Raw genomic sequence first — 57,671 nt, forward strand, 5'->3', positions numbered from 1 at the left:
AGACCCTGCCAACCCGGACGGTGAGCGGTTCAGCGCCGACCCGTTCAGCGGCGACGCCCGCTACGACGGCGACGCCCGCACCGCCGGCGAAAAACGCGCCGACATCCTCCGCTGTGTCTTCGAAGCGGCCGCGCGCGATCCGAAAACCCCGACCATGGGCGGCGCCGCCCCCACCGCCATGATCCACATCAACGCCACCGACCTTCACAACGAACGCGGCGTCGGCTGGATCGACGGCGTCGACGTCCCCATCTCGCTTCGCCGGGTAACAGAAGCCCTCTGCGCCGGCGGCACCCAACACATCATCTTCGGCACCACCGGCACCATCCTCTACCTCGGCGACACCGTCCGCTGCTTCACCACCACACAACGCACCGCAATCGCCGCCCGCGACGAAGGCTGCATCATCCCCGGCTGCACCATCCCCGCCCGCTGGTGTGAAGTCCACCACGTCATCCCCTGGCACAAACACGGCCCCACCAACATCGACAACGGCGTCCTCCTCTGCTGGTTCCACCACCACACCATCACCACCAACGAATGGAACATCCGCATGATCAACGGCAAACCCCACATACGTGGCCCACTGCTCTGGGACCCCACCCAAACCTGGCGCCCCACCCGAAGTCATCGCGCCAACACCCCCAGCCCCGAACCACCCTGGCGCACCTAAGCTCCGCCGCCCGGGCTATCAGAGCGATGCGGTTCCGCAATCTGAAAATAGCGAAGCTTCCAGACGTCGAGATTTCTGCGCGATAGATTCCGCGTGCGCGCAACGGTCGACTGGCCAGCCCAGCCCAGCGCTCGCTGGAGCGCGGGGTTGGTACTCGGCAGACAGCAGCCCGTGGGCTATACCCGTGGGACTAGAGCCCGCGGGCGCGCAGCGCCTGCTGCACAAGAGGGTCGGGCGACTGCGCCAACCAGGCGAGCAGGTCGGGGTAAGCACTCGGATTGCCCGCGAGTTGCGGCCAAACCTCCGGGTGGTTTTGCGCCAGGTCGTAAAACCCGGCGGCCGAAGTGTTCGGGTCATCGGCCGCCAGGCTGGCCGCGCTGGGCGCTGCGATAATTACTGCGACTGGCACAGGGACAGGCGCCGGCGGAGCTGGCGGTGCCGCTCGGGGCGGTGGCGGCGAGACGGGCACAGCCACTGGCACTGGGGGCGCGGTGGCTGGAACGACGGGCGCCGTGGCATCCGTTGGATTGATCGGCGCGGCAACCGGTGCTGCGGCATAGCCGGTGTAGGCCGCCGGTGCCTGGGCCCGAACCGGACCGTACTGCGTGAAGTAGCTACGAACGGATGCCGGCATGGTCAGCGCATAGAACACCAGCGCGGGCAGTCCGAAGGCCAGGGCGAGGCTCAGCATGGCCGCGGTACTCAGGATTACCAGGGAGAGGGAAGCGTATTCTGCGCCCTCGAACAGCCAGGAATAGAGCGTGCTCAGATTGCCGTCGGTGATGGTTTGCCCGCGCAGCACGACGAAAACGATGCCGAGCACGGTGATGAGGCCGGTGAGGCCGAGTACCAGCCACTGGCTGCCGGCCGGGTTTGACCGCAGGGTTGTGCGGGCGATAATGGCCACAACGATGATGATCGAGAGCACGATCGTGGCGCCGATGTTCAGCCCGGTAACACCGGTACTGGCACCGCTGCCGATGAGGTTCGCTATGACCAGCAGCACACTCAGCCCGGCGGTGCCGATGATGAGCACGAACGTGAGCGAAGCGACGCCGAACCATTTCACAATCGGCTCAAGCGGAACCATCGCCAGGCGCAGCGCCGGCGTCGACGTCAGGCCGAACAGCCCGGCGAGCAGAATGAGCGGGTAGCCGCCCCAGCTGAGCGATTCGACCCCGCCAAAGGACAGATCAAAATCACTGAGCGCGTCGATCGTGATGACTCCGAGTGCGATGCCGCCGAGCGCGCGCCCGACGGTGAGCCAGATGGCGTTACCGCGCAAAATTCCATAGATGGGTAGCAGCACGCCGGCCGCACCGGCGAGCACGGCCACGACCGCGGAGAGCAGCACCAGAGCACCAACCTGAACGGGTGACCCTACGACTCCGAGAATGATCGCGCCCAGCACGGTCAGGGTCACGACCGCACTATAGCCGATGACGATGCGGCGCCAGAGGCGGGCGACCGGGTGGTAACCGTCGATTCCGACCAGTTCTGCGAAGCGCGGCTGGCTAGCGAGGAAGGCCCCGGCTAGTCCGAAGGCGGCCGCGTAGCCGAGCCCGGGCGTTTCATCCTTCGAGAAAGCGTCGACGAGCATGAATCCCAGAACGAGAAGCGCGTAGGGAACGTTGACCAGCAGTCGGATCAACCAGATCTGGGCCAGCCCGATGCCGGGACTGAAGACTCCAGCGCGCAGCAGGTAGGTGAGGCTGAGCGAGAACAGCGACAGCAGTGTGATCAGGATGACCTCGATACGGCCAGTCGCTCCGATCGTTTCGCTTATTCCGAAGTCAGTGCTGAACATCCACGGTAGGGCCAGGGAGCTCAGGAGTAACAGCAGAGCTCCGCCGTCTCGCGCCCAGTCGGACGACGGGATGCCGGCGAACGGATTCGGTCGGGCGGGCGCGGGCGCGTACTGTGGCGGCGCGACGGGTGCGGCATACTGCGGGGCGGCGGGCGGCGAGGCGACCGGCGGCGCGACATACTGCGCCGGTACGGGCTGCGAAGGCGCGGGCTGTGAAGGCGCGGGCGGGGCTGCTGGGGGGCGTTCGGTTCGAAGGTCATCTGAGTCCTCTGTGTTCGTTCTGGATTCTTGTCACTGTCTCGCGAGGTTGTTACTGATAGAGCCGGTCGAGCTTGCCGTCCTCGCTGAGTCGCACCAGGTTCCCCACAGCAATGCCGACCACGTCGACCACGGTGCGCATGGGGCTGGCGAACCATCCGCTCTTCTCCTGCACGGCGAGAACCTGCCAGCGGTCGGCACCGAGTTCCTTCATCCACGAAGCATCGTCGAGGCATCCCTCGAACGACGAGTAACCGGAATCCGTGGTGACACAGACCCCCGAGAATTCGCTGCGGTACGGCCAGTTGTAGCCGTCGCCCTCGATCACGATGCTGTTGAGGTCGAGGTGAGCGGTGTCGCCGTTGACCTCTGGGGTCACCGAAAAGTCGGTGATCTGCAGGTTGTCGAAGTCACCATCACCATCGGTGGGCATGAGCGCGGCACCGTACAGACTGAGAAAACGACGTTCCGACTCGGGCATCACAGCAGCGAGGTCGCCGTAGTCGCCGTTCTCGCCGAATGCGATCACGGCCTCGGCGAATCCTTCGGCAGCAGCGGCAGCGGTGTCGAACGTGGCCGCGTCGTCGGCGGCGACCAGGTTGCCTCGCGTGGAATCGTGCGATCCGCTCTGCAGAATGTTCTCACCGGTAGTGAGCAGCGGGCTGACGTACCAGGAGCCACCCTCACGAACGGTGACGATGGTCGCATCGTGTCCGAGCGTGTCAGCGAGGTCGGCGGCGGTCTGTGTGAACGGCAGCATGTCGTTGAGCTCCGCAATCGACGACTCGCGCAGGTCGGCGATCATCGAGTCGGTGTCACTGTCGTCGGAGCCCCACGTCTCCTGCTGGAGGCGCAGCTGCGGCCCCACAACCTCGAGGTAGGCGTCCGTGATCGTTTCGGCATCACCGTTCATGGTCAGCTCACCCGCCGTGATGGTGACGACCGCGATACCGTCTTCAACGTCTTCTGCCTCGAGTTCGATTCCGGTCAGGGTGATATTCACGCTGTCGACGACCGTATTGATGAGCTCCGGCATATCGACCGGGTCACCGTTCTCGTCGTCCATGGCGATGGCGGCGAGCTGATCGATCGGAGCCTTGAACGATTCAACCTCAGCGGGAGACAACGAGCCGTACATGCTGATCAGGTCCCTATCAGCCGTGCCGGCGAGCAGTTTCTCGACCGCGGCCGTTGGAGAGGATGCCCTGCCCAGCTTCGAGAAGACGGCCCCGTAGGCCCACACACCGCCACCGGCGACGAGCAGCACGATGACCCCGATCGATCCCCAGATCAACAGTTTCTTGGGCGGTCGCATGGAGGACTGGTCTGGCCGTGCATACGGGTTTACCAGAGCGGATGCCGGCGCGTCTGCTGCCTGCCCCGGGGTCGCGCCGGCAGCCTCGAACGGAGCAGCGATATAGGGGACCGCTGCGGTGGGTGTCACTTCGGCGGGCGCAGGCATCACGGCAGTGATAGTGCCGAGCTGGAGCATCCACTCAATCAGGGCCGGGTAGCACGACGGGTTCCCGGCGATGACCGGGTGCAACGCGTGGTGGGCGGCGGCGATCTCCGCGAGCCGGGCCTGCGGGGTCGTCGGGTCGGCGGCTTCCCGGTGCAGGGCCAAGGTGGAATCTGTCACGAGAGTAAAGCTCCTAGCGTGTCGGTGCGTGCTTACGGGCACAGCATGGGGTGGCGATCAGACGAGACGCGATCACCACGTGAGAATCGTGAAAACGGTGTAGGCAGCAGCTGCGAGTACGACCAGAACGGTGCTCGAGATGATCGCCATCAGCGTGAACCGGCAACGGCGACGTTTTGTGACTTCGGCATGCTCGCGAATCTCGGCGGCCGCGTCAGCCAGACGGAGGCGGGCCCGGTCGGGTAACACGTCGGGTATTGGCACCGGGGCCTGCGGCGAAATAATCGTCGGAGTTGGCCGCGCCGCGTAGCGCACACTCGCACCGCTCTGCACCTGCGGCGGCTGGTATCGGCGTTGCAGAGAATCAACGACCGGAGTGTGCACGGGGGCGGTCGCCCGCCGCTGGCTCAACAGCGTGTCGGTGGCTGTGCTGCCCCTGGACGACTGCACTGTAGCCTCGTCGGCCTCGTCGGCAGTCGGGTCATCCTCGTGCGGCGTGTTCGCAGAATCCCCGGCCTCGGTGGGGGGCTGCCGCACCACGCGGCGGGTGTGATCGTCATTCGCGCGCCGCACAATACGCGTCTGTTCGTCTGCGGTTCGCTCAACGATGACGGTGTCATCAATGTCGGGCCCAGTGACCCCTGTCGGTTCAGCGGGCTGCATTGCGAGCCACTCGTTGCACCGGTCGGGTGTCTTCGGTGCGGGTGTCGGACTGGTCGTCGCCGACCGGGAGGCCGTGCCACGAGCTGACCCCGCCGGCGATGACATCGATCACAATCACGGAAACGTTATCGCGTCCGCCGTGTTCGAGGGCGCCGGCGAGCAGCGCATCCGCCGTCTGCTGGGGGCCACCGCCGAGGGTCAATCCGGCCTTGATCGCTTCGTCGGAAAGCTCGCCGCTGAGCCCATCGGAACACACCAGCAGGCGTTCGCCGGTCACGACCGGGCGTAGCCAATAGTCAGCATTGCTGTTGTCGGCGCCCATCGCGCGAGTGATGACATTTTTTCGCGCGAAGTTGGCGACATCTGCTTTCAGCAGTGAACCCTCGTCGATGAGTTCCTGAGCCAAAGAATGGTCGACGGTGAGCTGCTGAAACTCGCCGCCGTGCAGGCGGTACACGCGCGAGTCGCCGACGTTCACGATGAGCCATTGCGGGAAATCTTCGTGGTCGATGAGCACCAGACCGGTGAGGGTGCTGCCCGCGCCGCGCCCGGTCGAATCCGACACGGCGCGAACCCGCGTGTGCGCGCGCAGAACCGCATCTACTACGTCGTCGGCTGCAACACCGACGCGGCCGACGCACGCCTGGAATTCGGCGATCACGGCCGCGCTGGCTCGCTGGCCGGCTTCGAGCCCGCCCATGCCGTCGGCGACGATGAACACCGGTTGAGACGCGAGCAGCGAATCTTCATTTTCATGTCGTTTGCGGCCGACATCTGTGCGGGAGCCGCACTGCAGCGACACCCCGGCACTGTTCGCTCGAGGGTCAGGGAGGTACGCCATGGCTCAGGCCTCCAGGTAGATGCGCGCCGCGAGTTCCCCTAAAAGGAACCGATCGGTCAGGGGCGCACTCGCACCCGCATCGAGCTCACTTTCAGAGCCTCCGCCATCGATGAGCACGACACCGTTGGTCGAGTGCAAGTCGCTGATACCCCACGCTCCATCGACAAAATCCAGGCGGGCGTGGGTCTTCGACACTGTCTTGCCCGGGTCATGCAGTGGAACTAACTGTGCGTCCAAATGTGCCCCGCCTCGCGCGGGGTTGCGGCCGAGCAGCACTACCGGTTTGGTAAGCGAGACTTTCAGCCCGTGTTCGGTTTCGAGCGTCCACGGCTTCATACGACGAACGACGATCATGGTCTTGTCGTCGTCCTCGGATTCGTCTTCAGCTACGTCACTGGCGTGTGCTGAGCGCGCTGCGAAGGGTGTGACCGCAGAAACCTGCGCGGCAACGGCGACCGGAAACACTGTGGGGACCGGTGCCTGGACCGGAACCGGGACCGGTGCGGCAACTGCCCTGGCAGCCATCTCCGCAGCAGCCGCGAGCTCACCGGGCAAGGCAATTGGGAGTTCGCCGGCCAGGGATTCGCGGGGCGCAGCAGCGAACGGTGCAGTGCGTGCCTGTACGACCGGCGCCGGCGGAGCCCATGGATTCACTGGCGCGACGACCGGTTCAGAGATGACCGAAGGCGCCGGCGGTGCAGGCGGTGCAGGGACGACCGTAGGCGCGGGCGGTGCGACCGGCGCAGGGACGACCGTAGGCATGGGCGGTGCGGCGACGACCGGCAGCGCAGGGACAACGGCCGGGGCCGACAACACCGGCGAGTCGGGGGTTGGAGCTGGGGCCGGAGGCACGCTCACGTAGAACGGCGGCGGACCGCTGGGCAGGCCGTGTGGAACCGGAGGCGCGAGCGGGGCGGCCGCTGTGGTCGCCGGAACGGCTGCCGGCGGGGCCGGGGGAAGTAGCGCAACGGCAAGCTGAGTGGGCACGTTCGGCGGTACCGGCGGCGCAGGCGGTACAGGCGGTGCAGGTGTCAGCACGTGGTGGCCGGCCGGTGCGGGAGGCACCGGCGGTGCCGGCGTCATCGATAGCGGCGTCACCGGGGCGAACGGAACGTACCCGGTCGCGGGGATCCCGGGCATCCAGCCCGTGTCGACGGACTTGCCGAACCCGAGCACGCAGGCCCAGATGGGACTGCTGACCAGGTAGAGCAGGGTGAAGCCACCGCCGCGGCCGAGACGCCGGTTGACGTTGTTGACCGCCAGCACGAGCACGACGAGGGCCACTACGTTCGCGACGGGGATAAAGAGGCCAACCACCCACAGGGCTGAATAGCGGCCGAGTTCATACAGGGTGATGCTGTTGACGATCGGCACCCAGCCCTTCCAGGCCTGTTCTCCGAGCTTCACGAAGACTTTACCGAGACCGATCGACGAGAAGACGTACACGCCGAGACTGACCAGCACAGCGACCGCGATTATCGTGATCATAGCTCCAGATGATTCATCCATTTATGCTTTGCGGCCGCTGACGGGCGGCCGCTCCCCCATTCTGCTGGTGTCGCGCCGGTTCGGGCGTACTGTGGTGACGTCGCGTCGAGATGCGCTGGGTCGAAAAGTGAAGAGTCGTCGGGCATCGGCGAGCCGAGAAAAGGAGCGCAGCGAGATGGCAGCGCGCAGGCGTTGGCGCTTCGTCCCGCTCGCCGCGAGGCTCGCTCGTTCGACCATGACGAGTGCCCAGAAAGCGTCGCTATCGGCGGCTCGCGGCGATGCTTCGCCGAAAACAGCCCGGTCAGCCAGGGTCGCGAGCTGTGCGCCCTCGACCGAACCATAGTGCGCGGCGGTCTCGACCCGGGTCATGCTTCCCTGGTCTGCCAGGCCACGGTCGACGGCGGCGTCGATGTATTCGTCCCAGCCGCCGGCGAACCGCGCCGACACGTCGGTGGCCCGCGCCCGATCACGGCGGCGTTTGAGTTTGGCACCGACAATGACCAGGAACGGCGTGCTGATCGCGAGCAACGTGGCCAGGCTGATGCCGCCGATCTTGAGGGCCGCGAACAGCCAATCGAGGTCGGTGCCGGCGACCGGATCCTGTTCCTGCTGATCTTCGCCGCTGGTGGGGTTGGCCTCTGGCGCGCGCTGCTCGGTGGCTCCCTCGGCGATGACCTCGGTGTTGTACTGCGGGTCGCGGGTCGTGTCGTCGATGGGTGAGAGTGGGTTCTGAAATTGCGGGGTCGCGTCAACAGTGACCCAGGTGCCATCGCCGCTACCGACCTCCACCCAGGCTGCGAGGTTCTGCCCCGAACAGACCCCCGCGAGGCAATCGCCGGGTATGTCCGAATCAGCGGCCTCGGCCGCTCCGAGGGTGAATCCCAGCACCACCCGAGACTCGAATCCGAGGTGGCGGGCGAGCAGAGCGGCGGCTACGGCAAACTGTTCGTCATCACCGACTCCAGCCACGAGCTGGGAATTCTCGGTGGCGGTCGTGCTGTTCTGCTTGTCGAGCAGCGCGGTGAAGAGCGCGTCAATGCGGGCGACCGAATGCCCCGACAGGCTCGGCGAGAATTGGTAGCCACCGAGGTCGGCGGTCCAGGAAGCCGCCACAGGCACGGTCAGAGCGTGGCTGAGGTAGCCGCGCTCGCGCAGGCGGGTGACCAGTTCGGCCAAACCGGCGCCATCACGCGTGATTGCTTGGGCGTCGACCCAGTCGATCAGGCTCTGCGGAATCAGCGTGTCATCGATCGAGCTGCTGGCCGGGCCGGCGAGAACGGTGAGGTCCGTCGCATCCGCTTGCCGCTCGGAGACGATCGTGTAGCGGTCACCGTTGGTGAGGGCTTTGAGCTGAATTCCGGATGCCGTATTTGCGTTGTAGAAGAAGCCGTCGCTCAGGTCAGCAGCGCGATCACCGGCGAAGCGGATGCTCGACAGCGCGCCGGCCCCCGGCATCCAGACGCCGGAGTACCCGGCAATGTCGAAACGGGTCGTGTCGCTGTCGGCGCTTACGCCGCGCGCGTGCGGCACCCGAGCAAAAGCGGTGGTCTGGTCGCTCTCGCCGTCGGCCGGGTTCACGACCCGAAAGACTTCACCGTCGTAATAGCTGAGCACGGCCAGGCGCACGCGAGAGGTGGTACGGTCGTCGACCGCGGTGCCGGTTACCGTGAACAGTTCGGCGTCGTACTGCTCGGCGCTGAAGTAGCTGCGGTATTGGCTGAGCGGGCTGACGTACTCGCGCAGTTCGACGGCCGGGTCGATGCTGCTGCGCAGCACCTCACGGGCCGGCGTGGCCGCGACGGCCGAGAGGGAGCCGAGGGTGATGCCGATGGCGAGCACGAGTACCCCTCCGGCGAGAATGGCACGACGGATGCGACCACCGAGACCGCCAGGAGTGCGCCGTACCCCGGTCGTGCGGGCAGCCAGGTCGAGCGCCGCGCTGCGAGCCAGGTGGGTGCGCCAGGCCAGAAAGCCGAAGGCGAGCAGCAGAGCGGCCAGGCCGATCAGGCTTTCGCGCGGAGCCGGCACGCCCACCCCGACCACGGTCAACGGAACGCTCACAGCGCTCGAGCCGAAGACCAGGCCGAACAGTTGCACGCCAAAGATCAGCGGCACGGCGAGGGCCACGAACCGGCCGCCGCGCCAGGCCAAAGAGAGCGCGACCGTGGTGCCGCCGAGAAACAGGAGAAAAGCCGGGGCGAGCAATGACTGATACGAGCCGACCGGCAGCTGAATGGTGACGAGCTCTTTCCAGCTGAACACCGTGGCAGTCACCAGGTCGAGCAGCCCACCGAGCACGCCGTCAATACCCGTGAGGGCAGTCGGCACGGCGAGCGGGACTCCGAGCACAAGGTACGCGCCGAGCACGGTGAGCAGCACGGTGAACCACGACCAGCCACGGCGCTCCCCGAGCCAGGCGAGAGCCACCCCGGTCAGAACTGCTCCGGCCGCCATGATCAGATAGCTGGTGGCTTGGTAGATCGGCCAGGCCGCCCAGACGGCAACGAGCATCATCGCCACGATGAACAGGGCGTTGATCACGTGGGCACGGTGGCGTCCGGGCGTACTCATGCCGCTCTTCGGCTCAGCAGGGAACGAAAGTCGTCGAGCACGCCGATGGTCAGCACGCTCGTGCCGGCCAGGTCACGAAAACTCGGCTGTTCGTTGGGGTTGCACAGCACAGCGACGACCTGCACGTTGCCGGTGAATTTAAGGGTGAGGGCTTGCAATCGCCGCGCAGTCATGGCGGAACCGCAGACCACGAACGCGATGGAAATATCGGGCACCACCTGCGCGGCGAGCAGGCAGACGTCTTCGACGTGCATCGCGTGGGGACTGGTTTCGATCGCGGTGAGGGCATCGAGCAGGGTGCGCGTCGATACGACGCTCAGGCTACGCACAGAACGGATGCTGCTGCGCACGATATCGGGGATCTCCTCGCTCGCCACGACGGCCAGGTCCCGTCCATCGCGAATCGCACGCACGCCGAGCGAGCCAGCGGCACTGACCGCCATCTCGAACTCATCCTCGGAGGCGTATTCGTCGGCGTTGAGGCTCAGCACGATAGCCAGGCGTGAGCGTCGGCTCTCTTCGAACTGTCGAACCATGAGTTTGCCGGTCTTCGCGGTGGACTTCCAGTGGATGTGCCGCTGCCCGTCACCGGGCGCATACTCGCGAATGGCGTGAAAAGAGATGTCGGAGTCGACGATATCGCTCGTGGGGTTGCCCTCGAGGTCGCGCACGAAACCGGCGCTCGTACTCGGAATCGACACGGTCACCGGGTGCACGAACAGGCGGTTGACGTCGGCCCAGGGCCGCGAGCGGCCGAGCACACCGAGCGGGTCACTGCGCACGGTCGTGACCGGGCCCACGTCGATGACCCCGCGGCGGTAGGCCGGCACGCGAACGTACTCTTCGTGAACCTGGCCGGCGCGCAGCAGCGGCACGTAGACATCCGCCAGCCCCTTGCCGATGGGAACGTCGACGCGCCCCGGCAGCTCGAGCCGTTTGGAGACGTTGGTGACGGTGAGGGTGCCGAGCACCTCGGAACCGGCCACGACTTGATCGACCGGCAGGACGAAATCCACGCTATAGGCGCGGCCGCCGGCCAGAAAAGGCAGCGAGATGAGGATAAGGGCCACCGCCACACAGCCCGTGACGATCAGCTCGGTCCAGCCGAAGATCAGGCCGAGCGGCAACAGCACGATGGCGGTGGTAACCACCACCCAGCCGGCCGGTGTAACCGTTTCGCCGACCCATTCGACGGATGCCTTCACACCGTTTCGCACCGTTCGCGACACGCGCATCCAGAGCACGACAACGCCCACGAGGGTCAACGTCGTCGACGTGTTCGTGCGCGTGGTGCTATACCGGGTATGCGTGGCAGACCTGGTCTGGGTGGAAGTGCGCGTCAGCGCCGATGTACGTGCGCGACGCGATTCGGTGTGAAAGCTCACGCCAGGTCGCTCCGACTGGGCGGAACGACGTCGAGCAGAATCTGGCCGATGACGGCGCTCGCGGTGACCCCATCGAACTCGGCCTCTGGATCGAGCACGCAGCGGTGCGCCAACACCTGGTCGGCGAGGGCCTTGACGTCGTCGGGGGTGACGAAGGTGCGCCCGTGGGCGACGGCCCAGGTTTTGGCGGCCTTGGTGAGGGCGCGGGCACCGCGCACGCTGACGCCCATGCGCACCTGGCGGGCGTCGCGGGTGGCCTCGACCAGGCGGCCGATGTAGTCATAGACGAGCGGGTTCACGAACACTGAGCGGGCAATGTCGCTCATGCTCACAAGCGCCTGCGGGGTTATGACGGGGGCGAGTTCGTGGCGCACGTCAGCGGTGCCCTCGAGAATGCGAATGGTCGAGGCGAGGTCGGGATAGCCGAGCGAGGCCTTCATCATGAACCGGTCGAGCTGAGCTTCTGGCAGCCGGTAGGTACCGGCCTGCTCGATCGGGTTCTGGGTGGCGATGACGAGGAACGGCACCCCGGTGGAGCGGGTGACGCCGTCGATGGTGACGTTGCCCTCTTCCATCGCTTCGAGCAGCGCCGACTGGGTCTTCGGGCTGGCCCGGTTGATCTCGTCGGCGAGTACGACGTTGGCGAAGATGGGTCCGCTGTGAAACTCGAACTCGCCGGTCTTCTGGTCGTAGACGGTGATGCCGGTCACGTCACCGGGCAGCAGGTCGGGGGTGAACTGAATGCGCGTCGAGACACCCTGCACGGTCTGTGACATGGCGCGGGCGAGCGAGGTTTTGCCGGTACCCGGGTAGTCCTCGAGCAGCAGGTGGCCCTCGCTGACCATGGCGGTGAAGGCGAGTTCGATCACGTGGCGCTTGCCGAGCACGACCTGCTCAACGTTGTCGACCATCATCGTGAAGGTCGCGGTGAACCAGTCTGCCTGTTCCGGGGTGATTGTCATGTGTGTGGCTCTTTCAGTGTGGCGAAAACGTTACGAGGCGGGGCCGCAGGTAATTGCAGTGGAGTTGCTGGTGTCGCTGACCGTTCCCAGACCCTTGACCCGTTCCGCCGTCCAGGTCAGACTCCAGCGAACGTCTTTCATGTGAGTGGCATTGGTGGGAACCTTCGCACCATCTACATAAGTCCAGGTCGTTGGGTTGGGATTGTTCGGGTCTGATATCTGGTACGCCGCACCAATAACGGTGACCTCGGCCGTGCCGGACGACGTGCTGGTGTGAGCAAACTTAATCTCCGCACCGGGGACGCATCCGTCAGTGGCACCCAATATCGAATACTGCACCTGCCAACCTCGGTTGGGGTCGACCGCTCCAACCGGCGACGGATCGCTGCACTTGCTCGGGTCCTTGATCGCGCAGTACCTAGCCGAAATGGCCGGCTCGACGCCATCAACGATCGCGTCCATGCCGTCGAAGACAGTCATGAAGCTGGTATCCGATGATGCGGTGCCCGTCGGCTCGTCAATCCGGTACTGGCCGTCATTGGGTCCCGACACAGCGTATTTATACGCGTTGTCGCCCGGGACGGCAGGTTTCACCCAGGTCGTGGTCGGCTCGAGCTGCGCGGTGGCCAGACCATAGCCGTTGGAGTAGCAGACCGTCACGTAATACTTCTCGTGTTTGGTCAAGTCAGAGATCGTCTGCGTCTTCGACTGGTCAGTGGCGAGCGAGAAAAGCCCGTGTCCATCGCCGGTAAGACGACAGTCGGCATAGTCACCCAGAGAGGCCAGGTACAGCCACTCTTCGGTGAGGGCACTGGAGTTCTGGTTGAAATCAACGCTCGACACGGTAATCGACTCGTCGTCAGCCGACAATGATCCGGGCGAATCAATACCGGGCAATCCAGCCACGAGCACCGTTTGACTCCTCGATTGCTCGGTCGGTCCGCTTCCCGCCGGCTGCTCGAAACTGCTGAGGGGGGTGACGGTCACGGTCTGCGCGCCCACGCCGAGCGCCAGCTTGTGTACGGTGGTCGGCCCGGCGGCGGCATCGATGATCGCATTACCGATGCGGTATCGATTCGTGGAATCGTCGGTGTTCACGATGGCCATGGTGACCGCACCCATCGTTGCCGACGTTACGGCCGGATCGTACTCCGGCTCGGCCGTGATCTCGCCCATGCCCGGGGTGTCATACGACCAGGCCGTGACGCTGACCCCCCTCCGGGATTCACCGACCGAGTTGACGGCTTTGGCCTCGTAGAGCGCCTTCTCACCGTTTTCGGCGGTTCGAATCACCCCGCAGTCACCCGACGTGTCACAGCGGGCTACCGAGGCACCATTTCGGTAGAGAGTGAAGCCTTCCAGGGCCGGGTAGGCAGCATTGGCACCGCCCGGGCTGACAGAGAGTGTGATTGCCTGGTCATCGTAGGCGATCTGGGCCACGGCGTTCGGAGCCTTCGGGTAGCCCTGTAGATCCACCGTCACGGCCCCATTTCGGCTTCCGGCGCTGAGCTTGCCCTGCGCGTCGCGCACCACAAAGCTCGCCTCGCAGACCCCGCCGGCCGTGTCACCAGACCAGGTCGCCCGCACGTTTCGCGAATTCTCGACCGCGAACGACACTCCTACACAGGTACTCGGGGCGGTGACGGAGACCAGTTCAAGCGGCGTGCCGCGGTAGAGGTTGACCTCACCGGCAGTGCCGACGACCGCGATTGAGCAGCTCGATCCCGACGACTGGGTGCAGGTCGCCGCAACAGTACCGCCCTTGGGCAGTTCGCTCGGCGCCGGGCCCACCTTGAGTGCGAGCGCTGCCGCAACCACCTCGCGGTGGCTCGACAGGCTCACCATGACGGCTGCCTCGCGGCCGGCTGCGGCGTTGTCAGCAACACCGATCGTGAGAATGGAGCCGTTCTGCGTCACGGTGAACTGGTCAGACGAGTAGCCGATCGCAAAGGTCAGTGCCGGCACGTCACCCTTGCCCTGCCACTCGACCATGTGGCTGAGGTCGTAACGGATGGCTTCCGAGCCGGGGCTTGCAGTGAGCGCCGCCGGCCGCAGTTCCGGCTGAGGATCGAGAGGCTCGACCACGATCGGCACAACCAGCTGCGTGTAGTCCTCCTGCCCGTCAATGCGTGCTGGCACCGTGCAGGAGTCGGTCCACGGTGCGTCGGAACCAGCCGTGTAGATGACCGTCGTGCCGGAGTCGAACGTACACGTCGCGTTGCCGCGCTCCCCCGACGAACGGATGCCGGTACGCTGCAGTTCCAGCGTGGAATCAGCGGGAATCGATACGAGGCTCTTCAGATCAAAGCTGACGGCAGCATCTTCCCGCACGTTGTGGTCGACGTTTCCTTTTTTGAGCGCGATGATGATCGCATCCTTCGCCGGAATGCGTAGGAACCCATAGGTGGTCACTACGACACCCTGAAAATTTGGTCCGGTCACGGCGAACGGGGCGAGCAGTCCCTCGTCGGGAACGTCGCCGCTGATCTTCCAGCCGGACACGTCGAGGCCCGGGTGTTCACCCCACAGGGTCAGGGTGAGGTCAGAAACATCTCCAGAGTTCCAGGACACCTTGTCGGTGACCACGTCGATGCCCTTCGGAAACCCGTCTCGTTCGTCAAGGGTCAGGGTCGTATCGATCACGACTGGATAGTCGGGCACCGAGGTGCGCACGACCTTGACCACGATGAGTCCCTGGCCGACATCATCGTTGGCGTTGGTCACCGAGTAGACGAAGGTGAGCAGGCCAGGCTCGTCGCCGGCCGTGAACACCACTCGCTCATCGGTGCTGGAGTCGATGCGCTGCGCCAGGGCGTCGTACTCTTCGGTGCCGACGGCAGCGTCGGGGGTGACGGCACTCAGGCTCAGGCTGCCGCCGCCGGGTTCGATGTCGTTGGCGGCGGGAAAAACGACGACCTGATTGGCCGGCCCTGCCTGCACCTCGACGTAGTCGCTGAAGGTGATCGGGCTCGGATTGGAACGCTGGTCGAGTACGCCGATGCGCACGAGAGCGACGCCGGCGGACCCGGCGCTGTCGCGCACACGATACTGAAATTCGATGGCGCCGTGATAGTCGAGCGGGCTGGAGAAGACGATGGCATCCCCGGTGGCATTGAGCGAGGCCGTGCCGCGCGCCGGCTGGGTCAGCACTCGATCGAGCACGACGGTATCGCCGTCGGGGTCGGTGCCGAAGCTGTTGAAGGGAATCTCAATCGTCTCGCCCGACAGCACGCGACCGTAGAGGGTGTGCGGCTGCGGCGCCGTGTTCTCGCCGTTGGCGAGCACCTCCACCGAGACTACGGCGGAGTCGATGAGTTCGGGCGCGCCAGCGGTGTACACGCTGTAGGCGAGCTCGTAGCTGCCCGGTTCGTCGGGGGCGAGGTAGCGCAGTTCGGCGCCAGCTGCGAAAGCGAGGCCCTGGTCGCTGCGGTTCTGCACGGACTCGGCGTTGAGCATCACGATGTTGCCATCGGGCGCCACATCGTTGTTGAGCACCGGAATGTCGATTTGGACACCGACCCGCACCGAGACGCTGTCGTTTCTGGCGATCGGAGCTTGCGGAACGGATGCCTCGAGCAGGTAGACGGTGGCCTCGCCGCGCACGGTATAGAGCAGGTTTTCGGTGCCGTCCGACACGGTGTAGCGCACAGTGCCGAGCTTGCCCGGCCGTTCGTCGGCAGTGGAGCCGCGCACCCGCAAAATGTTTTGCCCGACGACGTCGACGCTGAGCGAAGCACCGAGTGCGGTCTCGGGAATGGCTTCGCCGAGCAACAGCACTCGTCCGGCCGGGTTGGAGACGGCGGTGAAGACGTTGACGCTGGTGTCGGCCTTGGGCCGCACGAAAACCGTGACCGGTGACGTCGTGAGGACCTGAGCATCCGCTGACACCACCGAAATGCGCACGAACGATACTAACTCGGCTACGTCGTCGGCGATGGTGAGGCTGACCGTATAGTTGCCGATCGTGGTCGCAGCGAAGTCGATGGCGGTGCCGTTCGCGGTAATGCTCACGGTCGCCCCCTCGGCGCTCGACGGGGTCGTCGCCGACGTGATGCGGTACAGTCCGGCAGCTCCCGAGATGTACTCGGCCGGGTTCACCGTGAGCCGCTCGTTCACCGACGCGAGCAGCGCGAAGGGTTCGACCGTGAGCCGCGGCGTCGGTGTGACCACGATGGTGAGCACCTTCTCGGTCGAGGCGCCGTAAATGTCGGAGACGCGCACCAGAATCGTGGCCGACTGCGCGGACTGTTCGGCCGCATTCGGGTGCTTGTAGACGAGCACGCCGGCCGGCGTCACACTGACCGAGCCGATGTCCGTGGTGTTTACAGCGGATGCGACGAAAATGGGATCACCGTCGGGATCGACCCAGCCGGGCAGCACCGGCACGGTCACTGTTCCGCCCGGTTGCACCTCCGGGCTCGGCCAGTCCTGCAGGCAGCCGTCGGTACCGCACCAGATTGGCGCCGTGTTCACGTCGTTGCCGTGCACGGTGAGCGTGACCGTGGTCGACGGCGAATCGAGACCGCCGGTGCGGGATCCGTCGGTGATGGCGTAGTTGAAAGTTGCCGAGCCTCTGGCGCCGAGGGCTACCTGCACGGCGAGAGCCTGGTTGTGATCCGTGACGGTGACGGTGCCGAAATCGGGATCGAGGCCGGTGACTGAGGCCGGCACGACGCTGAGCACGTCGTCGTTGGCATCATGGTCGTTGAGCAACGCCGGCAACACAACGAGCTGGTCAACGCGCACGCCGAAAGAATCCGGCACGGCCACGGGGGCTTTCGGTTCGACGACTTCGGAGGCTTCTTCCACTTTGTCCTGGCGCTGGGGCTTTTCGGCGGCGGCCAGGGTCCAGTCCTGGGAACTCGCGACCAATGCGCCGTCAGGAACGGTCCACACCCATCCGCTCTGGGTGTCGTTGAGAATCAGGAGTGACTCGTTGGCGCGAAACGCGGGCGCGGCGTCGCCGTTCGGAGTGACCGCGCCGTAGCTGAGAACAGATTCGCCGCCGCTCTCGCGAAACAGTGTGCCGCCGGCACCGGAAGCGGGCAGCCAGGCGGCGTAGCGTTCACCTTTAAAAGGGGTCGGCGCGGCGGGGGCGCCGAGTACCGCCTCGGAATTGCCGACCAGTTCGGCACGGGCACCGTCGGTCAGAGCAAAGGCGACGAGGCCGGTCTGGTCGGCGATGAGCACGTCGGCGGCGGCGATGCTCGGGCGTTGCAGCACGGCCAGTTCGCTCAGGTTGGTCTCGACCGATGCCCTGTGGCCGGCCAGCCACAGTTCGTCACCGGCCACGCTGAGCAACGCCCAGCTGTCGCCGACGACACTCAGCTGACTTCCGGGTTCGGCCGGGCCGTCGGTGACAGCGTCCTCGCCGAGAATTTCGTCGTCGACGATGGAGTAGCGCAGCATGCTTTCTGCCTCGCTGGAGTAGCTGTAGAGCACCCCGTCAGGCGTGATTGCGATGGCGTCGGAGCGGTATGCGCGTGGCGCCTCGCCCGGGGTGACCTCGTCGTCGGCGTAGGGGTTCACTGCGCGGGGCTCTTCCCCAGCGCCGACTGCCCCGGCCAAGACCGTTCCCGCGGTCGTGAGGTAGCCGACCCAGGAACTCGACGACGCGATGGTGCGGGTTCCGGCCGGCGTGCTGTCGTAATCGCCTGCGTCGTCGCCGAGGTTGATCGGTGCCGCAAGGCTCACGTCGACCACTTTTTCGTTGTTCTGGGCGAAGAGCAGCACGGTGGAATCGGTTTGCACCAGTCCGCTGGGTGCTGGCACTGTTTTCACGGTGTCCAGTTCGCCCAGGTCGGTGTTGACGCGGGCATACCGGTTGCCGTCGCCACTTTGCAATGCCCAGATCGAACTCGCGTTCACCGGTGTCTGCTTCACATCGAAACCATCAGCGACGATCGCCACCGTGGCCAGCAACGCGCCGATCGCGGCGACTGAGGCAATGCGAATCACGCCGAGGCGAGCCTTCGAGAGCCCGGGCAGGCGACGACGGGCCCGTTTACCGGCCATCAGATCACACCGGCGATCACGAGAGCACCGATGGTGGCACCGATGCCGACGACGACAGCGCCAGACAGGAGCAGACTCAGCGTGAGCGGCGTAAACCGCGTGCGTCCGGTGTCGTGATCGCCGAGCAGGGTGCCTTCGCGGGTCTGGGACGCCGGAAGGCGCGTGCTGCGCCGGGGGCCGGGGCGCAGGGTGGGAATAATGACACCGGAGATGACAGCGCCGCGCGATTCGTGGTTGTCAAAGTCCACCGGTGCACCAGCGGATGCCCGGGCTTCGTCGGCCACTTCCAGCGCGGTAAGGGGCAGTCCGAGGTCCCGCTCCACGCGCTGCAGGTCGTAGGCACATTCGAGCATGCTCGCCTGGCGCGCCGCGGGGTCGCGACTCATCATGCGGGCGAGGGCACTCTCGAGAGAGGCGGGAACATCCGCTCGCCCGATGCTGGTGTATTTCGCTCGGCCAATGCGCTGTTTCAATTGCGCGCGCGACCCGTTGGAGCCCGCCGGCAGTTCGAACGGTGCCCTGTCGGCCAGCAGCGAGTACATGGTGGCGCCGAATGACCAGACCTCGGTCGCTACCGTGCCGCTGGTGCGTTCGTCGACGACCTCCGGTGCGCTCCAGGGCAGCGACATCGCGAACAGCTCGTCGCGAGCGCCGCCGGCCAGGGAGGCGGCGATGCCGAAGTCACCGAGCACCGGGCCGCCGAATATGGTCGTGAGAATGTTGGATGGCTTGATGTCGCGGTGCAGCAGTTTGGAGCGATGCGCCGTCTCGAGGGCGCAGGCGATGCGTACGGCAACGCTCAGTACGGTCGCTACCGGCAGCGCTTCTGCGCGTTCTCGCGAAGAATAGGAGCCGGGGCAGAATTCCATGACCAGGTACGGGCGGCCATCGGCAGAGATGCTGGCGTTGTAGACGGTGAGAATAGACGGGTGCGAGCTGAGCCGCGCCATGACGTCCGCTTCGGCGTTGAACGAGCGCAGCACATCGTCGTCGACGATGTTCTGCAGCAGCACTTTGACCGCAACGGAACGGCGGGGCATGTTCTGTTCGAAGAGAAAAACGTCGGCAAATCCGCCGGTTCCGAGGGGGCGCACGTAGGTGTATCCCGACAAAACGGGCGGAGCAGAAGGAAGCCGTCTACCCATTGCTCCCCCGACCTGCATTGTTTCTCTGTGGCGTCTTTGTGTTGGCTCGCAAAGACTCAGCCGGTACCACGTTTAAGCCTAACCACGACACTCGGCCCTGTCACCCACTCGGGGAAATGGCACACCCCCACAATGGGGGTAGTGGGCTCCGGTCGGGTCCGCTTGGAAAAAGAGTGCATTGGCTGACGCCATCGTCAGCACCTCCTCTTGGTTGCCGGCCGGAGAATCACCCTGCAGGCCAACCCGCGCATGTGGGCGTACGTTCCAGCCGACTATCCGACCGACCAATACGAAACCGTTCGTCCGTCCAGTCGCTCGCACGCACGCACGCACGCACCTCATTCAGCGCAGACCTCAGCTGGCGTCGAGCAGCACATAGACAATCCCCGCGATCTGGCCCGTCACCCGGTTGGAAGTGTCAGCAGTGGGCGTACCCGAGCTGAACGAGGTCACCGTCATCAGACGCTGCCCGTTTTGCACGCCGTCAAGAAATTCCAGCACGGCATCGAAACTCCCAGCGACCGAGATCGTGACCGGCACCGCGATAAAATTCTCCGCGGTCACCAGCGGGCTCGCCGCTGCAGCATCCGCTGTCCCCGCCCCGTCACTGTCGGTCACAGGCGCGATCGGGGCAGGGCCGTCGGTGCCGGGCGCCGTCACATCGGGCGCCGGCACGACCGGCACATACGGCATCGCGTCGGCCGACGTGAACTCAGTCACAGTGACCGACGTGCGACCGGCAATGGCATCGAGTTGGCCGATAAAAGCGGGCAGCGCAGCACCCTCCGGGATCGCCGCCCGCAATACCGCAAGTTCGTCCTGCACCCTTTCAAGGCCGTCGAATTCACGTTGCAGGGCCGCGAGCTGCTGTTCGTAGACCTCGTTCTGGGCGAGGGCTGCGGTTCGCGTCGCGCGGGTCACGCCCACCTCCTCCAGCTTGGGCGATATCCCCAGGGTGAACCCGGCCAGCACGACGAGCGCGATGACGAGCATCGCCCCCACCAGCCACCACTTTGTCGTCGTCACTGGCTCACCTCGGCTTCTGCGAATCGGTTGGAGAACGCCTCGGCGTTGACGTGCAGCGTGAGACTCACCTCGTACGCACCGGAGTCGAGCAACGCCACCCGGGTCGGTGCGCTGTCGGCGTACCCAGGCAGGGTCGCCATCGCGTCGAGCCAATCGGGAACACTCGGCAGGGTCGGGCTGGTCAGGGTGAGGCTGATGGTCGCCACGCGACTCGGCTGTAAGGGCGCGCTCGCCTGCACGTATGGCACCCACGGCGAACCCGCGTCCAGCACCACGGCGCCGATCACGACGTCGCCGGGCAGTCGAGCGCGAATCTGCTGCAGATAATCGGTCCAGTCGATATCAACGGATGTCGCCAGCCGGCGGGCCGCGATGGTCGCGTCGACGTCCTCCTGCGCCCGGCGCACCTCGATGTATTCGCTCTGCGCCGCCAGGAGTTCGGTCGTGCGCGTCTGCACGACGGCGAGGCTGGCCTGACTACGCGCGGCTTCCCAGGTGGCGGCCGCGATGCCGGCGCCCGTGACGAGCACGACCGCGACGACCGCGACGGCGAGGCCCCGCCGCAGCCTGCGCCCTTTGTGTTCCGCCGTGATTTCGGGCGGCAGCAGATCGACCCGGGGGTCACCGCCGATGACCGGGTCGTGATCTGTCTTCGGCGCACTCATGGTGTGCGCCCCAGTGCGAGGCCGAGGGCGACGAGATAGTCGCCGCCTGAATTCGCCAGCCGCTCGGTGTCGACTCCTCGACCAACGGCGAGGCCGCCGGTCGGGTTCGGCGGTGCGACCGGCAGTCGGGTGAGTTCGGCGAGTTGCGCGGCGAACCCGCCGAGCCGTGCTCCGCCCCCGGTGAGAACGATACGGGTCACGGGCAGGTCGCTCCGGGTGTGGATGAAGTAGTTCACGGTGTTCCGCAGGCTGGCGAGCAGTTCACTCACGCCCTCGTGAATGACGAGCCCGGCGATCGCCGCGATATCGGCCGGCCCAGCGGCATCCGCTGACCCGCCCGGGAGCGGCCCACTTGAGCCGATGCTGGAGGCGCGTTTAAGGGCCTCCGCTTGATCGACGGGCAGGTCGAGCCGCGCGCTGAGTGCCTGGGTGAGGTCGTCACCGCCGGCCGGAATGAGCCGCACGAACTGGGGCACTCCGCACGCGGTGATCACGATGCTCGTTGTCCCGGCTCCGACGTCGATCTGCGCAACCACATCGTCGGTGGGGCGGCCCCGACGAATGGCACGGCTGAGGGCAAACGGAATCAAATCGACCGCGACCGGGTTGAGCCCGGCCAACTGCACCGCCCGAACGTTTCGCAAAACCACTTCCTTCACCGCGGCGATCAGCAGTCCGTTGAGCTGCGGCCCCGACTGGCCATCGCCGGGAACGGCCTTGATCGGATAAAAGTCCAGCAGGGCCTCAGACACCGGAACGGAAAGCAGATCCTGCACCTGAAACGGTAACGCCTCACGGATGCTCCGAATCGACTGCGCCGGAACGGTCAGGTCTCGAGCAACCACCCGATGGTTCCCCATACCGATGACGACATTCCTGCTGGTGAATTTGCCACCAGCCCACAACCGTTTCAGCTGCGAGGCGACCGTGTTGGGTTCGAGTACCTCGCCGCGTCCCACGGCGCCGTCGGGCAACGCCTCCTCATGGAATCGCACAATGGTCGGCCGCTCCCGGTCAGCATCGGCCAGTTCGACCGCCCGCAGCGAAGCCCGGCCAATGTCGATGCCGACGACGTGGCGCGTCACGGTGTGCTATCCATCACTCAGGTCCCTCATTGACGTCATGTTTCCCAGCCGGGAAACAGCGCCAGCCGAGCCGCCTCCGGTCACCGTGCCCGTGTCGAGGTCGATTCCTGGCAGGCCGAGCGGTGCAGATTCGAACCGGGTGTTGTTCTTGAAGTCGTTGGCTCCGTTCGCATAGAGCTGGCCACGCCACTCGAAACTATTCATGGCGTTGAACCGACAGGGTGTGTAGGTCATGGCGTCGAGTGTGGGCGCTACCGTGAAGCTGTTCTTCATCAAAAAGTCGCCTTGCGACGCGCCGCAGGTGGGCAGATTGTCGGCCACCCGGTCGGGCGTGATGAACCAGACCTTGTGTCGCGATGCCGACGAGGACTGAAAATGCACGTTGTTGACGAAGGTGAATTTGTCGGCAAATATCACGACATCGGAGCTGAGTTTTACCGTACCGACGGCCGTGACACCAGAAGAGCACGCAGCCAGGGCGTTGATGATGACGGGTTTACCACTGTTCGCGGCCGCAGAGAGAGTCTGCGCGTCAATGGTGCACCCAGCCCCGATTGACGTGACCTTATACGGCACTCCACTGGCATCGATCCAGTCGCTCGGTGTGTAGTTGAGATCGACCCAGGGCGGCACCATGGGAATCGGCGTTCCGACGATATAGCGCGTGTAGACGCCGCCGATCCTGCTGGCCCGTTGGGCCGCCGTCAGATTCACGCTCGCCGCGGTGAGGTTGCCCGTTACAGCGCCGAGCGTCGCGGCACCGGTGGCCCACGCGTTACCTTCGATGGAGCATCCGCTGATATTGAGGCTGCCGGCCGAAACGACTACATCACCCTCGATCACCGTGTTAGTGGAGCACGATACGTTTCCGTTCTTTACCTGGATGGCCGCCCGACCCGACTCGGCCACGAGCAGGTCCGCATTGTTCATGAACACGACACCGCCATAGAGGTACATGGCCGGGCCACTCGGCTGCACGCCCGGGGGGACGGCTGACTCGTACTCGAAGATCGCCTCGACTCGAGTCCTATCCGACGCCGACCCGGTCAACGAGCTTCCAGTTGACTCAACGCGCAAGCGCACAGCCGCAACGCCGGCGGCCGGGCAGCCCGCCACCCATACGTTGTCGGTCGAGCTCACGGAATATGCCACCTCGGCTGTGAATTGCGGTGAGGGTCGTGAGTAGCTGGCCCGGCAGATGCCCTGGGTCAAACTGAGCTGGGCGGCGCTAACTCCGCTTTCGGCGGCCGCCACCGATTGCACCGAGGCGCGGGTGCTTGTAGTGAAATCAAGCGCGTTTAGAGTCGCCGCGGTCAGTGTGAGGGTGATCACGATCATCACGCCCATGACACCGATCACCGCCATGAGTGCGCTGCCGTCCTCAGCGCTTGCACCGTCGCGTCTCACAAGCATGGTTCACCAATCGTTGCGAGTGTGCGCGGCTTCACCGTCGTGTTGACGACCACGGGTTTTTGCGCGCCGGCATCGAGGGTGAGGGCTACGGTGATGCGGTCGTTTACCCCGCCGAAGACCGCCGCACCGGTTGTGCTGACGCCGTCGCCCAACTTGATCCAGTTAGCCAGATCACCAGAGCCGGGTGCGGTGATGAGACTCGCCGGTGAAGTGCGCTTCGTGTACAGCGAGCCGCCGTCAGCCGGAGTGTAGAACCATGCCTGGCACGACCAGACCACGGAGGTGGCGCCGCCCGCGGTTCGCGCCACGAGAAACTGGGTGTCGTCGAGGCTCTGCAGCGAGACCTGCGAGGCGTTTCTCACACCTGATTGCACCGAGCGACTAATCAGCTGTCCGAGGTTGGTCGCCTCGGTCGTGCTGCGCACGTCCCGTTCTGTTCCCACCGAGCTGATCAGCATGCCGCCGATGATCGTGAGTACCACCACGGTAAAACTCATGTAGACAAGAAGTTCGATCAAGGTGTATCCCGAGTCCGGAGGGCGCGAAGCTGACGTCGCGTGGCAAGTCATGGCGCATCCAACAGAATGAGGGTTTCCGCGGCAGCCAACTCGTCGTTCGACCCGACGGCCGATGCCCACACCCTCAGCTGCACGACGCGCAGGTACGGCTCGGCGCAGACGTCGGTAGACGGCAGGTTGAGCCTCAAGTGCGATTGCAGAAAACCACGTTTCGTTTCCACCGCCGCCGGAACGCTCGCAGTGACGGCCTTCACCGCCGAGCAACTCGACCCGGCAGCCCCAACCCGCTCCAGTTGCTGGGCCACAACCTGAGTCGCCTCGGCGAGGGTCACGTTCGTGTCGGTGGCGCGCACACTTTGCACGAGAATCGGCAGAAAAGCAACGGCTAAGAGCCCGATGAGGAACATGGCCACGACAATTTCGACCACTCCGAATCCGCTTTCGTTGCACGAATTCGAGCGACGCAGCGAATCGGGCATGCTCGCCCCCTCGGCGGATCGTAGCGTTGCAGTGAGAATGGATGGATTCAGCGGGTTCACAAGAGGAATGCAGGTGGGGAGCCACTTCTGACACCCCACCGGCGACAACTATTCGGTAGCGACGTTGGCGACGCAGGTCCCCTCCAGGGCAGCACCGTTGTCGTCAATAGCGAAGATGCGGTCAGAGCCATCGAACTCGCCCGTGATGCAGAACGCTGCGGCCGAACCCGTGAGCTTTACAGTTACTTCTTCGCTCTTGGTATAGGCGCTCGCCGTGAAGCTGCCATCAGTGCCGAGCGTCGGGAAGGTGTTGGTGACCATCTCGGCGACAACGGCGGTCTTCGCCTGGGTGATCTGGGCTTTGACGGCGCTGTCCTTGGCGCCCTCCTGCTGGTTGAGGAAGATCGGAATCGCCACGGCGGCGAGCACGCCGATGATGAGCACGACCACGAGCAGCTCGATGAGGGTGAATCCCTGTTGCCGTTCTCGAATCGCCGTGCGGGTGCGGGAGAGTGCGTGCAGGGTGCGGTCGATCAGGGGTCGGATCATGAGCGTGGTTTCCTTATGCTGTGGAACTGCTGTGGGCTGGGAAAAGTGGGAATATGGGAAATGTGACATTCTCACGTGCTCTGATCTTACGGTTTTCTACCCTTAATTGGGGGGTATCACGAAAACTTATTCCGGCAATCTCAGACCGCTATTTCACGTATTCAAAGATGCTGAACATGGGCAGATAGAGGGCGACGATCATGCCGCCGATCACCACTCCGATGAACGCGATCATCAGCGGCTCGATGAGTGCCGTGAGTTGTTCCGTGGTGGCCTGCACCTCCTGGTCGTAGAAGTCAGCAACCTTGGCGAGCATCTGCTCGAGGGCGCCGGCGTCTTCGCCGACAGCGATCATCTGCACGACCATAGGGGGGAAGATCGGCGCCTGCGCCAGCGGCCCGGCGATCGACCCGCCTTGGCGCACCGACTCTGCCACCTTGCGCAGCGCGGATTCAATCACCCAGTTTCCGCTCGTCTCGCCGACAATGGCCAGCGACTGCAAAATGGGTACGCCGGCGGCGATCATGGTCGAGAAGTTTCGACTGAACCGCGCAATGGCGAGCTTCATGAGCAAGGGCCCGAACACCGGCAACTTGAGCTTGAACGGATCGACCCGGCGACGAACCGCTTCGGTGTTCTTGTTGGTGCGCCACCAGACGGCGAAAACGGCGCCGAACACGAGCAGCAACGGCCCCAGCCAGACCATCATTTTCGACAGCACCACAAGAAACTGGGTCGGCAGCGGCAACTCCCCACCGAGGCCCGCGAACATCTTCTCGAACACCGGCACGATGAAAATCAGCATCCCGATGACGGCGAGCACGGCCATGATGAGCACCACGACCGGGTAGGCGAGCGCTGACTTGATCGTGTCGCGTAATTTCACCTCCGACTCGAAGTTGGCGGCCACCGAGGTGAGTGAGCTTTCAAGAAAACCGCCGGTCTCCCCGGCCCGCACGAGGTTGATCATGATCGGGGGGAACACTGCGGCGTGTTTCATCATCGCCTCGGAGAGCGACGACCCGGTCTCCACCTCGGTGCGAATGGTCGCCAGAATGCGGGCAAGTTGAGGGTTCTCGGTCTGCTCCGACAGGATGTTCAGGGTACGCAGCAAAGACAGCCCGGCACTCGTCATGGTCGCCATCTGTCGACTCATGACGGCGAGGTCCTTCAGCCCGATGCCCTTGCTGAAACCGGGTATGCGCACTTCTCGTTTCAGCCCGGTACCGACGTTGACCTCGGCCACCGAGATCGGCGCGAGCCCCATGCCGCGCAGGCGCTGCATTGCGGCGTTCTCGGAGGCCGCATCCAGTCGACCGGTGACGATCTTGCCGACCGCGGTGCGGCCCTTGTACGCGAAAACACCACTGGCGGTCATTGTTGTTCCCGGTTGGAGTACGAGTCGCCGAAGTCGATGCCGTCAAACCCCGACGGCCCGGCAGCGAGGTCGCTGCTGTCCGATTTTCGAATCAGTTGGGCGAGGCTTTCCTGATCCTGCGCCTTGTCTTCAGCGGCCTTACGGGTGATCGACCCGGCGTTGACGAGTTCAGCGAGGTGCTGGTCCATAGTGTGCATGCCCAGGGCTCGTCCGGCCTGCATGGCGGAGGCGATCTGATAGGTCTTGCCCTCGCGGATGAGGTTGGCGACGGCGGGCGTGACGATAAGAATTTCGGTCGCGACGACCCGGCCGCCGCCGACCTTCTTCACCAATGCCTGACAGACGACACCCTGCAGGGTCGCGGCGAGCTGGGCCCGCACCTGCCCCTGCTGGTACGGCGGAAAGACGTCGATGACCCGGTCGATGGTCTGAGCGGCGTCTTGGGTGTGCAGGGTCGCGAACACGAGGTGGCCGGTCTCGGCCGCGGTCAAGGCTACCGAGACCGTCTCGAGGTCACGCAATTCTCCGATAAGAATCACATCGGGGTCCTGCCGCAGCACGTGTTTGAGAGCGGATGCGAAACTGTGGGTGTCGTGACCGACCTCACGCTGGTTGATCAGGGATTTTTGGTGCTGGTGCAGAAACTCGATCGGGTCTTCCACCGTGACGATATGGTCGGCGCGGGTGCGGTTGACTAGGTCGATGAGCGCGGCCAGGGTCGTCGACTTACCTGATCCGGTGGGACCGGTCACGAGCACCAGGCCCCGGGCCAGCTGGGCGAACTGGGCCACCGCATCGGGCACACCGAGCTCGCCGAGCTGTTTGATCTCCCCGGGAATCAGGCGAAAAGCACCACCGACGCTTCCACGCTGCTGAAAGTAATTCACCCGGAACCGGGCGCCCGCGGTCGTGTAGGCGAAGTCGAGCTCGAGTTCCTCGTCGAACTGGCGCCGTTGCTCGCGGGTCAGCAGGCTGAACAACGCCGTGGCGACCTTGTCACGCTTCCACACCGCGGCCCCGGCAATCGGCCGCAGCCCGCCGTCAAGGCGAATGCACGGTGGCGCCCCCACCGTCACGTGCAGGTCGGAGGCGCTCTGAACGACAACCTCGCGCAGCGCCGCGACCAGCGCGGGGTCCGGCCCGACGTCAAGATCGGGGTCGTCGAGCGGCCAGCTTTCCGCAGCGACGCCCGGCGGCGTGACCGGAATCTCGTAAATTTCCTGACTCATCGTGACTGTCCTTTCGGCCTAAGCGACCACTCGCAGAATTTCGTCCACCGAGGTGAACCCGAGCCCGACCTTGGCCCAGCCATCGTCCCGGAGACTGACCATTCCCTGCTCCTGAGCGGTGTGCGCGATCTCCGCGCTTGACGCACGCGCCACGCACAGCCGTTCGATCTCCTCGGTCACCGTCATGACCTCGTGCACGGCAAGCCGCCCACGGTAGCCGGTATTGGAGCAGCTGGCGCATCCGTTCGCTTGGTAGATGACGGGCAGTGCCAGCTCCGGCTCGAGCGGAAATCGCAGGTGCGCGAGCTGCTCCCGGCTCCGAAGGTCAGGCATTTTGCACCGTTCGCACAGGCGGCGGGCCAATCGCTGGGCGACGACGCAGTCGAGTGCGCTGCCCACGAGAAAGGGTTCGATGCCCATTTCGGTGAGGCGCGTGATCGCGCTCGGTGCATTATTGGTGTGCAGGGTGGAGAGCACGAGGTGCCCGGTGAGCGCTGCCTCGATAGCGATCTGGGCGGTCTCGTGGTCGCGAATCTCGCCGAGCAGAACGACATCGGGATCGCACCGCAGAATGCTGCGCAGGGCACTCGCGAAGGTGAGTCCCGCCTTCGGATTCACCTGCACCTGGTTGATACCGACCATGCGATACTCCACCGGATCTTCGACGGTGATCACATTGATCTCCGGGCGAGCCACCGAATACAGGGTCGTGTACAGGGTCGTCGACTTGCCCGACCCGGTGGGCCCGGTCACCAGAATCATTCCGTACGGCTTCGAGTAGGCCGTTTTGAAGGCGTCATAGTTGTGGTCGAGCAGGGACAGATCGCGCAGGTCCATGCTCGTGGTCGAGTTGTCGAGGATACGCATGACAACCTTTTCACCCCAGACCGTCGGCAGGGTGGCCACACGCAGGTCGATCTTGCGGCCACCGTGGCTGACCGACATTCGGCCGTCCTGCGGTTTGCGGCGCTCGGCGATGTCGATGTCGGCCATGATTTTCAAGCGGCTGATGACACCGTTCTGAATGCTCTTCGGTGCGCTCGGCATCTCGTGCAGAACACCGTCGATGCGGTAGCGCACTCGCAGGCTGGCCTCACCCGGTTCGATGTGTATGTCGCTGGCCTTATCCTGAATGGCCTGGCTCACCAGCAAATTGACGAAGCGCACAATGGGTGCGGCATCGTCACTCGCCTCATCGGACGCCTCAGGCGCCGACATACTCGAATCGTTCTCCTCCTCGAGCGCGGTGGTGAGGTTGCTGAGTTCGTCATCGGCGCGATGAAAGCGCGCGATCGCAGCGAGCAGGTCGCTGCGTTCGGCCACCACCGGGGACACTCGCAGTCGAGAGGCTTCACCGACATCGTCGAGCGCGAACACATTGCCGGGGTCGACCATAGCGAGCACGAGCCGCCCGCCTTCAATTCCGATTGGCAGCACTTCGTGTCGTCGACAGAGCAGCGCCGACACGAGGGCGAGGGCATTCGCTTCGATTGCATATTCGAGCAGTTCGACGAAGGGCAGGTTGGCCTGGGCGGCCCGCGCCTTCGCGAACTGCAACTCGGTGATCACTCCGCTGTCAACCAGCCCTCGAACGGCGCCCTCGTCGGCAGGATCTCCCGCTAACAGGGTGTCGAGAGCTTCGATCGGAAGCAGACCGTGCAGGATGAGAATCTCGGTCAGGGTTGCCACGCGGTTCTCCCCCGAACTAGTCACAGGTACTCTACTTCTAGATTATAAGTCTCCCCACTCCCTTTCCCCGACCGACCCCTGTGCGGACGGGGCCCGGGCCCCGTCCGCGGGCCCAGTCTATAAACTCGGCCCGCGTTCACAAGGTGGGCCCGGCGACGCAGGGCGGCGCGCGGCGCCGCCCCACGAAGCCGCCCCACGGCATCCGTTCGCCGGCCCGTCGACGGTCTCCTTAAACGACGGATGGCCCCTGCCGAAGCAGGGGCCATCCGTGTAGAGCTGCCGGGTACTAGTTGTACGTTCCCGGAGTCAGGTCGTCCGACGAGAAACTGTCGAAGTCGACAAAGCTCAGGTCACCCTCGGCGAACGTGGCATCTTCGGTGAAGATGCGGTTCGGGTAACGCTCAGCCTTGGCCTCTTCCGTCGCCTCGACGCTAACGTCGCGGTAGCGGGGAAGACCGGTTCCGGCCGGGATCAACTTACCGATGATGACGTTCTCCTTGAGGCCCATCAGCGGGTCGCTCTTGCCTTCCATGGCCGCCTGGGTCAGAACCCGGGTGGTTTCCTGGAAGGAAGCGGCCGACAGCCAGGACTCGGTCGCGAGGGAAGCCTTGGTGATACCCATGACCTCCTGGCGAGCGGATGCCGTCTTCTTGCCCTCGGTGAGCGCGGTGCGGTTGAGGTCGTTGTACTTCAACCGGTCAACGAGCTCGCCCGGGAGCAATCCGGTGTCACCGTGTTCGACGACGGTCACCTTGCGAAGCATCTGGCGAACGATGACCTCGATGTGCTTGTCGTGAATCGGTACACCCTGCGAACGGTAGACCTCCTGCACACCGGAGACGAGGTGCTTCTGCACCGCGCGAACACCCTTGACGCGAAGAACTTCCTTCGGGTCGACGGCGCCGATGATGATCTGCTGTCCGAGGTCGACGTGCTGACCATCCTCAACGAGAAGGGTCGAACGCTTCAACACCGGGTAAGCGATTGCTTCGTCGCCGTTGTCGGGAGTCAGGATGACCTTACGGCCCTTGTCCGAATCTTCGATCGTGATGCGTCCGGCGGAGTCGACAATGGGTGACGCCCCCTTGGGGGTACGCGCCTCGAACAGCTCCTGAACACGCGGCAGACCCTGGGTGATGTCGTCAGCGGATGCCGACCCACCCGTGTGGAAGGTGCGCATGGTCAGCTGGGTGCCGGGCTCACCGATGGACTGTGCGGCGATGATACCGACGGCCTCACCGATGTCGACGAGCTGGCCCGTAGCGAGCGACCGGCCGTAGCAGACCGCACAGACACCGACAGCCGACTCGCAGGTGAGTACCGAGCGCACCTTGATGGTTTCGACACCCCCGGCGATGAGCTTGGCGATGAGCACGTCTCCGACGTCGTCTCCGGCGTCGGCGATGACCTCACCGGCAGCGTTGACCGCGGCTGCGGCCAGGCTGCGAGCGTAGACCGCGTTCTCGACGTTGAAGTCGACCAAGAGGCCGCCATCTTCGTCACGCAGGAGCGCACCGGTCGTGGCGTCGGTTCCGGCGATGGGCAGTTCGAGACCCTTCGTCGTTCCGCAGTCGTCTTCGCGGATGATGACATCCTGCGAGACGTCCACGAGACGGCGGGTGAGGTAACCCGAGTCAGCGGTACGCAGAGCCGTGTCGGCCAGTCCCTTACGAGCACCGTGAGTAGCAATGAAGTACTCGGCGACGGACAGGCCTTCGCGGTAGCTCGAGATGATCGGGCGAGGGATGATCTCACCCTTCGGGTTGTTCACGAGGCCTCGCATGCCGGCGATGTTGCGCACCTGCAGCCAGTTACCACGAGCACCAGAGGTGACCATGCGGTTGATGGTGTTGTCGGCCGGGAAGTTCGCCTGCATTGCTGCGGCGACGTCTTCAGTGGCACGAGTCCAGATCTGGATGAGCTCCTGGCGACGCTCGAGGTCGGTCGTGAGACCCTTCTCGAACTGTGCCTGAACTTTGGCGGCCTGCTTCTCATAGCCGGCAACGATCTGCGGCTTGTTCGGCGGGGTGAGGATGTCGCTGAGCGCCACGGTTACACCGGAACGGGTTGCCCAGTAGAAACCGGCATCCTTGATCCGGTCGAGGGTTGCAGCTACCTCCACCTTGACGTACCGCTCCGCGAGGTCGTTCACGATGGTCGACATGGTGACCTTGTTGGCAACGTCTTCGAAGTACGGGTAGTCGGCCGGAAGCGCCTCGTTGAAGATGGCGCGACCGAGGCTCGTGGTGACGAGAACGGTTCCCACAGCCTGACCGTTGACCAGTTCGACGCCGTCGGGCTGCGTGCCCTCGGTGAAGTACTTGTCGGTCAAGCGGATGCGCACCTTGGCATTCAGGTCGAGCGACTTCTGGTCGAACGCGAGAATGGCCTCGGACACGGTGGAGAAAGCACGGCCTTCTCCGACCACACCTTCCTTCATCGTGGTGAGGTGGTGCAGACCGATGATCATGTCCTGGGTGGGCAGGGTCACCGGGCGGCCGTCAGACGGCTTGAGGATGTTGTTCGAGGCGAGCATCAGGATGCGTGCCTCGGCCTGGGCCTCAACGGAAAGCGGAAGGTGGACAGCCATCTGGTCACCGTCAAAGTCGGCGTTGAACGCCGCGCAGACGAGCGGGTGCAGCTGGATTGCTTTACCTTCAACGAGCTGAGGCTCGAAGGCCTGGATGCCCAGGCGGTGCAGGGTGGGCGCACGGTTGAGCATGACGGGGCGCTCGCGGATGATCTCCTCGAGCACGTCCCAGACCTGCGGACGTGAACGCTCGACCATGCGCTTGGCGGCTTTGATGTTCTGAGCGTGGCTCAGGTCGATCAGGCGCTTGATCACGAACGGCTTGAACAGCTCGAGTGCCATCTGCTTGGGCAGACCACACTGGTGCAGCTTGAGCTGCGGGCCGACCACGATGACCGAACGGCCCGAGTAGTCCACGCGCTTGCCGAGCAGGTTCTGACGGAACCGTCCCTGCTTTCCCTTGAGCATGTCGCTCAGGGACTTCAGGGCACGGTTACCGGTACCGGTAACGGGGCGACCACGACGACCGTTGTCGAACAGTGCGTCGACAGCCTCCTGCAGCATCCGCTTTTCGTTGTTCACGATGATCTCGGGAGCACCGAGGTCGAGCAGACGACGCAGGCGGTTGTTGCGGTTGATCACACGACGGTAGAGGTCGTTCAGGTCGCTCGTGGCGAAGCGTCCACCGTCAAGTTGCACCATCGGGCGCAGTTCGGGCGGGAGCACGGGAACGACGTCGAGCACCATTCCGGCCGGCGAGTTGCCGGTCATGATGAACGCGTTCACCACGCGCAGACGCTTGATGGCGCGGATCTTTTTCTGACCCTTGCCCTCGGCGATCTGCAGGTGCAGGTTTTCGCTCTCGGTGACCAGGTCGAACGCCTCGAGGCGCTTCTTGATGGCTTCGGCACCCATGAAGGCCTCGAAGTACATACCGAAACGGTCCTGGAGCTCGTGGAAAACGGAGTCTTCCGGCTTCAGGTCGCCGACCTTGAGGGTGCGGAAATCCTCCCACACGCGCTCGAGGTGCGCGATCTGCTCGTCCAGGGACTTACGAACCTGGCCCATTTCCTTTTCGGCGGCGTCTTTCGTGCGCTTCTTCTGGTCGCTCTTGGCGCCTTCGGCCTCCAGTGCTGCGAGGTCGGTTTCGAGGCGCTGCAGGCGATCGGCGATGCGCGAGTCGCGGCTGGACTCGATGGTCTTGAGTTCGAGACGCAGCTCGTTCTCGAGGCCGGGCATGTCCTGGTGGCGACCGTCTTCGTCAACCGTGATGACCATGTACGCGGCGAAGTAGATGACCTTTTCGAGGTCCTTCGGAGCCATGTCCAGCAGGTAGCCGAGACGCGAGGGCACACCCTTGAAGTACCAGATGTGCGTGACCGGGGCAGCGAGTTCAATGTGGCCCATGCGCTCACGGCGCACCGACGACTTCGTGACCTCTACACCGCAACGCTCGCAGACGATGCCTTTGAAGCGAACACGCTTGTACTTGCCGCATGAGCATTCCCAGTCCCGCGAGGGGCCGAAGATCTGCTCGCCGAACAGGCCGTCTTTTTCCGGCTTGAGCGTGCGGTAGTTGATGGTTTCGGGCTTCTTGACCTCACCGTGCGACCAACGACGGATGTCGTCAGCGGTAGCCAGGCCAATACGAAGCTCGTCAAATGTTGTTACGTCGAGCAATTTCTCTCCTTGGAAAGTTTTCGAAGTTTCTTCGGGCCAGGCTTAGATGTCGTCGATGGACGACGACTCAAACCGGGTGGAAATATTGATGCCGAGCTCTTCCGCAGCACGGAACACCTCGTCATCCGTGTCGCGCAGGCTGACTGCGGTGCCATCGGCCGAGAGCACCTCGACGTTCAAGCACAGCGACTGCATTTCCTTGATCAGAACCTTGAAGCTCTCGGGAATGCCGGGTTCCTGGATGTTCTCACCCTTGACGATGGCTTCGTACACCTTGACGCGGCCGAGGATATCGTCAGATTTGATGGTCAGGAGTTCCTGCAGGGCGTAAGCGGCTCCATATGCTTCGAGCGCCCACACCTCCATCTCACCGAAACGCTGTCCACCGAACTGCGCCTTACCACCCAGCGGCTGCTGCGTGATCATGGAGTACGGGCCGGTCGAACGAGCGTGGATCTTGTCGTCGACGAGGTGGTGGAGTTTCAGGATGTACATGTATCCAACGGACACCGGCATCGGGAACGGCTCGCCGGAGCGGCCGTCGAAGAGCTGGGTCTTTCCGGTGGAACCGATGAGGCGTTCGCCGTCGCGGGTCAGGGTCGTGGAGTCCAGGAGACCCTCGATCTCGATCTCGAGCGCACCGTCGAATACCGGGGTGGCGACCTTCGTGCCGGGGGCAGCACTGAAGGCGTGCTCCGGAAGACGAGCAGCCCATTTCGGCTTGCCCTCGACGTTCCAGCCCTGCTTCGCAATCCAGCCGAGGTGCGTTTCGAGCACCTGGCCGAAGTTCATGCGACCGGGGATGCCGAGCGGGTTGAGGATGATATCGACCGGGGTTCCGTCAGCGAGGAACGGCATGTCCTCGATCGGCAGAATGCGGGAGATGACACCCTTGTTGCCGTGACGGCCGGCGAGCTTGTCACCCTCGGTGATCTTGCGCTTCTGGGCGATGAACACGACCACGCGCTGGTTGACGCCCGAGCCGAGCTCGTCGTCGCCGTCCTGCGAGTCGAACACCTTGACACCGATGATGGTGCCGCGCTCACCGTGGGGAACCTTCAAGCTCGTGTCGCGAACTTCGCGGCTCTTCTCGTTGAAGATGGCGCGCAGCAGGCGCTCCTCCGCGGAAAGCTCGGTCTCGCCCTTCGGCGTGACCTTGCCCACGAGGATGTCGCCGGGGCGAACCTCGGCTCCGATGCGAATGATGCCACGCTCGTCGAGGTCGGCGAGGAAGTCCGGGGACACGTTGGGAAGGTCGCGAGTGATCTCTTCCTTACCCAGCTTGGTGTCGCGGGCATCCACTTCGTACTCTTCGATGTGAATCGAGGAGAGGGTGTCGTCCTTGACCAGGTTCTGGCTCAGGATGATCGCGTCCTCGAAGTTGTAGCCTTCCCACGGCATGAATGCCACGAGCAGGTTCTTTCCGAGGGCGAGCTCGCCCTGGTCGGTGGCGGGCCCGTCGGCGATAACCTCGCCGGCTTCGATGCGCTCACCGGCGTTGACGATCACGCGGTGGTTGAAGCTCGTGCCCTGGTTGGAGCGCGAGAACTTGCGCAGGTAATAGTCCTGCGTGCCGCCCTCATCGAGCTGGATGGTGACGACGTCAGCCGACACCTCGGAAACCACACCGGGCTTCGACGCGGTGAGCACGTCACCGGCGTCGATGGCCGTGTAGACCTCCATGCCGGTTCCAACGAGTGGGCTGTCGGACAGCAGCAGCGGCACCGCCTGACGCTGCATGTTGGCACCCATGAGTGCGCGGTTTGCATCGTCGTGCTCGAGGAACGGGATGAGGCTGGTCGCGACCGACACCATCTGACGCGGCGAGACATCCATGTAGCCGATGTCTTCAGCGGGAACGAGGTCGACCTCGCCACCCTTCTTACGAGCGAGCACGCGGGCCTCGGCAAAGTGCGAGTCCTTGGTGAGCGGCGCGTTGGCCTGGGCGACGATGAAGTCGTCCTCTTCGCTCGCGGTGAGGTAATCGATCGTCTCGGTGACCTTGTTGTTGAGTACACGACGGTACGGCGTCTCGATGAAACCGAACGCATTGATCTGCGCGAACGAGGCGAGCGAACCGATCAGGCCGATGTTCGGGCCTTCCGGGGTCTCAATGGGGCACATGCGGCCGTAGTGCGAGGGGTGAACGTCTCGCACCTCGACGCCGGCGCGGTCACGGGAGAGGCCACCCGGGCCCAGCGCGCTGAGGCGACGCTTGTGCGTCAATCCGGCGAGCGGGTTGTTCTGGTCCATGAACTGCGAGAGCTGCGACGTACCGAAGAACTCCTTGATCGCAGCCACGACGGGACGCACGTTGATCAGGGTCTGCGGGGTGATCGCTTCGATGTCCTGCGTGGTCATGCGCTCACGAACGACGCGCTCCATGCGGGACAGGCCGGTACGCACCTGGTTCTGGATGAGCTCGCCTACGGCACGGATACGACGGTTACCGAAGTGGTCGATGTCGTCGATGTCGATGTTGATGTCGGTCATCTTGCCGTCGCGCAGACCCGGAAGGGTGGTCTGGTTGTCGTGCAGGGCGACGAGGTACTTGATGGTGGCCAGGATGTCCGCCAGCGTCAGTACGGAGTCGCTCAGCGGCGCTTCGAGACCGAGCTTGCGGTTGATCTTGTAACGACCAACTTTGGCCAGGTCGTAGCGCTTGGAGTTGAAGAAGAAGTTGTCGAGGAGCGCACGCGCGGCCTCGGCGGCAACCTGCTCGCCGGGACGGAGCTTGCGGTAGATGTCCTTGAGGGCTTCTTCCTTGGTAAGGATGTTGTCCTTCTCGAGGGTGAGCTCGATGGACGCGTAGCCCTTGAACTCCTCAAGGATCTCTTCGCTGGTGAGACCGAGGGCCTTCAGGAACACGGTGACGGACTGCTTGCGCTTGCGGTCGATACGCACGCCGACCTGGTCGCGCTTGTCGATCTCGAATTCAAGCCAGGCACCGCGGCTCGGAATGACACGGGCGGAGTAGATGTCCTTGTCAGACGTCTTCTCCTGCTCGCGGTTGAAGTACACGCCCGGGGAGCGCACCAGCTGCGACACGACGACACGCTCGGTGCCGTTGATCACAAAGGTACCCTTGGGGGTCATCAGCGGGAAGTCACCCATGAACACGGTCTGGGTCTTGATCTCACCGGTGAGGTGGTTCATGAACTCAGCGTTCACATAGAGGGGTGCTGAGTAGGTCTTACCCTTTTCCTTGCACTCGTCAATGGTGTACTTCTCCGGCTCGAGCTCCGGGTTGGTGAAGGACAGCTGCATCGTTTCACCGAGGTCTTCGATGGGCGAGATCTCCTCGAAGATCTCATCGAGCCCGGTGCGATTCGGCAGGTCCTGGCGTCCGGCTTTCTGGGCCTCGGCGATGCGAGCCTTCCAGATGTCGTTGCCGACAAGCCAGTCGAAGCTCTCGGTCTGCAAAGCAAGCAGATCCGGAACGTTCAAGTGGTCGCTGATCTTTGCGAACGACAGGCGCTCAGCTGAGCGGCCGTTCTTGGGTGAGTTGGTGGTTGCGTTGCGCGCAGCAGCCAAGGAAATAACCTCCGTGGACCCCGTCAGGTCTAGTTATTGTTATTGGTGATGACTCCGCAGACCCTAGGAAGGAATCTCGTAGGAAGTGTGCCTCAAGGTGGCTTGAACACGCAAAGCCGACCGCAATATGAAGGCAAGGTTTTTCTGGGAGCGTAAGGAGTAAGCATATGCCTCAATTAGTGGCATGTCCACCCGAATCTTGCATATGTGTAAATTCTCAGGTATAACCCGCCGCACTACCCACCGCACTACCCACCGCGTAAGCGCACGAAGTGTCCGCTTGGCCACCGCAAAGCGGCAGGTCTTATGCTCCCGGAACGGATGGTGCGCGCAGATCGCGAGCAGCCAGGGCGCAGACTGGAACCATGAGTACTGGGCGTAAGGGTGAGGCATCCGACGAGCATCCGGCTGTCGTCTTGAAGTTGAGTGGGCACACGGCGGTGATCGAACCGGACCGGTTCACCCCCGGCAGCTTCCAGCTCGTGGTCGACGGCACGCCGCAGTCGCACGTGAACATCGACCACCCCGATGAGCTGTTCTTCGAGTACATCCAGCGCATCGGGCACGTCATCGACCTGCTCGGGGAACCGCACGAGCCGATCACCGCCGTGCACCTCGGCGCGGGCGCCCTGACCCTGCCGCGCTATGTGGAGGCGACCCGGCCGGGCTCCCGCCAGCAGGTCGTCGAGATCGAGAGCGACCTGATCGACCTCGTGCGGGAGGTTTTGCCGTGGGATAAGCGTGCCCAGCTGCGCGTGCGCCACGGCGATGCCCGCGAGGTGCTCGGCAAGCTGCCGGCCGGACTCACGGGAGCCGTCGACCTTGTCGTGGTCGATATCTTCTCGGGCGCGCGCACCCCGAAACACGTCACGAGTCGCGAATTCTTCGCTCTCGCCGCTCCACTGCTGTCACCGCGCGGCGTGCTCGCCGTTAACGTAGCAGATGGCCCCGGCCTCGCGTTCGCTCGCGGCCAGGCCGCAACCCTCTCGGCGGTGTTTGCGCACGTGATCGGATTCGCCGAGACGCAGGTGCTCAAGGGCCGCCGCTTCGGGAACATCGTCTTCATCGCCGCGCACACCCCGATCGACCTCAACTGGATCCCCCGGCTGCTTGCGAACGGACCGCACCCGGCCAAGGTGATCGAGGGCACCGAGCTGAAGCAGTTCATGGCCGGGTCGCTCGTGGCGACCGACGAGACGTCGACGCAGTCGCCGTTGCCCGGCCGCACGGTGTTTCAGATTGGGCACTGACCTGCGACCAGATTCACATCGGCGGCGGTATTCTGGGGGCACCCGTTCATCCCGCGCGGCCCCGGCCGCCCTCGTCATTACAGGAACACACCCTGAGTTTCATCATCGGTTACGACCCCATCACTCTGCGCGAAAAAGTCGACCTGCTGGCCGCCGGCGAGCGGCTCATCGAGCTCGGCAACCTGCGGAGCCTGGCCGCCCTCAACGAGAAAGTCGCCCTGCTGCGTCTGGTCGGCCGGCTCGACGAAGCTTGGGAAATCGCGAACGAGGCGCTGCGCCAGTCCCGCTTCACCGGCAACCGGGAGCAGGCGGTGGCCAGTCGCATCCGTCGCGCCCAGGTTTTGCAGTTTCAGGGCAAGCTCGACGAGGCCGCGAGCGAACTGACCCACTGCATCCTCGACTCTGAGGTGCACGAATGGACCCGGCTGGCCGCCTACGCCCGGCAGCACCGCGGCAAGGTGTATTTCGACCAGGGCAACCTCGACGGCGCGCTTGCGGACTTCACCGCGGCCGTGTTTCTGCGCGAGAAAGACGGCGCCGACGCCGACGAACTCGACAGCTCACTGCTTGCCGTTGCAGTAGTGGAGTCGCACATCGCGGCCCGCGGGTCCAATTCCCTTCCTGCATAACTCCTGCAATTTGATGCCTGCGCCTCAACCACCCGCGTACTTTCGCGGCGCCCGGAGAGCGGCGCTGCACATTGCAGGAGTTACGGTGCGTTGTGGCGGGGTACTGGTTGTCGGGCGCGTTCTACGGCATGCTGTGTTCACCACGAAGGCGAGGTGAGAACGGTGACTTTTCATGCGTTTCGGCGCGCGGCGGCCCCAGTGACGGCCGCCCTGCTGGTTCTGGCACTGGCCGCGTGCAGCGCTGATGCGCCGCGCGCCACACCGGAGACATCGACACCAGCCCCCTCCACGCTTGTCGCGACCGGGACCGCGACCGCGACCGCGGACCCGACGCCGGTGCATCCGGTCGCTGAACCGGTCGTGATCGCCTCCGGGCTTCAGGCTCCATGGTCGATTCTGCGACTGCCCGGCGGCGCCACCCTCATCAGCGAACGCGACACGACCCGGGTGCGCGAGTTGCTTCCCGGTGGCAGCCTGCGCGTAGCTGGCACGATCGAGGCCGCACAGCCCAATGGTGAGGGCGGGCTGCTCGGCCTGGCTTTTCTGGCCGACGAAGCGGCTCCCGGCGGTACCGGTTGGGTCTACGCCTATTTTTCAACCGCAACCGACAACCGCATCGAGCGGATGCCGCTGGCCGGCTCGCCGGGCAGCCACACCCTCGGGGCGCCCACGCTCGTGCTGGATTCAATCCCGCGGGCCGGAAATCACAATGGTGGTCGCATCGCGTTCGGGCCGGACGGCCTGCTCTACGCGACCGCCGGAGATGCCGGAGACACGGCCAACGCCCAGGACTTGGGTTCGCTCGGCGGCAAGATTCTGCGACTGACGCCGACCGGCGGCGTACCAGCGGACAACCCCTTTAGCTCCGTGGTGTACTCGTTCGGGCACCGGAATCCGCAGGGGCTTGCCTGGGACTCACGTGGGCAGCTGTGGGCGAGCGAGTTCGGTCAGAACACCTGGGACGAGCTCAACCGGATCGTTCCCGGCGGCAACTACGGCTGGCCGCTGGTTGAAGGCCAAGCCGGTGACGCTGCCTATATCGATCCTCAACAGCAGTGGTCGACCGACCAGGCCAGCCCGAGCGGTATCACCATCGTGAACGACACCATCTTCATGGCGAGCCTGCGCGGTCAACGACTCTGGAGCATCCCCATCACCGGCCCGTCCTCCACAACCGAACCCACCGAGTGGTTTGTGCACGACTATGGCCGATTGCGCGATGTGGTGTCGGGCCCTGCTGGCACACTGTGGTTTGTGAGTAATAACACGGATGGCCGAGGCTCCCCAGCGGCCGGCGATGACCGGCTCTTTCAGGTAGCGGTCGGTCCCTGATGATCCACACGATACATCTCGCCCGGACCCCCTTGTGCGGCGCGAGAACGCAGGCGCCCTGATGGCCGATCTCACGCAGGTGCGCCGGTGGGCCGACGCGCTCATCGCGGCGCACCTTGACCCCGGTTGGACCTTCGGCTTCGACAATGCCAAGAAGCGGGCAGGCCTGTGCAATTTCAGTGCGAAGCACATCACTGTCTCGCGCTACCTCGCTTCCCGGTATGCCGACGACGACGTGCACCAGATCCTGTTGCACGAGGTCGCGCATGCCCTGGCCGGGTCGCGCGCCGGGCACGGACCCCGCTGGAAGAAAATGGCACTCGACCTCGGCTACGACGGCAAGCGCACCCACGACGGCGAGATCGCCAATGAGCTCGCCCCGTGGGTGGGCACCTGCCCCGCCGGCCACACTCACTTTCGATATCGACAGCCCACCCGGCCCCTGGCTTGTGGCCTGTGCGCGCGCCGCTTCGACCAGGCCCACGCCATCAGCTGGCTGCGGCGCGAAATCACGCCGGCCATCCGGCGTCGGGCTGCGGCCTCCGCGGGGCCACGGCTGCCGCCGTTGCTCTGACCGACGTTCGCTCTGACCGACGTTCAGCGGCCGCGACGTTCAGCGGCCGACGTTCGGCGACCGCGGGTCAGTGCACGTCGTAGCGGGCCAGGGCGTCGGCATCCGTTGCGTGCGTCATCGCTCGACGCGCGGTATCGAGCGCCGTCACCGGGTCGCTCTCGGCCACGGCGAGCGCGAGCTGCCGTTCGGCTTCGGCGAGGCGGGTGCGCGCGGCGGCGTGCACCCGACCCCGATTGGCAGCCACGAAGTCTCGGGTGAGCGTGATCTGGCTGCGCGCGGTGAGCAGCGCGCCGGCCAGGGCCGTTCGGGCGTTGTCAAGGCGCAGTTGGCGGTTGCGCGCCTCCGAGCGGATGCTGTCCAGCCCGTTCATCGCCGTCTCAAGGGTCAACAGATCTGCGGCCGGGTCGCTCAGCCGAACGGGCTCGCGAAGCGATGCCTGGACCGCTGCGGCGTCGGTGATGACGTGATTGAGCGACGCGCTCGTGTCGGATTCCTCGTGATTGTCGCGCAGGGCGCGGGCTTCGGTCAGTTCCATGCTGGCAGCATCCAGTGCCTGTTTCAGGATGGCGAAGCCGCGATGAAGCTGGTCTTCGCCGGTTTCGATCGCATCGAGCAGTTGCATTGCCTGAAATAGGGCGTGCTCTGCAGCCTGCAACTGCTCCCCCACCGGTTCGGACGACGCTGCTTCGAGGCGGGTGGCCGCGGCATCGGCGCTCGTCCGCGCCCCTTCGAGGGCGGTGCCGGCCCGACCGACGTTGCCGCTGATCGGCGCGAGCGCCGCCGCGGAATAGCTCAAGCCCAGTCGGGCCAGGGTGTTCGCGCCGCCGGCAAGCCGATCGGACATTCGGTCGAGGCGACGGCGCAGTTCATCAATCTGCTGCGGGGCATTACGTTCAACGCCGCGTTTGGCGGTGAAATTGCGGGCCTGGTTGATCAGTCGAGCGGTCGCCTCATCGGCGAATTGAACAATCTGCTGGTTCCAGCGGGTGCGTTCTAGAGCGGTATCCGGTACAGCGTCGTCGAGCTTCTGCTGCAGCGCGAAGGCGTCGCTGAGCTGGCGCTTGGACGTCGTGAGCGCTGTCGCAAACTCCCGCGTCGACGATTCACCGAACTGGGCGATGGCGAAACTGAGTTCGTCGGTGGCGTCCTGCACGAGGTCGTCGGCGCGCACCAAGCTGCTCGAAGCGCTGCGCTCCAGCTCGGTGGCGGCAGCGCTGATCTGCCCGAGCCGGGTTCGCGTGCGCCGACGCGAGGCTGCCACCAGCGCCCAGACTCCGGCTACCACGAGGCCGACAACGATGACCGAGGGTACCCACCAGAGATCGCCATTCATGCGTTTGAGTCTATAAAAAAATACTGACCAAACGCCCTACCGGTCGTCGGCGGAGGGCCGCCGCATCTGCTGTCGGATCATCTCGAAGTCGTGCCGCGAGATTTCAAGCACGCCGCGGCGCAGCTGGAACCCCCAGTTGGGATTGCCCTGGGTCAGTTGCAGCACCGACAACAGTGGGCGGATGCTCGCGGGCCAGGCATCCAGGTCGTAGTCGGCCCGGCGTCGCCAGGGTCGCCACGAGTTACCGGGGTCGCCCACCTGATACGGGTGGGCATCCGCGATGCGCCCGATCGCGGTGAACTCCCTGAGCGGATCGCCCTCGATCGCGGTCTTCGGCGAGTAGTAGACGATGCCATCGGCTTCCCCCATTTGCTTCAGGAGGTCTCCGGCACCGCGGTTGGCGCGGGCGATGCCCAAATCGACGCCGCGCAGCACGTGCTCGCGGTGTACAACGCCGAGCCAGAACCGAATTGCCACCTTTCATTTGTACTGCATTTAGTTGTGCCGCACGCCACGCTCAGACCAAACTGGGTTAATGCGCGTACTGCTCAAAGAGATCCTCGACTGCCCACCGGATGCCGCCTGGCACGCCATCCACAGCCCGGCCGTCTTCCGTGAGGTGAGTAGCCCGTTCATGGCGGTGGAGTCGCTCGAAGCCGATGGTTTTCCCACCCGCTGGGAGCCAGGCGAACACCCCGCCGAATTCTCCATGCTCGGCCTGGTGCCGATGGGCACCCAGATCATTCGGCTGGCCAATTCGACGCACCGTGCCGATGGGGTGCGAATTCTGCACGATACCGGTCGTGGTGTGTCGGGCGCACTGAGTGCGGTCACGCTCTGGGACCACCGCATGGCGATCGCCCCTGACCCGGCCGGCACCGGCAAAACGCTGTACCGGGACCAGCTCATTTTTCGCGGACGCCCGGCGACGATCGCGCTCTGGCCGATCTTCTGGGCGTTCTGGCAGTGGCGAATGCTGCGCCTGAAGCACCTCGCGCCCAACTGGCAGTACGACATCGGCATCGACGACCCGGACTTCGTGCCGTCGGCGTAACGCGTGATCCCCGCCGGGAACGCCAGGTCGTAGCAGTTCGCTTCGTGTGAATCACGCCCTCGGCGGTAGCGTAGCCACTATGAGCTCTACCCTCGCTGCCCTACAGATCGCCGACTGGCGTCGCCTTGTGACCGGCCTGTACGCGGGGGTGCGTCAGCAAAGCGCGACCAGCCCGGCGAACGGGCACGAACTGTGGCGTTCCGGGCGAGACGAACTGTTCGGCGGGCATCCGTCGTCCCCATTACTGCGCGACGACCGCGCGGCATTCACCGGACTGCCGATTGCCCCCTATGACCCCGACTGGCGCTTCGAGGTAGAGGTGCACCGGGCTGAACAGCCGCATCGCATGAACGTGGAAACGGGAACTGACGGCACGGTGCCATTCGACCTGGTCGGCACCGTGCGGCTGCCCTACCTCGGTTCGCTCGACGTGTGGCGACTGGCGAGTTACGGCGGCGGCTTGTTTCTGCCGCTCAAAGACGCCCTCGCTGGCAAGAGCGACGGAACCTATGGCGGTGGACGCTACCTTCTCGACACCATCAAGGGCGCCGACCTCGGCCCGGGCACTGGCGACGACAGCCTCATCCTCGACTTCAACTTCGCCTACAATCCTTCCTGCGCGTACGACCCGATGTGGGCCTGTCCGCTGCCTCAGGACGGCAACATCATCGACGTCGACGTGCCGGTCGGCGAGCTCTACCGCGGCGACCATTTCTAGGGCTCTGCCGCGGATTTGACAGCATCCGCTAGAGTAGGGGTACTTGCGAGTGCGTAGTTGCGCTTGCTGCGTCGTAGAACGCCCTCTTCTCTATCCGGCGGCCCACCAGGGCTGACCTGATTTTTCGAATGAAACATTCTTACGGCGAACGGATGTGCCCTTCGGCACCTTCGCCATGTGAATCCTCCTGGTTTGCTTACCGCTGCGCGGTAAAGCGAACGGGCGAGGAGACTGATGCCCTGAAAGGCACCATTTTGTCTACAACCTTTGGCACGCTCGGCGTGCCGGCTCCCCTGGTCAAGGTTCTCTCTTTCCAGGGAATCGACACCGCCTTCCCGATTCAGGTCGATACTCTTCCTGACACTTTGAACGGCCGCGACGTGCTCGGCCGGGGCAAGACCGGCTCGGGCAAGACCCTGGCCTTCTCCATCCCGATGGTCTCGCGCCTCGGCGGCAACCTCGCCGGCGGCAAGCGTCGCCCGGGCCGCCCGCTCGGCCTGATCCTCGCGCCGACCCGCGAGCTGGCCACTCAGATCACCAACGCGATCACCCCCCTTGCTGAGGCCTACGGCCTCAACACCACCACCATCTTCGGTGGCGTCTCGCAGGGCCGTCAGGTCGCCGCCCTCAAGGCCGGCGTCGATATCGTCGTAGCCTGCCCCGGCCGGCTCGAAGACCTCATGAAGCAGGGCTTTGTCAACCTCGACACCATCGAGATCACCGTGCTCGACGAAGCCGACCACATGGCCGACCTCGGCTTCCTGCCCGTCGTCACCCGCATTCTCGACAAGACACCCGGCACCGGCCAGCGCATGCTGTTCTCCGCCACCCTCGACAACGGCGTAGACAAAATCGTCAAGCGTTTTCTGCACGATCCGGTGATGCACTCGGTCGACGAGGCCAACAGCTTTGTCTCGGCCATGACCCACCACGTGTTCGAGGTGTCCGGCGTCGACGCCAAGAAAGAGCTCGTGCAGAAGCTGGCGAGCGGCTCGGGCCGTCGCATCCTCTTCATGCGTACCAAGCACCAGGCCAAGAAGCTCGCCAAGAGCCTCACCGACGCGGGCATCCCCTCCGTCGACCTGCACGGAAACCTCTCGCAGGTGGCCCGTGACCGCAACCTCGCTGCGTTCAGCGCCGGCACCGTCAAGGTTCTCGTCGCAACGGATGTCGCCGCTCGCGGCGTGCACGTCGACGATATCGAACTCGTGATCCACGTTGACCCGCCGGCCGAGCACAAGGCTTACCTGCACCGTTCGGGCCGTACCGCCCGCGCCGGTCACGCCGGTGACGTCGTTACCGTGGTGTTGCCTGAGCAGAAGCGCGACACCGACGCCCTGCTGCGCAAGGCCGCCATCAAGGTGACCCCGCAACGCGTGGACTCCTCCTCTCCCGCCGTCGACGCCCTCGTTGGCGACGTCGCCGCCTACGTCAAGCCGGCTCCCCGCGTCGAGGCACCGCAGCAACAGCGCCAGTCACAGGGCGGTCGCTCGCAGGGTGGCCGTTCGCAAGGCGGCCGTGCCCAGGGTGAGCGCAGTGGTCGCCCCAGCCGTGAGGGTGACTCCAGCCGTGGCGGCCGCGATGCCGGTGCCAGCCGCTCCGGGGCAAATCGCGACGGTGCCCGTACCGAGCGCCCCGACCGCACCGACGGCGGCCGTGGCCGTGGCGGCGACGCGGCCTCGGCCGGCGGCGCTCGTCGCGAGCGATCCGGCCGTCCGGCTGGCGCCGCCAGCGCACCTCGTTCCGGTTCGGCCGCTGGCCGTTCCGGCGGAGCGCGCGTCGGCAGCCTCCAGGTCGGCGGACTCGTTCGCGGACCTGGTTCGGGTGGGGCCGGTCGTTCGGCTCCGCGTCGCTCGCAGGGCTAGTCTTCACGGACTCATCCCGCAGCATCCGCATGAATCAACAGTGAAAACGGGTCGGTCTCTTTTCGAGATCGGCCCGTTTGGGGTATCGAAACGTCACGACACACTCCCAAACACGGTTAGTGTCGAAGCATGAACACCACAGTTGTCGTTCGACCCGTCAGTGAATCAGATGCCGAAAGCCTGGGCCGCGTTCACGCCGCCTGCTGGCATGAAACCTATGATCACCTGCTCAGCCAGGCCGCCCTGTCGCAGCTGCGGCCGCAGCGTCTGGCCGCCCTCTGGGGCCGCTTTACGGCCCAGGGCGCGCAGTACCGCCAACATGTCGTGCTCGTCGATGGCGAGATAGTGGGCTTCGCCGGCAGCGGACCAACGCGCGACGGTGACCATCCCACCCCGAACGAGTTGTTCTTCATGTACTTGCTCGAGGCCAATCATGGTTTAGGCGTTGGCCAGCAACTCTTCGATTCCGTCGTCGACCCGGGCCCATCGTCGTTGTGGGTAGCCGCTGACAACCCCCGGGCCCACGCTTTCTACGCCCGAAATGGCTACCTCGCGGATGGTCTCGAGCGCAATGAAGAGGTGCTCGGCGAGAGACTGCACGAGGTGCGCCTGGTTCGATAGGGCCCACTCACACGTGCACACTTCGCCCGCCGGCGTTCGATTACGGCTCAAAAACCCCTGGTGTGATTTGGGGGCATATTCAAAGTAATAGGGTGAGCGGATGACTAATTCCACGGCCCTCCAGGCGATCCCCGTCATCCTCGACGTTGACACCGGGGTCGACGACGCCCTGGCCATTCTGTTTGCGCTCGCTCACCCGGACATCAACGTGCTCGGCATTAGTTGCGTGGCCGGCAATGCCTCGCTCGAGCGCGTTGTCGAGAACACCCTGCGTATTCTCGATGTCGCAGATGCCCCGTATATTCCAGTCGCTGCCGGCGCCCGGCGCCCTCTGCTCGAGCCAGCCCGATCGGCCGCGCATGTGCACGGCGAAGGTGGCCTCGGTACCCTGCAGCTTCCACCGACCGACCGACGCGCAGAGCCGATCAGTTCGGTCGAGCTCATGCACAAGCTGATTGTGGCCAGCCCGCATCCGGTCACCCTGGTTGGACTGGCCCCGCAAACCAACCTGGCGTTGTTGCTGCGCCAGTACCCCGATGTGGTCAGCAACATCGAGCGCATCGTCTTCATGGGCGGATCCACTACGGTCGGCAACGCCACCGCCGTCGCTGAATTCAACGTCTGGCACGACCCGGAAGCCGCCGCCATCGTGCTTGATTCCGGCGTGCCCACCTTTATGTACGGACTCGACGTGTTCAACCAGGTTGCGGTTCCGGAGCACGTCACCACTGCACTCATGCACAGCGACTCCGACCTCGCCCACGTCGTCGGACAGCTACTCGGCAACCGGATCGCGCTTGGTTCGGGCCGCAACGCCGACTATTCCGGCCTGATCGGCGATGCCGGCGCCCTCTGCGCCCTGGTCGACCCGGGCGCATTGGAGACGGCGATGCTCCCCCTACGGGTGCAACTGTCCGGCTACGGCCGCGGCCAGACGATCGCCGACAAGCGTACGCATCCGGGCGAGGACATCGTGCACGGCCTGGTCGAAGAATGGGAGACCGCTGAAGTTGCCCTCAACGTCGACGTCGACCGCTACGTACACCTGTTCCTCGACACGCTCGGCCTCGGTTCGGCGTTGCTGCCCTCCCACTAGCGGCCGGGTCGTCACAACGGATGCTGTGGCCCGGCTACTCCCTGCGCGGCACGCGGCACGCGTCAGGGAAGCCGGTACTGGGTCCAACCAGCGCCGGCTTCTGGGCGCGTCAGTACAGCTGGCCGACCGAAGCGAGGGCTGCGCGCAGCAGTGTGCCGCGGCCACCCTCCATTTCGGCTGATACGCCCGGGGATGCGGCCTCGGCCGGCGTCATCCAGGTAATCTCCAGCGCGTCCTGCCGGGGGTCGCAGGTACCGCTGACGGGAACGACGTAGGCCAACGAGACGGCGTGCTGGCGGTCATCCGTGTAGGCGGTGATGCCGGGCATGGGAAAGTATTCGGCGACGGTGAACGGCACGGGGCTGGTCGGCAGCTGCGGAAAAGCCATCGGACCGAGGTCTTTTTCGAGGTGACGAAACAGTGCGTCCCTGAGGGTTTCGCCGTACAGCACGCGGCCCGAGACCAGAGTCCGGGTCATTTCGCCGGTCGGTCGGGCGCGCAACAGCACGCCGACCTCCACAACCTGGCCGAGGCCATCCACTCGAACGGGCACGGCCTCGATGTAGAGAATGGGCAGCCGCCGACGAATCTCGGCGAGTTCGACATCTTTCAGCCAGCCCGGATTCGTGTTCGGGGCTCCCGCGGGGGGCTTTTGCGTCCAGTCCGGGTCTGGGTCAGGGGTTCGCACGCTCATAGTGCCATTCTGTCTTACGTGGCCACCGTGCGCGCACGCGCAGCGCTGCTCGGTGCGAGAAGCAGCGAGCAATGGAAGTATGGGGTGCGCGGCGCCCATGCGTCGCGCGTACCGGGGAGGACCCCATGACCACCAGTACCCCCATCGACACGGCTGCCGTGCTCTGGTCGACGAGCGGCGCCGATCAGACTGATCGACCGTTGCTGATCATCATGCACGGCTATGGCTCGAACGAGGGCGACCTGTTCTCGCTCGCTCCACATTTGCCGCTCGAACCGGTGATCGCGGCGTTGCGCGCGCCCCTGCGGGTCGGCGCGGGATGGGCGTGGTTTCCTATCAGCGATCCGGGCAATCCCGACACCGCGACGGTGGACGCGGCCGTTGCCGCGGTGCTCGACTGGCTCGACGCCCTGCCGCAGCAGCATCGGTCTGTCGGTCTGCTCGGATTCTCGCAGGGCGGCGCCATGGCGCTCGCGCTGCTGCGCGCCTCGCCGAATCGGTTCAGCTTCGCGGTGAATCTCTCCGGATTCGTCGCGACCGCCTCGCAACGCGGTGATACCGTGCTGGCGGATCAGGCGGTTCCGGTGTTCTGGGGACGCGGAACCGCCGACGGTGTCATTCCGGCCAGCGCGGTAGAGCGTACCCGGGCCTGGTTGCCCGGGCACAGCACGCTCACCGAGCGCATCTATAACGGACTTTCCCACTCGATCTCTCAGGCCGAACTCGACGACGTCGTCAACTTTCTGCGCGCCCAGTACGGTGAAAGTGAGACTGGACCGGTGGCCTAAAAACGCTCAGGACCGGGCTGGGAACAGCGCGATCGAACCACGGGACGAAAGTGCTAGCGGTCGCGCTTGGCTTGCTCCTGGGCGGCCTGGCGCTCGACATGCGCCTTCTTGGCCGCGCGCTGGGCGTCGCGGTCTTTCACTGCGATCTGGTCGGCGCGCACGCCAGCCTGGGTGGAACGTTCCAGCACGAGCCAGGCCGGCGGCTGCTGGAGCAGGGCGGCGATCTCGGCGGTGCTCAGCGGGTCGGTGATCTCGCTGCGGGCCAGGCCGGAGATGGAGACGCCAAGCTTGGCGGCGACAACCTGGCGCGGGTGCGGACCGTTGGCGCGCAACTCGACCAACCATTCGGGCGGGTTTGCCATGAGCTCGGCCAACTCGGTGCGGCTGACAAATTCGGTCTGGAACCCAGCCGGTGCCGCGTCGAGCAGAATCCCGAGTTTCTGGGCCGCCGTGGCGGGCTTCATGGTCTGGGGCTTCTTTTCGGAACTCATTGGTCAAGCGTATAGCCTGAGAGGGCGCTCGTTTGGGCAAATCGCACGCTGCTGGTAAATGCGCGGCCGCAAGTTTTGAGAAAGGATGCCGGTGAGCTTTTCCATCGCCTTCGTCGCCGGTGTCACCCCCACCAAATGGACCCGCATCTGGGGCGACCGCCGCCCCGACGTGCCGCTGACAGTGTTTCGCACCGAGGCCGCTGAGCAGATTTCAGTGCTGCACGACGGTCGGGCCGAAGTCAGCCTCGTGCGACTCCCGATCGACGACACCAATCTGAGCGTCATCAACCTGTACAACGAGATTCCGGTCGTGGTCGCGTCGAAGGATCACATCATCGAGCAGGCCGAGACCGTACTGCTGTCCGACCTGGCCGACGAACACCTGCTGCAGAACCCCGATGATGTGCCCGAGTGGCGCGACATCGCCGCGGAGGTGCGCGACGGCAGCCGTCGGGTCCTGCCGTTGATGCGAGACCTCGACGAGACCATGGAGCAGGTCGCCGCCGGCGTCGGCATCATTATCGTGCCGCACTCGATCGCCCGGTTGTACGGCCGCAAAGACGTCATCTCCCGCCCGGTCACCGACGTGGCCGACACCCAGATCGCCCTCACCTGGATCACCCGGGAGACCACCGACGACATCGAAGAGTTCATCGGCATCGTGCGCGGGCGCTCCAAGGCGAGTTCGCGAACGGATGCCGGCGCGCCCGCTGCGGCCGACGCCGCCGCGAGCGCAGATGGAGAGCAGCCCAAAGTTCCAAGCGATGGCCGCCCGCAAAAGCCACCGCGCAAACCGAAGAAGACCGACAAAGCGAAGGCCGCTGCGAAAGCCGTTCGGGTTGCCACCGCAAAAGCGAAACCTGCTGTGCGTAAGAGAACCGAGAGCGCCCCCGGCCGCACCCGGCCGACCAAGAACCCCAACAAGAGCAAAGGCCGCGGACACTAAGAACTACGGGTTCTGGAGCACCGACAGAATATTGCCGGCGGGGTCGGTGAACCAGGCAATATCGGGGGCCGCTCCGGCGCCGGCTGCGATGCCTTTGTCATTCTGCTCGAAACCGTCGTAGCGCAAAAACTCCACACCACGCTCGGTGAGTTCGTCGACGGTCGCATTGAGGTTGACGACCGCGAAATTGAGAATCGTATAGGTGGCCGGCACGAAATCCGGCTTCGGATAGGCGATGACCTGCGCGCCGCCGGGCAGCGCGATGTTCAGCATCCCCATTTCCTCGACCGTGACCTCGAGGCCGAGGGTTTCGGCGTAGAAGGTGCGCGCAGCATCGAGGTCGGAAACCGCGAATCCGCTGAAGCCGGCAATGATTCCGACGTTGTGCTCGGTCTGGGACATGAGTGACTCCTTCGATCGGAACATGAATCGATCAGCGGGAGCTGATCGAGGCGAACTTGCGAATACACAGCGGCACGAATACCAGCAACATCACGGTAATGCCGATGAGTACGGTCAGGATAGGGTTTTGCATGGTCCAGATATCAGGCACCGGCGCGGTGCCCAGGTTGCCGAACAGCTGCCGCACGGCCTGCACGAGCGACGACACCGGGTTCCACTCGGCAAAGACACGCAGCGGCGTCGGCAGGGTCTCGCTCGGTACGAACGCGTTCGACACGAAGGTCAGCGGGAAGAGGATGAGGAACGACGCATTGTTGATGACCTCCGGGCTTTTCACACTCATACCGAGCAGCGCCATCACCCAGCTAAAGGCATAACCGAACAGCAACAACAACCCGACTCCGGCCAGAAATTCGGGGGGCGAGGTGTTGACCCGCCAACCAACCGCGAGGCCGGTGGCCATCATGATGATCATGGAGATGGCGTTCAGCGCGAGGTCGCCATTCGTTCGACCGATCAGCACAGCGGATGCGTTCATCGGCAAGCTCCGAAAGCGGTCGATGATGCCTTCCTTGAGATCGAGCGCCATGGCCGCGCCGGAGAACGTCGCCCCGAACACGACTGTCTGCGCGAAAATCCCCGCCATGAGAAACTGCGTGTAGTCGCTGCCCTGCACTGCGATCGCTCCGCCGTACACCTGGCTGAACAACAGCACGAACATGATCGGCTGGATCACCGCGAAGACGAGCATGTCGGGCGAACGCTTGATCTTGATGAGGTTGCGCTTGGTGACCGTCCAGCCGTCGGAGTACCAGAGAGAAAGCGGATTCCAGGAGGGCAGCGGGGGTAGTGTGCCCAGTCGAGATTCATTTCGTTCGCGACCCGGCTCGGGTGTGACCGGCTCGGGTGTGACCGGCTCGGGCCGAAGAGCGGAGTGTCGGGGGCTCATGTCACCTTCTCCAAATCGGTGGCATCGGCATCCGCCGTGGGTTTCTGCACGCGCTTGGCCTGCGCTCGCTTCGACAGCTTGGGGCCGGCATCCGTGTCGTTGTCGGTAACGGTGAGATCGGCTTTGTGCCCGGTCAGCTTGAGGAATACGTCATCGAGGGTGGGGCGGCGCATGCCGGCATCGTGCAGGTTGACCTCTGCCGCACGGAGGTCGGAGAGCATGTTCTGCAGCGCAGTCGGGCCGTCCGTGACGGCAACCTCGACTCCGCGGCCGTCGGTCGACACCGAGGGCTCGCCCGAGCCGTGGCGGGCCAGGATCTCGCGGGCAGTCCCGACGTCGGTGGCGTCGACCAGGGCCACCACCACGCGGTGCCCGCCGATCTGGGCTTTGAGCTGATCGGAGGTACCTTCGGCAATGACTCGGCCGTCGTCGATCACGACGATGTCATCGGCGAGCTGGTCGGCTTCTTCGAGGTATTGCGTCGTCAGTAGCACGGTCGTGCCGTCGGCGACGAGACGCTTGATGACCTCCCACAGGGCGATGCGGCTGCGCGGGTCGAGTCCGGTCGTCGGTTCGTCGAGAAAGAGTATCTTGGGGTTGATGACCAGTGCGCCGGCGAGGTCGATGCGCCGCCGCATACCGCCGGAGAACCCCTTGACGGGACGGTTGCCAGCGGCGGTCAGCTCGAACAGGTCGATGAGTTCCTGAGCCCGTTTGCGCGCGGCCGCGCCACCGAGGTGGTAGAGGCGGCCGACCATCTCCAGGTTCTCGAATCCGGTCAGGTTTTCATCGACCGCTGCGTACTGGCCGGAGACCCCGATAATGCGTCGCACCGATTTCGGGTGGCGGATGATGTCGATTCCGTCGATGACGGCCGTGCCGGTATCCGGTTTGATCAGGGTCGTGAGCATCTTTACGACGGTGGTCTTTCCGGCGCCGTTCGGGCCGAGCAGGGCTTTGACCGTGCCACGGGGAACCTGCAGGTCGAGCCCGGCGAGCGCGTGCACCGGCCCGCTCTTGGACTGGTAGGTCTTGGTCAGGCCTTGGGCCTCAATGATCACGAAATCGGTTCCTTGCCTGGATATCGAGAAATTGCGCAGATGTCGAATCGTCTTACCCTGCGATGTTAACCGGGCCGGATTCCTTTGACAACCGATGTCCCGCACGAGGGCCCGGCGCTACCCCGCCAACGTCAGCTCGGGTGGCCCGATTGGCGCTCCCTATGAGAATCTCAAAAACATGGCTCATTTCTGGCAGCAACCACGGAGGACGCTATGCACTGCCAATGATTCGGCTCGGGACGCTGAACACCTGTCACTATTCAGGCAGGGAAACATCCCATGGAAAGGTATTCATGTCCACGACCACCACGCAACCAACTGAGAAACACGTGCAGTCCAGCGCGCTGCACCGGGAGAAAACGGGAGAGCGCATGGCCAATCAGAACCTGCTTGTGCGCCGCATCACTGTCGGACTTTCGCTCGCCGTCGTAGGCGCGATCCACATTCTTGATCTGCCCAGTAAATTTGACGAAACTCCGTATTTGGCCGTTGCCTATATCGGGATCATCCTCGCCGTGGCCGTCCTCGTTGAGCGAATACTGGTCGTCGGGTCGAGAATTGACTTTCTCGCCGCCGCCGCGCTGTCGGCAGCCGTCATCGTCGGCTTCATCGTCAATCGCACCGTTGGTATGCCGATGGCCACGGGAGACATTGGAAACTGGCTGGAACCGCTCGGTCTGCTCTCACTCGCCGTCGAGGGCTTCGTCATCTGGCAAGCACTCGTCGCCGTCGCACTGCACCGCACACGGCGCTAGTTCTACGACTGAGACGACTGTCGCTCAGACCCAGCTCTCGCTCGAGCAGGGTCACTCCTACAGCCGGGCGAGGCGTTCGATGTCCTCGAGGAACTCGGCTGCGACTTCGTCGGACACGGTACGGCGGGTCTCGGAGATTGCGATCTCATAATCTTCGGTGCTGGGACCGTTGATAGCGGGCCCGGCACCGGATTTATAGAGAGCTTTTTCAAGCGCGTGCTGGGAGGCCCGGTGAGCGGCATACTCGACGTCGGCCGGGGAGAATCCGTCGCTCTGCTCGACCAAGACTGCCAGATCGACCTCCCCCGATACGGCATCGGGAATGTAACGTTCCCAGATAGCCTGGCGGGCGGCGACATCCGGCAGCCCGATCGGCACAACGTAATCGAAACGTCCGTGGCGAAGGAAGGCGGAGTCGAGTGCACGAATGAAGTTCGTGGCACAGACCAGCAGACGACCGGGTTGTTCGCGAAAAGCCGGGATGATCTTGAGCAGTTCGTTGGTCACACCCTGCATAGCCGAAGGCGGTTCGCCGGAACGCTGGGCGGCGATCTCTTCGACCTCGTCGATGAACACGACCGCGTGTTCGAGCTCGGCGATCTTCAAAAAGGTTTCCCGAAGCGCGCCGGCAAGGCCCTGCGGGTCAGTGGCGAGGCGGGAGGGAAAGACCTCGATGAACGACCACTCCAGGCGGGAGGCGATCGCCTTCGCGAAGGTGGTCTTTCCGGTGCCCGGAGGGCCGAACAATACGACGGCTTTGGGCGGCGATACACCGTATTGCTCAGCGAGTTCGGGTTTGGCCAGGGGCATGACCAGACGGCGCTCGAGCAGTTCCTTCTCACGCTCCATCCCGCCGACTTTCTGCCAGAGGTCGCGCGGCAGTACGCGTCCGCCCAGCTCACCGAGCAGTTTGAGCTCCTCCCGCTGCACAGGAATGTGCCGCTCGAAGTAGCGCAGGTTCTTCTTCACCTCGAACCCGCGGTTGAGAAAGGGATCGACGTTCGTCTCTGATTCGGGCATAAGCGCCGATAGTTTAGTCATGCCGTGCGGGGCCATGCGGCTCTCGAGGGCAGCGAGCATAGCCGTACCGATGCCCTGGCTCTGCCAGCTTTCGGCGGTCGCCAAAAAGACGATCCAGCCTTGCGCGTGAGCAGCGCGGCCGACGGCTGCGCCGACGACCTCCTCGCCGTGCACCGCTACGACGGCGTGATCCTTCTGGCAGGAGGCGAGCACCTCGGAAAGACCGTAAACCGGTTCTGTGTCTGAGGCCTTGATCTCCTCCCACAGACGCAGAATGCCGTCCAGATCGTCGGAGTGAAAGTCGCGCAGTCGCCAGCCAGTCATCGTGATCCTCGCATCGTTGGGTGTGCAGCCAATCTATTACATCCGATCAGGCGTGAAATGCGGCGACGAGAATGCGAGGCAGTTTGCGCGCGGAGGGATAGGCGGCGAATTCGGTCAGCAGGCGGGCGGTGCGCGCGCCACTTCTTGCCGACACGAACCACGGCGGTTTGGGTAGCAGCGCCCACTCGGCGTGGGCGACCGAGCGCGGAAACGGGCGGAACGGACCGCGCACCACGGTGCGTTCCACCTCATCAAGGAGGAGCGCGTTGTGGACCACTCCGATGCCGCTCTGCACGTCATCGAGGGTGTGCCCCGGGAAGGCACCCCATGGTGCCGCCGCCGAGAGAAAGCCGATGCCGGTCCAGGCGTTGATCGCGATGGTTCCGTACTGCAGGCGCGTGACGGCCTGTGCAAACCCCGGGCCAAGCCGCCGAATGGTACGTGGCAGCCCAATAATATTCACACCGAGAGTGCCGAGGAAATCACGATTGACGGTCCGAACGGCGGCGTCAAGATAGGTCTGATTATCCCCGAGCAATTCGACGACGCCGAGCACGGGTGCAAAGTATTCCGTTGTCAGCATATTTTCTGTGGACGGGGAAGCTGTAGAAGGGGAAGCTGTAGAGGGGGATGCTGCCAAATTCGCCACGGCGACGAGCAGGCGCCCGCCGGGAATCGGCTGCGCGGCCGGGTAGGCGGCGCGAGCCGCTCGCATCCGCTCGTCGCTGCCGGGGTACCAGGCCGGTCGTGTCGGCGCAGCAGCGAGCGCAGCGGCGACCGCGGCGAGAAATGCGCGCTTCTGCGGCCAGGCGGCGCTGAGCACGAGTACCTGCCCGGCGATGCAGTTGTAGCCGCCGTTATGCAGCCGCATGGTAGCCACGTGTTCGGCCTGGTAGCGCAGGTCCTGTGGGCTCCACCGGCCGGGCAGCACAATGATCGGGGAGACTCCGCCGAGTTCGCTGCTGATCGGTTTACCGAGGCGGGGAGTCTTGGACCCACCGAACACGATCGCGTTGTGGGTGGTCGCGCTGCCGGTGATGTGTACATGGCTGATGCCCGCATGGTGGGCTAGGTAGTCGCCCACGTCGGCGCCGCCCGTGACGATGCGCAGCAGGCCCTGCGCGATGAGCGGGGCGAAAGCCGCCCGATAGATCGGCAGCAGTCCGTCGAAAGTGGGGTTGAGCTTGAGTAGTGAGACCCGATTGTGCGCCACGAGCTCGTACAGCACATCGAGCGGGGCGATCGAGCTGATGTTGCCGGCACCGAGCACGAGGCCGACCCCGCCGGTCGCTGTCGGACTGAGCTGGCCCAAGCCGGCCGATACCTGCGCCTGCCGCACGGTGACGCCCGGTCGCAGCCAGGCCCGGGCGCGAAATCCGTGGAGCAGCAGTCCATCCCACGCGTTATGGGGCAATACGGGAACCGTGACGCGACCGCCCGGCGCGCGCCCCAATCTCTGGCCGGCGAGCGGGCTGCGCCCGGAGGCGAGCGCCCGCAAAGTGCGGCCGAGCGCGTTCACCGAGGTGAGCACCCCATATGGTCCGGTCAGCCATTCTTCGCCGATCAGCGGAGATGAGGGGTCGAGACCTTTGGCGCGGGCCGCAGCAGCCACCCAGCGCTCGGCTTCATCAGAAACGGATGCCGCGGTGCGCGCCAGCAGATCGCTACGCGCCGCGAGTGGGGTCACCCCCCACCGCACGCTTCCTGCGGCCAACTCGGCGATCGCGAGGTCGAGCTGTGACGTGTTGAGGTCAGCGCGGTCTGCCGTCGTTGACATTAATCTCCCGTGATCGGCGCCAGACTACCCCCTGGGCGGATAACTGGTGCCTGTGCTGACGTCTGCGGAGGGCTGCGCCCGGTATCCGCCCGCGGCGGCTGGCTAGGGCAGGGCTACCGGACAGTGGAGCTGGGTACGCTCGCCGCTGCGGTCGATGTCGTGCTGGTCCATTGGCTGGGCACAGACCGGGCAGACACGCACGGGCGCAGGCTGTACGCGGAGCAGATCGGACCCGCTCAAACCAACCGGCGGCGGTCCGAGAATGGGAAACAGTCGACCGTTCAGCCAGGCAGTGAAGCCGCCGGGACCTGTGCCGAGCGAAAAGGGTATCTTGCCGTGTATCATGACTGTTAGTGTACTAACTAAATGCATAAAGAACAACGGGTCGGAACGGGACACCCATGACATCGTCAACGCTCGACAACCCCCTCGCCCTCGACAACCAGGTCTGCTTCGCCCTGGCCATCGCCTCACGCAACGTCATAGCCCTGTATCGGCCCATTCTGGAGCCACTCGGGCTTACGCATCCGCAGTATCTGGTGATGCTCGCCCTGTGGGACGAGAGCCCGCGCACGCTCAAGGGCCTCGGCCAGACCCTCCGCCTCGAGCCGGCGACTCTTTCCCCCCTGCTCAAGCGGCTCGAAGCCACCGGCTACGTGCGGCGGCAGCGCCGGGAAGCTGACGAACGAACGCTCGATATCACGCTGACCGACCGCGGACAGAACCTGCGGGCGGTGGCTGAAACCATCCCGCCGCGGGTCGTCGAAGCA

General features: G+C 64.6%; 47 protein-coding genes (1 of these 47 running past the window's edge). 14 read left to right on the plus strand and 33 right to left on the minus strand.

Annotation, left to right across the window (positions count from 1 at the left end):
• A partial coding sequence (locus CXY72_RS06070) for an HNH endonuclease signature motif containing protein (protein ID WP_146071088.1) occupies positions 1 to 673 on the plus strand: 673 nt, incomplete at its 5' end.
• Positions 674 to 863: 190 nt separating this feature from the next.
• Here the strand turns inward: CXY72_RS06070 and CXY72_RS06075 are convergent.
• From CXY72_RS06075 to rpoB, 22 genes are all read right to left on the minus strand, one after another.
• The gene (locus CXY72_RS06075; protein ID WP_104126802.1) at positions 864 to 2,480 is read right to left on the minus strand and encodes a hypothetical protein; all 1,617 of its coding nucleotides are present in this window, start codon (positions 2,478 to 2,480) and stop codon (positions 864 to 866) included.
• Positions 2,481 to 2,790: 310 nt separating this feature from the next.
• Entirely contained in the window at positions 2,791 to 4,377 is a 1,587-nt protein-coding gene (locus tag CXY72_RS06080) for a hypothetical protein (protein ID WP_104126803.1), read from the minus strand.
• Positions 4,378 to 4,449: 72 nt separating this feature from the next.
• On the minus strand, positions 4,450 to 5,040 hold the full coding sequence (locus CXY72_RS06085) for a hypothetical protein (protein WP_104126804.1): 591 nt from the start codon (positions 5,038 to 5,040) through the stop codon (positions 4,450 to 4,452).
• On the minus strand, positions 5,027 to 5,881 hold the full coding sequence (locus tag CXY72_RS06090; RefSeq protein WP_104126805.1) for a PP2C family serine/threonine-protein phosphatase: 855 nt from the start codon (positions 5,879 to 5,881) through the stop codon (positions 5,027 to 5,029). The genes CXY72_RS06085 and CXY72_RS06090 overlap by 14 nt, the downstream gene beginning before the upstream one ends.
• Positions 5,882 to 5,884: 3 nt before the next feature.
• Positions 5,885 to 7,369, minus strand: a complete 1,485-nt coding sequence (locus tag CXY72_RS06095) for a DUF5684 domain-containing protein (protein WP_104126806.1) — start codon at positions 7,367 to 7,369, stop codon at positions 5,885 to 5,887.
• 21 nt (positions 7,370 to 7,390) lie between these two features.
• Positions 7,391 to 9,940, minus strand: coding sequence for a transglutaminase domain-containing protein (locus tag CXY72_RS06100; RefSeq protein WP_104126807.1), 2,550 nt, complete (start codon positions 9,938 to 9,940; stop codon positions 7,391 to 7,393).
• Positions 9,937 to 11,325: a DUF58 domain-containing protein gene (locus tag CXY72_RS06105; protein WP_104126808.1), complete on the minus strand. Its 1,389-nt coding sequence runs from the start codon at positions 11,323 to 11,325 to the stop codon at positions 9,937 to 9,939. Before CXY72_RS06105 ends, CXY72_RS06100 begins: the two co-directional genes overlap by 4 nt.
• A complete protein-coding gene (locus tag CXY72_RS06110) occupies positions 11,322 to 12,287 on the minus strand; it encodes a MoxR family ATPase (protein WP_104126809.1) in 966 nt (321 codons plus the stop codon). The genes CXY72_RS06105 and CXY72_RS06110 overlap by 4 nt, the downstream gene beginning before the upstream one ends.
• A 30-nt stretch (positions 12,288 to 12,317) precedes the next feature.
• Positions 12,318 to 18,302, minus strand: a complete 5,985-nt coding sequence (locus CXY72_RS06115) for an Ig-like domain-containing protein (RefSeq protein WP_104126810.1) — start codon at positions 18,300 to 18,302, stop codon at positions 12,318 to 12,320.
• Entirely contained in the window at positions 18,302 to 19,396 is a 1,095-nt protein-coding gene (locus CXY72_RS06120; protein WP_370446222.1) for a serine/threonine-protein kinase, read from the minus strand. Before CXY72_RS06120 ends, CXY72_RS06115 begins: the two co-directional genes overlap by 1 nt.
• Positions 19,397 to 19,801: 405 nt before the next feature.
• A complete protein-coding gene (locus CXY72_RS06125; RefSeq protein WP_104126812.1) occupies positions 19,802 to 20,473 on the minus strand; it encodes a type 4a pilus biogenesis protein PilO in 672 nt (223 codons plus the stop codon).
• Positions 20,470 to 21,138: a hypothetical protein gene (locus CXY72_RS06130; RefSeq protein WP_104126813.1), complete on the minus strand. Its 669-nt coding sequence runs from the start codon at positions 21,136 to 21,138 to the stop codon at positions 20,470 to 20,472. Before CXY72_RS06130 ends, CXY72_RS06125 begins: the two co-directional genes overlap by 4 nt.
• Positions 21,135 to 22,223, minus strand: a complete 1,089-nt coding sequence (pilM, locus tag CXY72_RS06135) for a type IV pilus assembly protein PilM (RefSeq protein WP_104126814.1) — start codon at positions 22,221 to 22,223, stop codon at positions 21,135 to 21,137. Before pilM ends, CXY72_RS06130 begins: the two co-directional genes overlap by 4 nt.
• Before the next feature lie 6 nt (positions 22,224 to 22,229).
• Positions 22,230 to 23,636, minus strand: coding sequence for a hypothetical protein (locus CXY72_RS06140; protein ID WP_104126815.1), 1,407 nt, complete (start codon positions 23,634 to 23,636; stop codon positions 22,230 to 22,232).
• A complete protein-coding gene (locus CXY72_RS06145) occupies positions 23,627 to 24,154 on the minus strand; it encodes a hypothetical protein (protein ID WP_158252503.1) in 528 nt (175 codons plus the stop codon). Before CXY72_RS06145 ends, CXY72_RS06140 begins: the two co-directional genes overlap by 10 nt.
• Positions 24,155 to 24,201: 47 nt before the next feature.
• Positions 24,202 to 24,633 (minus strand): type II secretion system protein, encoded by a 432-nt coding sequence (locus CXY72_RS06150; protein WP_146071090.1) that lies wholly within the window; start codon positions 24,631 to 24,633, stop codon positions 24,202 to 24,204.
• Positions 24,634 to 24,741: 108 nt separating this feature from the next.
• On the minus strand, positions 24,742 to 25,182 hold the full coding sequence (locus CXY72_RS20400; protein WP_104126818.1) for a type IV pilin protein: 441 nt from the start codon (positions 25,180 to 25,182) through the stop codon (positions 24,742 to 24,744).
• 148 nt (positions 25,183 to 25,330) lie between these two features.
• Complete coding sequence (locus tag CXY72_RS06160) at positions 25,331 to 26,560, minus strand: type II secretion system F family protein (protein WP_104126819.1); 1,230 nt, start codon at positions 26,558 to 26,560, stop codon at positions 25,331 to 25,333.
• Positions 26,557 to 27,789 carry a type IV pilus twitching motility protein PilT gene (locus tag CXY72_RS06165; RefSeq protein ID WP_104126820.1) on the minus strand — a complete coding sequence of 411 codons (1,233 nt, stop codon included), beginning with the start codon at positions 27,787 to 27,789 and terminating at the stop codon, positions 26,557 to 26,559. Before CXY72_RS06165 ends, CXY72_RS06160 begins: the two co-directional genes overlap by 4 nt.
• Positions 27,790 to 27,807: 18 nt before the next feature.
• Entirely contained in the window at positions 27,808 to 29,478 is a 1,671-nt protein-coding gene (locus tag CXY72_RS06170) for a GspE/PulE family protein (RefSeq protein WP_104126821.1), read from the minus strand.
• A gap of 286 nt (positions 29,479 to 29,764) precedes the next feature.
• Complete coding sequence (locus tag CXY72_RS06175; protein WP_104126822.1) at positions 29,765 to 33,688, minus strand: DNA-directed RNA polymerase subunit beta'; 3,924 nt, start codon at positions 33,686 to 33,688, stop codon at positions 29,765 to 29,767.
• 42 nt (positions 33,689 to 33,730) lie between these two features.
• Positions 33,731 to 37,222: a DNA-directed RNA polymerase subunit beta gene (gene rpoB / locus CXY72_RS06180; RefSeq protein ID WP_104126823.1), complete on the minus strand. Its 3,492-nt coding sequence runs from the start codon at positions 37,220 to 37,222 to the stop codon at positions 33,731 to 33,733.
• 365 nt (positions 37,223 to 37,587) lie between these two features.
• Here rpoB and CXY72_RS06185 point away from each other — a divergent pair, with 365 nt between their 5' ends.
• Positions 37,588 to 38,472, plus strand: coding sequence for a spermidine synthase (locus CXY72_RS06185; RefSeq protein ID WP_104126824.1), 885 nt, complete (start codon positions 37,588 to 37,590; stop codon positions 38,470 to 38,472).
• Between the two features lie 77 nt (positions 38,473 to 38,549).
• Here CXY72_RS06185 and CXY72_RS20040 read toward each other — a convergent pair whose 3' ends face one another.
• Positions 38,550 to 38,861 carry a hypothetical protein gene (locus CXY72_RS20040; RefSeq protein ID WP_233197679.1) on the minus strand — a complete coding sequence of 104 codons (312 nt, stop codon included), beginning with the start codon at positions 38,859 to 38,861 and terminating at the stop codon, positions 38,550 to 38,552.
• A gap of 18 nt (positions 38,862 to 38,879) precedes the next feature.
• On the opposite strand from CXY72_RS20040, the gene CXY72_RS20045 reads away from it, so the two are divergent.
• The 3 genes from CXY72_RS20045 (at position 38,880) to CXY72_RS06200 (ending at position 41,007) form a co-directional block, all read left to right on the plus strand.
• Positions 38,880 to 39,101 (plus strand): hypothetical protein, encoded by a 222-nt coding sequence (locus tag CXY72_RS20045; protein ID WP_233193346.1) that lies wholly within the window; start codon positions 38,880 to 38,882, stop codon positions 39,099 to 39,101.
• A 162-nt stretch (positions 39,102 to 39,263) separates the two neighbouring features.
• Positions 39,264 to 40,433: a sorbosone dehydrogenase family protein gene (locus CXY72_RS06195; RefSeq protein ID WP_104126869.1), complete on the plus strand. Its 1,170-nt coding sequence runs from the start codon at positions 39,264 to 39,266 to the stop codon at positions 40,431 to 40,433.
• A gap of 61 nt (positions 40,434 to 40,494) precedes the next feature.
• On the plus strand, positions 40,495 to 41,007 hold the full coding sequence (locus tag CXY72_RS06200) for a SprT-like domain-containing protein (RefSeq protein WP_104126870.1): 513 nt from the start codon (positions 40,495 to 40,497) through the stop codon (positions 41,005 to 41,007).
• 67 nt (positions 41,008 to 41,074) lie between these two features.
• Here the strand turns inward: CXY72_RS06200 and CXY72_RS06205 are convergent, their stop codons facing one another.
• Positions 41,075 to 42,340, minus strand: coding sequence for a hypothetical protein (locus tag CXY72_RS06205; protein WP_104126826.1), 1,266 nt, complete (start codon positions 42,338 to 42,340; stop codon positions 41,075 to 41,077).
• Between the two features lie 36 nt (positions 42,341 to 42,376).
• Positions 42,377 to 42,817, minus strand: coding sequence for an EVE domain-containing protein (locus CXY72_RS06210; protein WP_233197680.1), 441 nt, complete (start codon positions 42,815 to 42,817; stop codon positions 42,377 to 42,379).
• 58 nt (positions 42,818 to 42,875) lie between these two features.
• Here CXY72_RS06210 and CXY72_RS06215 point away from each other — a divergent pair, with 58 nt between their 5' ends.
• The 5 genes from CXY72_RS06215 to CXY72_RS06235 all read left to right on the plus strand — a co-directional run bounded on the left by CXY72_RS06215 (position 42,876) and on the right by CXY72_RS06235 (position 47,694).
• Positions 42,876 to 43,394, plus strand: a complete 519-nt coding sequence (locus CXY72_RS06215) for a hypothetical protein (RefSeq protein ID WP_104126827.1) — start codon at positions 42,876 to 42,878, stop codon at positions 43,392 to 43,394.
• Between the two features lie 79 nt (positions 43,395 to 43,473).
• Complete coding sequence (locus CXY72_RS06220) at positions 43,474 to 44,112, plus strand: DUF1684 domain-containing protein (protein WP_104126828.1); 639 nt, start codon at positions 43,474 to 43,476, stop codon at positions 44,110 to 44,112.
• A 251-nt stretch (positions 44,113 to 44,363) separates the two neighbouring features.
• Positions 44,364 to 45,977, plus strand: a complete 1,614-nt coding sequence (locus CXY72_RS06225; protein WP_104126871.1) for a DEAD/DEAH box helicase — start codon at positions 44,364 to 44,366, stop codon at positions 45,975 to 45,977.
• A 129-nt stretch (positions 45,978 to 46,106) separates the two neighbouring features.
• Positions 46,107 to 46,598, plus strand: coding sequence for a GNAT family N-acetyltransferase (locus CXY72_RS06230; RefSeq protein WP_104126829.1), 492 nt, complete (start codon positions 46,107 to 46,109; stop codon positions 46,596 to 46,598).
• A gap of 100 nt (positions 46,599 to 46,698) precedes the next feature.
• Positions 46,699 to 47,694 carry a nucleoside hydrolase gene (locus CXY72_RS06235; RefSeq protein ID WP_104126830.1) on the plus strand — a complete coding sequence of 332 codons (996 nt, stop codon included), beginning with the start codon at positions 46,699 to 46,701 and terminating at the stop codon, positions 47,692 to 47,694.
• A gap of 109 nt (positions 47,695 to 47,803) precedes the next feature.
• Here the strand turns inward: CXY72_RS06235 and CXY72_RS06240 are convergent, their stop codons facing one another.
• Positions 47,804 to 48,388: an NUDIX hydrolase family protein gene (locus CXY72_RS06240; RefSeq protein WP_104126831.1), complete on the minus strand. Its 585-nt coding sequence runs from the start codon at positions 48,386 to 48,388 to the stop codon at positions 47,804 to 47,806.
• Positions 48,389 to 48,513: 125 nt separating this feature from the next.
• On the opposite strand from CXY72_RS06240, the gene CXY72_RS06245 reads away from it, so the two are divergent.
• Positions 48,514 to 49,176, plus strand: coding sequence for an alpha/beta hydrolase (locus CXY72_RS06245; protein ID WP_104126832.1), 663 nt, complete (start codon positions 48,514 to 48,516; stop codon positions 49,174 to 49,176).
• Between the two features lie 53 nt (positions 49,177 to 49,229).
• Here CXY72_RS06245 and CXY72_RS06250 read toward each other — a convergent pair whose 3' ends face one another.
• On the minus strand, positions 49,230 to 49,667 hold the full coding sequence (locus CXY72_RS06250; RefSeq protein WP_104126833.1) for a DUF5997 family protein: 438 nt from the start codon (positions 49,665 to 49,667) through the stop codon (positions 49,230 to 49,232).
• 91 nt (positions 49,668 to 49,758) lie between these two features.
• Here CXY72_RS06250 and CXY72_RS06255 point away from each other — a divergent pair, with 91 nt between their 5' ends.
• A complete protein-coding gene (locus tag CXY72_RS06255; RefSeq protein WP_158252504.1) occupies positions 49,759 to 50,613 on the plus strand; it encodes a LysR substrate-binding domain-containing protein in 855 nt (284 codons plus the stop codon).
• Between the two features lie 3 nt (positions 50,614 to 50,616).
• Here CXY72_RS06255 and CXY72_RS06260 read toward each other — a convergent pair whose 3' ends face one another.
• From CXY72_RS06260 to CXY72_RS06270, 3 genes are read right to left on the minus strand one after another with little or no spacing between them, the layout of a single operon-like run.
• Positions 50,617 to 51,015 carry a VOC family protein gene (locus CXY72_RS06260; protein ID WP_104126835.1) on the minus strand — a complete coding sequence of 133 codons (399 nt, stop codon included), beginning with the start codon at positions 51,013 to 51,015 and terminating at the stop codon, positions 50,617 to 50,619.
• 31 nt (positions 51,016 to 51,046) lie between these two features.
• On the minus strand, positions 51,047 to 51,964 hold the full coding sequence (locus tag CXY72_RS06265; protein ID WP_104126836.1) for an ABC transporter permease: 918 nt from the start codon (positions 51,962 to 51,964) through the stop codon (positions 51,047 to 51,049).
• Entirely contained in the window at positions 51,961 to 53,025 is a 1,065-nt protein-coding gene (locus tag CXY72_RS06270; RefSeq protein ID WP_199183969.1) for an ATP-binding cassette domain-containing protein, read from the minus strand. Before CXY72_RS06270 ends, CXY72_RS06265 begins: the two co-directional genes overlap by 4 nt.
• Before the next feature lie 293 nt (positions 53,026 to 53,318).
• Between CXY72_RS06270 and CXY72_RS06275 the strand changes: the two genes are divergently transcribed.
• Positions 53,319 to 53,780, plus strand: coding sequence for a hypothetical protein (locus CXY72_RS06275; protein ID WP_104126837.1), 462 nt, complete (start codon positions 53,319 to 53,321; stop codon positions 53,778 to 53,780).
• Positions 53,781 to 53,837: 57 nt separating this feature from the next.
• On the opposite strand, the gene CXY72_RS06280 is transcribed toward CXY72_RS06275, so the two are convergent.
• The 3 genes from CXY72_RS06280 to CXY72_RS06290 form a co-directional block, all read right to left on the minus strand.
• Positions 53,838 to 55,124, minus strand: coding sequence for an ATP-binding protein (locus CXY72_RS06280; protein WP_104126838.1), 1,287 nt, complete (start codon positions 55,122 to 55,124; stop codon positions 53,838 to 53,840).
• A 46-nt stretch (positions 55,125 to 55,170) separates the two neighbouring features.
• The gene (locus CXY72_RS06285; RefSeq protein WP_104126839.1) at positions 55,171 to 56,901 is read right to left on the minus strand and encodes an aldehyde dehydrogenase family protein; all 1,731 of its coding nucleotides are present in this window, start codon (positions 56,899 to 56,901) and stop codon (positions 55,171 to 55,173) included.
• 102 nt (positions 56,902 to 57,003) lie between these two features.
• Positions 57,004 to 57,246 carry a hypothetical protein gene (locus tag CXY72_RS06290; RefSeq protein ID WP_104126840.1) on the minus strand — a complete coding sequence of 81 codons (243 nt, stop codon included), beginning with the start codon at positions 57,244 to 57,246 and terminating at the stop codon, positions 57,004 to 57,006.
• Between the two features lie 56 nt (positions 57,247 to 57,302).
• Between CXY72_RS06290 and CXY72_RS06295 the strand changes: the two genes are divergently transcribed.
• Positions 57,303 to 57,671, plus strand: partial view of a MarR family winged helix-turn-helix transcriptional regulator gene (locus CXY72_RS06295; RefSeq protein WP_104126841.1) — the 5' portion only. It continues 72 nt past the right edge of the window; the window shows 369 of its 441 coding nt (coding positions 1-369); the start codon lies at positions 57,303 to 57,305; its stop codon lies beyond the right edge, outside the window.

Origin of the sequence: Cryobacterium sp. Y57 (assembly GCF_002929505.1) — a bacterium.
In the GTDB taxonomy this organism is placed as follows: domain Bacteria; phylum Actinomycetota; class Actinomycetes; order Actinomycetales; family Microbacteriaceae; genus Cryobacterium.

Coding starts and splice junctions, on each gene's coding strand:
- CXY72_RS06075 (WP_104126802.1), bottom strand. CDS start 2,480: ATGTTCAGCACTGACTTCGGAATAAGCGAAACGATCGGAGCGACTGGC.
- CXY72_RS06085 (WP_104126804.1), bottom strand. CDS start 5,040: ATGCAGCCCGCTGAACCGACAGGGGTCACTGGGCCCGACATTGATGAC.
- CXY72_RS06090 (WP_104126805.1), bottom strand. CDS start 5,881: ATGGCGTACCTCCCTGACCCTCGAGCGAACAGTGCCGGGGTGTCGCTG.
- CXY72_RS06095 (WP_104126806.1), bottom strand. CDS start 7,369: ATGATCACGATAATCGCGGTCGCTGTGCTGGTCAGTCTCGGCGTGTAC.
- CXY72_RS06100 (WP_104126807.1), bottom strand. CDS start 9,940: ATGAGTACGCCCGGACGCCACCGTGCCCACGTGATCAACGCCCTGTTC.
- CXY72_RS06110 (WP_104126809.1), bottom strand. CDS start 12,287: ATGACAATCACCCCGGAACAGGCAGACTGGTTCACCGCGACCTTCACG.
- CXY72_RS06115 (WP_104126810.1), bottom strand. CDS start 18,302: ATGGCCGGTAAACGGGCCCGTCGTCGCCTGCCCGGGCTCTCGAAGGCT.
- CXY72_RS06130 (WP_104126813.1), bottom strand. CDS start 21,138: ATGAGTGCGCCGAAGACAGATCACGACCCGGTCATCGGCGGTGACCCC.
- CXY72_RS06140 (WP_104126815.1), bottom strand. CDS start 23,636: ATGCTTGTGAGACGCGACGGTGCAAGCGCTGAGGACGGCAGCGCACTC.
- CXY72_RS06150 (WP_146071090.1), bottom strand. CDS start 24,633: ATGCCCGATTCGCTGCGTCGCTCGAATTCGTGCAACGAAAGCGGATTC.
- CXY72_RS20400 (WP_104126818.1), bottom strand. CDS start 25,182: ATGATCCGACCCCTGATCGACCGCACCCTGCACGCACTCTCCCGCACC.
- CXY72_RS06160 (WP_104126819.1), bottom strand. CDS start 26,560: ATGACCGCCAGTGGTGTTTTCGCGTACAAGGGCCGCACCGCGGTCGGC.
- CXY72_RS06165 (WP_104126820.1), bottom strand. CDS start 27,789: ATGAGTCAGGAAATTTACGAGATTCCGGTCACGCCGCCGGGCGTCGCT.
- CXY72_RS06185 (WP_104126824.1), top strand. CDS start 37,588: ATGAGTACTGGGCGTAAGGGTGAGGCATCCGACGAGCATCCGGCTGTC.
- CXY72_RS06200 (WP_104126870.1), top strand. CDS start 40,495: ATGGCCGATCTCACGCAGGTGCGCCGGTGGGCCGACGCGCTCATCGCG.
- CXY72_RS06205 (WP_104126826.1), bottom strand. CDS start 42,340: ATGAATGGCGATCTCTGGTGGGTACCCTCGGTCATCGTTGTCGGCCTC.
- CXY72_RS06215 (WP_104126827.1), top strand. CDS start 42,876: ATGCGCGTACTGCTCAAAGAGATCCTCGACTGCCCACCGGATGCCGCC.
- CXY72_RS06220 (WP_104126828.1), top strand. CDS start 43,474: ATGAGCTCTACCCTCGCTGCCCTACAGATCGCCGACTGGCGTCGCCTT.
- CXY72_RS06230 (WP_104126829.1), top strand. CDS start 46,107: ATGAACACCACAGTTGTCGTTCGACCCGTCAGTGAATCAGATGCCGAA.
- CXY72_RS06235 (WP_104126830.1), top strand. CDS start 46,699: ATGACTAATTCCACGGCCCTCCAGGCGATCCCCGTCATCCTCGACGTT.
- CXY72_RS06240 (WP_104126831.1), bottom strand. CDS start 48,388: ATGAGCGTGCGAACCCCTGACCCAGACCCGGACTGGACGCAAAAGCCC.
- CXY72_RS06245 (WP_104126832.1), top strand. CDS start 48,514: ATGACCACCAGTACCCCCATCGACACGGCTGCCGTGCTCTGGTCGACG.
- CXY72_RS06250 (WP_104126833.1), bottom strand. CDS start 49,667: ATGAGTTCCGAAAAGAAGCCCCAGACCATGAAGCCCGCCACGGCGGCC.
- CXY72_RS06260 (WP_104126835.1), bottom strand. CDS start 51,015: ATGTCCCAGACCGAGCACAACGTCGGAATCATTGCCGGCTTCAGCGGA.
- CXY72_RS06265 (WP_104126836.1), bottom strand. CDS start 51,964: ATGAGCCCCCGACACTCCGCTCTTCGGCCCGAGCCGGTCACACCCGAG.
- CXY72_RS06275 (WP_104126837.1), top strand. CDS start 53,319: ATGTCCACGACCACCACGCAACCAACTGAGAAACACGTGCAGTCCAGC.
- CXY72_RS06280 (WP_104126838.1), bottom strand. CDS start 55,124: ATGACTGGCTGGCGACTGCGCGACTTTCACTCCGACGATCTGGACGGC.
- CXY72_RS06285 (WP_104126839.1), bottom strand. CDS start 56,901: ATGTCAACGACGGCAGACCGCGCTGACCTCAACACGTCACAGCTCGAC.
- CXY72_RS06290 (WP_104126840.1), bottom strand. CDS start 57,246: ATGATACACGGCAAGATACCCTTTTCGCTCGGCACAGGTCCCGGCGGC.